The sequence below is a fragment of the Oceanibium sediminis genome (assembly GCF_003265325.1).
Classification (GTDB): domain Bacteria; phylum Pseudomonadota; class Alphaproteobacteria; order Rhodobacterales; family Rhodobacteraceae; genus Halovulum; species Halovulum sediminis.
In genome coordinates this window covers 111,980-168,483 of sequence record NZ_QGNX01000006.1, presented here as the reverse complement: position 1 = coordinate 168,483, position 56,504 = coordinate 111,980, and the positions used below count along the sequence as shown (strand labels likewise).

52 protein-coding genes (1 of these 52 cut by a window edge) are annotated in these 56,504 nt (G+C 67.2%); 37 read left to right on the top strand and 15 right to left on the bottom strand.

Going from position 1 to position 56,504, the window contains the following annotated elements; genetic code table 11:
* Positions 1–101: 101 nt before the first annotated feature.
* The 3 genes from dctP to DJ029_RS16145 are packed head-to-tail and all read left to right on the top strand — an operon-like array spanning position 102 to position 2,970.
* Positions 102–1,112, top strand: a complete 1,011-nt coding sequence (gene dctP / locus DJ029_RS16155; RefSeq protein WP_112323531.1) for a TRAP transporter substrate-binding protein DctP — start codon at positions 102–104, stop codon at positions 1,110–1,112.
* A gap of 44 nt (positions 1,113–1,156) precedes the next feature.
* A complete protein-coding gene (locus DJ029_RS16150) occupies positions 1,157–1,663 on the top strand; it encodes a TRAP transporter small permease (RefSeq protein WP_112323530.1) in 507 nt (168 codons plus the stop codon).
* Entirely contained in the window at positions 1,663–2,970 is a 1,308-nt protein-coding gene (locus DJ029_RS16145; RefSeq protein ID WP_112323529.1) for a TRAP transporter large permease, read from the top strand. The genes DJ029_RS16150 and DJ029_RS16145 overlap by 1 nt, the downstream gene beginning before the upstream one ends.
* 51 nt (positions 2,971–3,021) lie before the next feature.
* Here the strand turns inward: DJ029_RS16145 and DJ029_RS16140 are convergent, their stop codons facing one another.
* Positions 3,022–4,077 (bottom strand): ABC transporter ATP-binding protein, encoded by a 1,056-nt coding sequence (locus DJ029_RS16140; RefSeq protein WP_112323528.1) that lies wholly within the window; start codon positions 4,075–4,077, stop codon positions 3,022–3,024.
* Between the two features lie 3 nt (positions 4,078–4,080).
* A complete protein-coding gene (locus tag DJ029_RS16135; RefSeq protein WP_112323527.1) occupies positions 4,081–4,887 on the bottom strand; it encodes an IclR family transcriptional regulator in 807 nt (268 codons plus the stop codon).
* A gap of 152 nt (positions 4,888–5,039) precedes the next feature.
* Here DJ029_RS16135 and DJ029_RS16130 point away from each other — a divergent pair, with 152 nt between their 5' ends.
* From DJ029_RS16130 to DJ029_RS16080, 11 genes are all read left to right on the top strand, one after another.
* Entirely contained in the window at positions 5,040–6,305 is a 1,266-nt protein-coding gene (locus DJ029_RS16130) for an ABC transporter substrate-binding protein (RefSeq protein WP_112323526.1), read from the top strand.
* Positions 6,306–6,441: 136 nt separating this feature from the next.
* Positions 6,442–7,341, top strand: a complete 900-nt coding sequence (locus tag DJ029_RS16125; protein ID WP_370445251.1) for a carbohydrate ABC transporter permease — start codon at positions 6,442–6,444, stop codon at positions 7,339–7,341.
* A 1-nt stretch (position 7,342) separates the two neighbouring features.
* Positions 7,343–8,191, top strand: a complete 849-nt coding sequence (locus tag DJ029_RS16120; RefSeq protein ID WP_112323524.1) for a carbohydrate ABC transporter permease — start codon at positions 7,343–7,345, stop codon at positions 8,189–8,191.
* Positions 8,188–10,281, top strand: coding sequence for an alpha-galactosidase (locus DJ029_RS16115; protein ID WP_112323523.1), 2,094 nt, complete (start codon positions 8,188–8,190; stop codon positions 10,279–10,281). The genes DJ029_RS16120 and DJ029_RS16115 overlap by 4 nt, the downstream gene beginning before the upstream one ends.
* Positions 10,278–11,045 carry an SDR family NAD(P)-dependent oxidoreductase gene (locus DJ029_RS16110; protein WP_112323522.1) on the top strand — a complete coding sequence of 256 codons (768 nt, stop codon included), beginning with the start codon at positions 10,278–10,280 and terminating at the stop codon, positions 11,043–11,045. Before DJ029_RS16115 ends, DJ029_RS16110 begins: the two co-directional genes overlap by 4 nt.
* On the top strand, positions 11,042–11,974 hold the full coding sequence (locus tag DJ029_RS16105; protein WP_112323521.1) for a 2-dehydro-3-deoxygalactonokinase: 933 nt from the start codon (positions 11,042–11,044) through the stop codon (positions 11,972–11,974). Before DJ029_RS16110 ends, DJ029_RS16105 begins: the two co-directional genes overlap by 4 nt.
* The gene (locus tag DJ029_RS16100; RefSeq protein ID WP_112323520.1) at positions 11,971–12,576 is read left to right on the top strand and encodes a 2-dehydro-3-deoxy-6-phosphogalactonate aldolase; all 606 of its coding nucleotides are present in this window, start codon (positions 11,971–11,973) and stop codon (positions 12,574–12,576) included. Before DJ029_RS16105 ends, DJ029_RS16100 begins: the two co-directional genes overlap by 4 nt.
* The gene (locus tag DJ029_RS16095; protein ID WP_112323519.1) at positions 12,569–14,497 is read left to right on the top strand and encodes a beta-galactosidase; all 1,929 of its coding nucleotides are present in this window, start codon (positions 12,569–12,571) and stop codon (positions 14,495–14,497) included. The genes DJ029_RS16100 and DJ029_RS16095 overlap by 8 nt, the downstream gene beginning before the upstream one ends.
* Before the next feature lie 143 nt (positions 14,498–14,640).
* Positions 14,641–15,543 carry a fatty acid desaturase gene (locus DJ029_RS16090; protein ID WP_112323518.1) on the top strand — a complete coding sequence of 301 codons (903 nt, stop codon included), beginning with the start codon at positions 14,641–14,643 and terminating at the stop codon, positions 15,541–15,543.
* A gap of 2 nt (positions 15,544–15,545) precedes the next feature.
* Positions 15,546–16,247: a phosphate/phosphite/phosphonate ABC transporter substrate-binding protein gene (locus tag DJ029_RS16085; protein WP_112323517.1), complete on the top strand. Its 702-nt coding sequence runs from the start codon at positions 15,546–15,548 to the stop codon at positions 16,245–16,247.
* A gap of 85 nt (positions 16,248–16,332) precedes the next feature.
* The gene (locus tag DJ029_RS16080; RefSeq protein ID WP_112323516.1) at positions 16,333–17,226 is read left to right on the top strand and encodes a DMT family transporter; all 894 of its coding nucleotides are present in this window, start codon (positions 16,333–16,335) and stop codon (positions 17,224–17,226) included.
* Between the two features lie 92 nt (positions 17,227–17,318).
* Here the strand turns inward: DJ029_RS16080 and DJ029_RS16075 are convergent, their stop codons facing one another.
* From DJ029_RS16075 to DJ029_RS16060, 4 genes are all read right to left on the bottom strand, one after another.
* Complete coding sequence (locus tag DJ029_RS16075; RefSeq protein WP_112323515.1) at positions 17,319–18,197, bottom strand: dimethyl sulfoxide reductase anchor subunit family protein; 879 nt, start codon at positions 18,195–18,197, stop codon at positions 17,319–17,321.
* Between the two features lies 1 nt (position 18,198).
* Positions 18,199–18,948, bottom strand: coding sequence for a 4Fe-4S dicluster domain-containing protein (locus DJ029_RS16070; protein WP_112323514.1), 750 nt, complete (start codon positions 18,946–18,948; stop codon positions 18,199–18,201).
* Positions 18,949–19,123: 175 nt separating this feature from the next.
* A complete protein-coding gene (locus DJ029_RS16065; protein ID WP_112323513.1) occupies positions 19,124–21,940 on the bottom strand; it encodes a molybdopterin oxidoreductase family protein in 2,817 nt (938 codons plus the stop codon).
* Positions 21,941–22,242: 302 nt separating this feature from the next.
* Complete coding sequence (locus DJ029_RS16060) at positions 22,243–22,872, bottom strand: LysE family translocator (RefSeq protein WP_112323512.1); 630 nt, start codon at positions 22,870–22,872, stop codon at positions 22,243–22,245.
* Between the two features lie 491 nt (positions 22,873–23,363).
* On the opposite strand from DJ029_RS16060, the gene DJ029_RS16055 reads away from it, so the two are divergent.
* Complete coding sequence (locus tag DJ029_RS16055; protein WP_198671171.1) at positions 23,364–24,239, top strand: LysR family transcriptional regulator; 876 nt, start codon at positions 23,364–23,366, stop codon at positions 24,237–24,239.
* Between the two features lie 77 nt (positions 24,240–24,316).
* The gene (locus tag DJ029_RS16050; protein WP_112323510.1) at positions 24,317–25,006 is read left to right on the top strand and encodes an HAD family hydrolase; all 690 of its coding nucleotides are present in this window, start codon (positions 24,317–24,319) and stop codon (positions 25,004–25,006) included.
* Positions 25,007–25,013: 7 nt separating this feature from the next.
* Here the strand turns inward: DJ029_RS16050 and DJ029_RS16045 are convergent, their stop codons facing one another.
* Entirely contained in the window at positions 25,014–26,291 is a 1,278-nt protein-coding gene (locus tag DJ029_RS16045; protein WP_112323509.1) for a glycerate kinase type-2 family protein, read from the bottom strand.
* Positions 26,288–27,148, bottom strand: coding sequence for an SMP-30/gluconolactonase/LRE family protein (locus tag DJ029_RS16040; RefSeq protein WP_157966402.1), 861 nt, complete (start codon positions 27,146–27,148; stop codon positions 26,288–26,290). Before DJ029_RS16040 ends, DJ029_RS16045 begins: the two co-directional genes overlap by 4 nt.
* A gap of 177 nt (positions 27,149–27,325) precedes the next feature.
* Here DJ029_RS16040 and DJ029_RS16035 point away from each other — a divergent pair, with 177 nt between their 5' ends.
* From DJ029_RS16035 to DJ029_RS15985, 11 genes are all read left to right on the top strand, one after another.
* The gene (locus tag DJ029_RS16035) at positions 27,326–28,090 is read left to right on the top strand and encodes a class I SAM-dependent methyltransferase (protein WP_112323507.1); all 765 of its coding nucleotides are present in this window, start codon (positions 27,326–27,328) and stop codon (positions 28,088–28,090) included.
* Positions 28,091–28,235: 145 nt separating this feature from the next.
* A complete protein-coding gene (locus tag DJ029_RS16030) occupies positions 28,236–29,579 on the top strand; it encodes a glutamine synthetase family protein (RefSeq protein WP_112323506.1) in 1,344 nt (447 codons plus the stop codon).
* Positions 29,579–30,859 carry an NAD(P)/FAD-dependent oxidoreductase gene (locus tag DJ029_RS16025; RefSeq protein WP_112323505.1) on the top strand — a complete coding sequence of 427 codons (1,281 nt, stop codon included), beginning with the start codon at positions 29,579–29,581 and terminating at the stop codon, positions 30,857–30,859. The genes DJ029_RS16030 and DJ029_RS16025 overlap by 1 nt, the downstream gene beginning before the upstream one ends.
* 24 nt (positions 30,860–30,883) lie before the next feature.
* Positions 30,884–31,969: a polyamine ABC transporter substrate-binding protein gene (locus DJ029_RS16020; protein ID WP_112323504.1), complete on the top strand. Its 1,086-nt coding sequence runs from the start codon at positions 30,884–30,886 to the stop codon at positions 31,967–31,969.
* A 59-nt stretch (positions 31,970–32,028) separates the two neighbouring features.
* The gene (locus DJ029_RS16015; protein ID WP_112323503.1) at positions 32,029–33,165 is read left to right on the top strand and encodes an ABC transporter ATP-binding protein; all 1,137 of its coding nucleotides are present in this window, start codon (positions 32,029–32,031) and stop codon (positions 33,163–33,165) included.
* A gap of 97 nt (positions 33,166–33,262) precedes the next feature.
* Entirely contained in the window at positions 33,263–34,114 is an 852-nt protein-coding gene (locus tag DJ029_RS16010) for an ABC transporter permease subunit (RefSeq protein WP_112323502.1), read from the top strand.
* Positions 34,111–34,902: an ABC transporter permease subunit gene (locus tag DJ029_RS16005; protein WP_198671170.1), complete on the top strand. Its 792-nt coding sequence runs from the start codon at positions 34,111–34,113 to the stop codon at positions 34,900–34,902. Before DJ029_RS16010 ends, DJ029_RS16005 begins: the two co-directional genes overlap by 4 nt.
* 189 nt (positions 34,903–35,091) lie before the next feature.
* The gene (gene speB / locus DJ029_RS16000; protein ID WP_112323500.1) at positions 35,092–36,057 is read left to right on the top strand and encodes an agmatinase; all 966 of its coding nucleotides are present in this window, start codon (positions 35,092–35,094) and stop codon (positions 36,055–36,057) included.
* Between the two features lie 16 nt (positions 36,058–36,073).
* Positions 36,074–37,438: a glutamine synthetase family protein gene (locus DJ029_RS15995; RefSeq protein ID WP_112323499.1), complete on the top strand. Its 1,365-nt coding sequence runs from the start codon at positions 36,074–36,076 to the stop codon at positions 37,436–37,438.
* Positions 37,435–38,745 carry an NAD(P)/FAD-dependent oxidoreductase gene (locus tag DJ029_RS15990; RefSeq protein WP_112323498.1) on the top strand — a complete coding sequence of 437 codons (1,311 nt, stop codon included), beginning with the start codon at positions 37,435–37,437 and terminating at the stop codon, positions 38,743–38,745. Before DJ029_RS15995 ends, DJ029_RS15990 begins: the two co-directional genes overlap by 4 nt.
* Positions 38,746–38,761: 16 nt before the next feature.
* On the top strand, positions 38,762–39,583 hold the full coding sequence (locus DJ029_RS15985; RefSeq protein ID WP_112323497.1) for an alpha/beta hydrolase: 822 nt from the start codon (positions 38,762–38,764) through the stop codon (positions 39,581–39,583).
* Positions 39,584–39,637: 54 nt separating this feature from the next.
* Here DJ029_RS15985 and alaE read toward each other — a convergent pair whose 3' ends face one another.
* Positions 39,638–40,045 (bottom strand): L-alanine exporter AlaE, encoded by a 408-nt coding sequence (gene alaE / locus DJ029_RS15980; RefSeq protein WP_112323496.1) that lies wholly within the window; start codon positions 40,043–40,045, stop codon positions 39,638–39,640.
* Entirely contained in the window at positions 40,042–40,857 is an 816-nt protein-coding gene (locus tag DJ029_RS15975) for a hypothetical protein (protein WP_112323495.1), read from the bottom strand. Before DJ029_RS15975 ends, alaE begins: the two co-directional genes overlap by 4 nt.
* A 274-nt stretch (positions 40,858–41,131) precedes the next feature.
* Here DJ029_RS15975 and DJ029_RS15970 point away from each other — a divergent pair, with 274 nt between their 5' ends.
* From DJ029_RS15970 to ltnD, 6 genes are all read left to right on the top strand, one after another.
* A complete protein-coding gene (locus DJ029_RS15970; RefSeq protein ID WP_112323494.1) occupies positions 41,132–43,681 on the top strand; it encodes a GcvT family protein in 2,550 nt (849 codons plus the stop codon).
* A 250-nt stretch (positions 43,682–43,931) separates the two neighbouring features.
* Entirely contained in the window at positions 43,932–44,234 is a 303-nt protein-coding gene (locus tag DJ029_RS15965) for a DUF6280 family protein (protein WP_112323493.1), read from the top strand.
* A 100-nt stretch (positions 44,235–44,334) separates the two neighbouring features.
* Positions 44,335–44,589 (top strand): hypothetical protein, encoded by a 255-nt coding sequence (locus DJ029_RS15960; RefSeq protein ID WP_112323492.1) that lies wholly within the window; start codon positions 44,335–44,337, stop codon positions 44,587–44,589.
* An 81-nt stretch (positions 44,590–44,670) separates the two neighbouring features.
* The gene (locus tag DJ029_RS15955) at positions 44,671–45,096 is read left to right on the top strand and encodes a VOC family protein (RefSeq protein WP_112323491.1); all 426 of its coding nucleotides are present in this window, start codon (positions 44,671–44,673) and stop codon (positions 45,094–45,096) included.
* Positions 45,097–45,169: 73 nt separating this feature from the next.
* Positions 45,170–46,666: a glycerol kinase GlpK gene (glpK, locus tag DJ029_RS15950; RefSeq protein WP_112323490.1), complete on the top strand. Its 1,497-nt coding sequence runs from the start codon at positions 45,170–45,172 to the stop codon at positions 46,664–46,666.
* A gap of 15 nt (positions 46,667–46,681) precedes the next feature.
* On the top strand, positions 46,682–47,572 hold the full coding sequence (gene ltnD / locus DJ029_RS15945; protein ID WP_112323489.1) for an L-threonate dehydrogenase: 891 nt from the start codon (positions 46,682–46,684) through the stop codon (positions 47,570–47,572).
* Positions 47,573–47,584: 12 nt separating this feature from the next.
* Here ltnD and DJ029_RS15940 read toward each other — a convergent pair whose 3' ends face one another.
* The 3 genes from DJ029_RS15940 to DJ029_RS15930 form a co-directional block, all read right to left on the bottom strand.
* Entirely contained in the window at positions 47,585–48,262 is a 678-nt protein-coding gene (locus DJ029_RS15940; RefSeq protein ID WP_112323488.1) for a Crp/Fnr family transcriptional regulator, read from the bottom strand.
* A gap of 27 nt (positions 48,263–48,289) precedes the next feature.
* The gene (locus DJ029_RS15935; protein ID WP_112323487.1) at positions 48,290–48,991 is read right to left on the bottom strand and encodes an orotate phosphoribosyltransferase; all 702 of its coding nucleotides are present in this window, start codon (positions 48,989–48,991) and stop codon (positions 48,290–48,292) included.
* A gap of 88 nt (positions 48,992–49,079) precedes the next feature.
* Complete coding sequence (locus DJ029_RS15930; protein ID WP_112323486.1) at positions 49,080–49,853, bottom strand: hydroxypyruvate isomerase family protein; 774 nt, start codon at positions 49,851–49,853, stop codon at positions 49,080–49,082.
* A 202-nt stretch (positions 49,854–50,055) separates the two neighbouring features.
* Here DJ029_RS15930 and DJ029_RS15925 point away from each other — a divergent pair, with 202 nt between their 5' ends.
* Entirely contained in the window at positions 50,056–50,517 is a 462-nt protein-coding gene (locus tag DJ029_RS15925) for a GNAT family N-acetyltransferase (protein WP_157966400.1), read from the top strand.
* A 17-nt stretch (positions 50,518–50,534) separates the two neighbouring features.
* On the opposite strand, the gene rbsK is transcribed toward DJ029_RS15925, so the two are convergent.
* Positions 50,535–51,452, bottom strand: a complete 918-nt coding sequence (gene rbsK, locus DJ029_RS15920; protein WP_112323484.1) for a ribokinase — start codon at positions 51,450–51,452, stop codon at positions 50,535–50,537.
* Positions 51,453–51,635: 183 nt separating this feature from the next.
* On the opposite strand from rbsK, the gene DJ029_RS15915 reads away from it, so the two are divergent.
* On the top strand, positions 51,636–52,646 hold the full coding sequence (locus tag DJ029_RS15915) for a serine hydrolase domain-containing protein (RefSeq protein ID WP_112323483.1): 1,011 nt from the start codon (positions 51,636–51,638) through the stop codon (positions 52,644–52,646).
* Between the two features lie 165 nt (positions 52,647–52,811).
* Here DJ029_RS15915 and DJ029_RS15910 read toward each other — a convergent pair whose 3' ends face one another.
* Positions 52,812–53,735: a hydrogen peroxide-inducible genes activator gene (locus DJ029_RS15910; protein WP_112323482.1), complete on the bottom strand. Its 924-nt coding sequence runs from the start codon at positions 53,733–53,735 to the stop codon at positions 52,812–52,814.
* Between the two features lie 174 nt (positions 53,736–53,909).
* Here DJ029_RS15910 and DJ029_RS15905 point away from each other — a divergent pair, with 174 nt between their 5' ends.
* Positions 53,910–56,174, top strand: a complete 2,265-nt coding sequence (locus tag DJ029_RS15905) for a putative monovalent cation/H+ antiporter subunit A (RefSeq protein ID WP_112323481.1) — start codon at positions 53,910–53,912, stop codon at positions 56,172–56,174.
* Positions 56,171–56,504: the 5' portion of a Na+/H+ antiporter subunit B gene (locus tag DJ029_RS15900; protein WP_112323480.1), read on the top strand. It continues 86 nt past the right edge of the window; 334 of the gene's 420 nt are visible here — the first part of the coding sequence; the start codon lies at positions 56,171–56,173; the stop codon falls past the right edge of the window. Before DJ029_RS15905 ends, DJ029_RS15900 begins: the two co-directional genes overlap by 4 nt.

Here is a 56,504-nt window from a genome sequence, read left to right as displayed (position 1 = left end):
TTGACCCGCCCCCGCAGGGGCCGGTCCGGGCGGCCCAGCCGCCCACAACAGGGACAGGGCGGAGTAACCGCCTTGCAAACACATAATAAAGGAGAAAACCCATGAAACATCGCGTCTTCGCCGGGCTGATCGCCGGCTCCACCCTGATCGGCACGGTCGCCGCGGCACAGGAAACCCTGACCGCCGTGCATGCCTTTCCCGAAACCCTGATCTACACGCAAAGCTTCCTCGAGTTCGTCGACAAGGTGAACGCGGCGGGCGAGGGCGTCGTGCAGATCGAGGTGCGCGGCGGGCCGGAGGCGATCGGTATGTTCCAGCAGCCCGACGCCGTGCGCGACGGGATCGTGGACATGGTCTACACGCCGGGCTCTTTCTATGGCGGCTCGCTGCCGGAAAAGGACGCGATGGTCGCCTCCAACCTGACGGCGATCGAAACGCGGGAAAACGGCGGGATCGCTCTGATCGACCAGATCCACCAGGAAAAGATGGGGCTGAAATACCTCGGTTGGTTCGACAGCGGCGTGACCTACAACCTGTGGATGGTGAACGAGCCTGAACTGGACGCCGAGGGCAACCTCGACGTGTCGGGGATCAAGCTGCGCGGCAACGCGGTCTACAACGCCTTCTTCACCGAGTACCTCGGCGCGCAGGTGATCGATCTGCCAACCACGGACGTCTATTCCGCGCTGGAGCGTGGCGTGGTGGACGCCACCGGCTGGACGCAGATCGGGCTTATCGACCTGAAGTGGAACGAGTTCCTGAACTATCGGATCGAGCCGAGCTTCTTTTCCACCGACCTTGGCGTGATCGTGAACCTGGAGCGCTGGAACTCCCTCAGCCCCGAGGCGCAGCAGATCCTGCAGGACGTGGCGATCCAGCACGAAAAGGACAGCGTCGAGGCCTTGCGCGCCAAGCGCGACGAGGATTTCGCCGCGCTGGAGGAAGGCGGTATGCAGGTGATCGAGCTTCAGGGCGAAGCCCGCGCCAACTACCTGGCCGCCGCCCGTGAAAAGACCTGGGAGCGGATGAAGGGCCTGATGGCCGAGCATGAGATGGGGACGGCGAACTACGACACGCTGATTTCCCTGTTCTACGACACCTCCGCGAACTGATCGGACAGGGGCCGTTGCCCATGGCGACGGCCCCGCCATTACCGATGCAGCAGATCGCCCGAGCCTACGCCTTTCTTGTCAACGCCATGGCGTTGATCGCCGCCCTGACGCTGGTGTGGCTGATGGTGGCTGTCGTCACCTCGGTCCTGATGCGGAATTTCGGGGTGCAGCCCTTCGCGTGGCTGTTCACCTCGACCGAATACGGGCTGCTTTACATGACAATGCTCGGCGCGCCCTGGCTGGTGCGTGAGCGGGGGCATGTTCACATCGAGCTGGTCACTGCCGCGCTGCCGGGCGCGATGCGCCGCCTGCTCAGCCGGGCGGTGGCGCTGCTCTGCGTGGCGGTCTGCCTGGTGCTGGCCTGGAAGGGGGCGGAACTGGTGCTGACCAATCTTGAGCGCAACGACTATGACGTGCGCGCCTATTTCTTCCCGCGCTGGATGCTGACCATCGCCTTTCCGCTGAGCTTCGGGGCCATGGCCATTGAATTCGCGCGCTTCGCCTTCGGGGCGGAACTGATGCACTCAGGTGAAGCGGGGATCCACGAATAATGGAATGGTATGGGGCCCTCGGCCTGCTTCTGGGCACGATCATGGTGCTGATGGCCATCGGGATGCCGGTCGCGCTGGCCTTTCTGGCCGCAAATATCGTCGGCGCCTGGGTGTTCATGGGCGGAGAGCGCGGGATCATGCAGCTTCTGAACAACGGCCTCGGCAGCCTGACGACCTTTGCGCTGGTGCCGATCCCGCTGTTCCTGCTGATGGGAGAGATCTTTTTCCACACCGGCCTTGGCGCGCGGATGTTCAACGCGATCGATCGGCTTCTGGGCCGCCTGCCGGGGCGGTTGTCCTACGTGACGGTGCTGGGGGGAACGGGATTTTCCACGCTCTCGGGCTCGTCCATGGGCTCCACGGCGCTGCTCGGCGCGCTCATGGTGCCCGAGATGACGGCGCGGGGCTATAAGAAATACATGTCCATCGGGCCGATCCTGGGCACCGGGGGGCTGGCGATCATCATCCCGCCCTCTGCCCTTGCGGTGCTGCTGGCGACGCTGGCGCAGATCGACGTGGGCGCGCTGCTGATCGCGGGCGTGGTGCCGGGGCTGATTCTGGCGGCATTCTATATCGTCACGATCTGGTTGCAGACCCGGTTGGACCCGGACGCCGCCCCGCCTTACGACGTGGAGCCTGAACCCATGTCGCGCAAGCTGCTGCTTTTGCTGCGGGACGTGGTGCCGATGGTGGGCGTGATGGTGGTGATCGTCGCGATGATGGTCTGGGGCGTCGTCACCCCGTCCGAGGCGGCGGCCTTCGGCGCGCTAGGCGTGCTGATCCTGGCGGCGCTGTTCCGCTGCCTGACCTGGGCGGCGATGAAGAACGCGGTGCGCGGCGCGCTGAAGGTCACGCTGATGGCCTATCTGATCGTCTTCGGATCGGCCACCTTCAGCCAGTTGCTGGCGTTTTCCGGCGCGTCGCGCGGGCTGATCGGCTGGGCAACGGGGTTCGACCTGGCCCCGACGGTGATGCTGCTGGTGATGTTCGGCGTGCTGCTGATCCTCGGCATGTTCATGGAGCAGATTTCCATGATGCTGCTGACGGTGCCAATCTTCTTTCCGCTGGCGGTGCAGCTTGGCTTCGATCCGGTCTGGTTCGGCCTGATCATGCTGCTCGCGCTTGAAATCAGCTTCACCACGCCCCCTTTCGGGCTTTTGTTGTTCGTAATGAAGGGCGTGGCGCCCCCCGATACCACGATGCGCGAGATCTATACGGCGGCGATGCCGTTCATCCTGTGCTCGCTGGCGCTGGTGGGGCTGTTGATCCTGATGCCGGGCATCGCGCTGTGGCTGCCGGGGCGCTAGCGGCGGGGCAGGTGGGTTGGAAACAACCCACCCTACGGGCGCAGCCCCACCTTAACGCAAGCGGTCCTGACTTGAAGCATCGAAGAAAAACGCGGGGTTGTCGCCAAGGGTCACGCTGGCGCTGCCGCCTTCCTTTATCGTGCGGCCGTCCTTCGCCTCGGCCACCATGCGCTTGCCGCCCGGTGTCTTGAGGTAGACGAAGCTGACCCCGCCCAAATGCTCGATCAGTTCGATGGTCAGCGGCCCGCCCGGCGTCACCTTCAGGTGCTCGGGGCGCATACCCACGGTCACGGGCTGACCTGCGGCGGGCAGGGCGACCTGCGCGGGCACGATCAGGTCGCCCAGTTCGGGCACGCGCACCTGACCATCTTCCACAACTCCCTCAAGGAAGTTCATCGCCGGTGAGCCGATGAACCCCGCCACGAACTGGTTGTCGGGATCGTCATACAGGTCCAGCGGCGCGCCCACCTGTTCGATCCGGCCCGCGCGCAGCACCACGATCTTGTCGGCCAGGGTCATCGCCTCCACCTGGTCGTGGGTGACGTAGATCATCGTCGCCCCGATCTCGTTATGCAGGCGGGAGATTTCGACCCGCATTTCCACCCGCAGTTCCGCGTCGAGGTTGGACAGCGGCTCATCGAACAGGAACACCTTCGGCCCGCGCACGATGGCGCGCCCGATGGCCACGCGCTGGCGCTGGCCGCCTGACAGGGCCTTGGGCTTGCGGTCGAGATAGTCGTCCAGCTTCAGGATCCGGCTCGCCTCGGCCACCTTGGCGGCGATCTCGGCCTTGGGGTGGCCGTTCATCTTCAGCCCGAAGCCCATGTTCTCACGCACGGTCATGTGCGGGTAAAGCGCGTAGGTCTGGAACACCATCGCGACTCCCCGCTCGGCCGGGTCGCGGCGGGTGACGTCCTCATCCGCGATGCCGATCATGCCCGAGGTGGTTTCCTCCAGCCCCGCGATCATCCGCAGAAGCGTGGATTTCCCGCAGCCCGAGGGGCCGACGAAGACGGCGAACTCGCCCTCGGAAATGTCCAGGTCCACACCGTGGATCACCTGCGTTTCGCCGTATTTCTTCACCACGTCTCTCAGGGTCACGCCCATGGCTCATGCACTCCTTGATGTTTGATTATGGTGCGGAAACGCCCATGGCTGCAGGTTGGCGGCGATATCCGACGCCGTTTCCTGCAGGTCGGGGGCCAGCCGCGACAGGTCCGCCAGGGAGTGGCGAAGGGTGGAGCTGGTCACCGAGAGCGCGCCGAGCGGCTCGGTCGCGGTGGACAGGATCGGCACGGCGACGCAGATGATCTGAGGCTCATGCTCTTCCCGATCGTACGATACGCCGGACTCGCGAATGCCCGCCAGTTCCGCGCGCAACGCTTCCGGAGTGGTCAGCGTGGCCGGGGTGTAGCGCTGGAAGGCTTGCGCGCGCAGGGCCTGCTCCAGCTCGGCCTCGGGCAGGAAGGCCAGCATCGCCTTGCCCACGCCCGTGCAATAGGCCGGGCCGACCTTGCCCGCGTCGGAAAACATCGCGATGGGCTTCGTCGCGTTGCGCTTGTCCACGTAAAGCACCTGCCCCGAATCGAGCTGCGCCAGGTGCACGGTCTGCCCCAGTTTCGCGCTGAGCCGGTCGAGGAAGGGCCGCGCCACCGGCGCGATGGAGGTATGCGCCCATGCCTGGTGCGCCAGGCGGATCAGGCGCAGGCCGATGAAGTAGGTGTTCTTCTCGGGATCGTGCTGCAACATGCCTTGGTTCGACAGGGTTTGCAGCAGGCGATAGGCCGTGGCCTTTGGAAGCTGGGCCTGGGCAAGGATCTCGGTAAAGCGGGCAGGGCGGCCGAAGGCGGCCACCGCTTCGAGCAGGTCCATCGCCTTGCCGACGGTTCCATCGGCATGTCCCGGCGCTTTCGCCATCGTCCTCTCCCTTATGCGGCGGGTGCTGTGCCTGCCGGCGGTTTTCGTTGGTGTTGACAATGATAGCCGTCACGGGCATCATTTTCAATAATCAAAACTAAGTTCCATTATGTGAGACTAACTTGCAGGGAACAGCACATGGGAGGTGACTGATGAAGTCCATATTGAAGGCGTCCGTCGCGACGTTCGTTTCCGTTGCCGCGCTGGGCGGCACAGCGTTGGCCGATGCCCACGCGCAACAGCTGTCGGGGGATCTGACGATCTTCTCCGACATGTCCAACCCCGCCCCCCGCGCGGTGATGGAAGGCATGGTCGCGCGTTTCGGCGAAATGCACCCCGATCTGAACATCGAACTGACGGTGATCGACCGCGAGGCCTACAAGACGCAGATCCGCAACTTCCTGTCCGCCAACCCGCCTGACGTGGCGAACTGGTACGCCGCCAACCGCATGAAACCCTATGTCGAGGCGGGGCTGTTTGCCGATGTCTCGGACCTCTGGGCCGAGGACGGGATGGAGGCGCTGGCCTCCACCAAGGGCGCGATGACCATCGACGGCAAGCAGTGGGGCGTGCCCTACACCTATTACCAGTGGGGCGTTTACTACCGGAAGGACATATTTGACGAATACGGTCTGAGCGAACCCACCACCTGGGAGGAGGAAAAGGCGAACTGCCAGACGCTGCTCGACAATGGTGTGAAGTGCTACACCATCGGCACCAAGTTCCTGTGGACCGCCGGCGGCTGGTTCGACTACCTGAACATGCGCACCAACGGCTATGACTTCCACGCCGCGCTGACGGGGGGAGAGATCCCCTGGACGGACGACCGCGTGAAAGCCACCTTCGCCAACTGGCGTGAGCTGATCGACATGGGCGCCTTCATCGACAACCACCAGACCTATTCCTGGCAGGAAGCGCTGCCCTTCATGGCCAACGGCGATGCCGCCGCCTACCTGATGGGTAACTTCGCCGTCGCGCCCCTGCGCCAGGCGGGGCTGGATGACAGCAAGCTGGACTTCTACCAGTTCCCGGTCATCAACCCCGACGTGGAGCTGGCCGAGGACGCCCCGACCGACACGTTCCACATTCCTGCGGGCGCGGAAAACGTCGAAGCGGCAAAGGAATTCCTGCGCTTCGTCGTCTCGGCCGATAACCAGACGCTGATCAACAACGGCGAGAACCTCGGCCAGTTGCCGGTCAACGCCAATTCCTCGGTGGATGACGACAAGTTCCTGAAGCAGGGCTTCGAGATGCTGTCCTCCAACAGCCCCGGCGGCGTGGCGCAGTTCTTCGACCGCGACGCCCCGGCGGAAATGGCGTCCGAGGCGATGCAGGGCTTCCAGGAATTCATGGTGATCCCCGACAACCTGGACGACATCCTGGCCCGCCTGGAAAAGGCGCGCCAGCGGATCTACTGATCCGCGGGTGACAGGACAGGGGCGGGCGCCCATTCCCGGCGCCCGCCCTTCACGTCAAGCGCAACAGGTCTTCGGCAGCGCGCGCTGAACCGGGGCCAGATGGGAAGGGAGGGGCGTCATGACAACCGCTGTCGTAATGCCGAAACCACGCCGGTCCTGGTACAAGCGAAACGAGATCGCGGTCACGCCGTGGCTGTTCCTTGCCCCCGCGATCCTGTTCTTCATGGTCTACGTGATCATCCCGATCTTCCAGAGCTTCAACCTGTCGCTCTATCGCTGGGACGGATTGGGCGCGGCCGAGTACATCGGCATGGCGAACTACGAGGAACTGCTCGCCGACCGGGCCTTCGAAACCTCGCTCTGGAACAACCTGAAGTGGCTGCTGCTGTACCTTCTGGCGATTCCGGGCGGCTTGTTCATCGCGCTGCTGCTGAACCAGACCGTCGCGGGGATCCGGCTTTACAAGTCCTTGTTCTTCTTTCCCTTCGTCATCAGCCAGATCGTCGTCGGCCTTGTCTTCACCTGGTTCTACGACCCGACCTTCGGGCTGCTGAACGTGATGCTCGGCTGGTTCGGCCTTGGCCCGCTGAACGTGCTGGGCGACCCGGACCTCGTGACCTACGGCATCATCGCCGCCGGGCTGTGGCCGCAGACCGCCTATTGCATGATCCTCTACCTGACCGGCCTGAACGCCGTGGACCCCGAGCAGATCGAGGCCGCGCGCCTTGATGGTGCGAAGGGCTGGCGGATGCTGTGGTACGTGATCATCCCGCAACTCAAGCCCGCCACCTTCATCGCTTTCGTGGTCACGATCATCGGCGCGCTGCGCTCGTTCGACCTGATCTCCATCATGACCAACGGCGGGCCGTTCGGCTCGTCCCGGGTGCTGTCCTTCTACATGTTCGAAAAGGCGCTGTCGGAATACGGCTTCCGCATGGGCTACGGCGCGGCCATCGCCGTGGTGCTGTTCCTGATCATGCTGGTGTTCATCGCCTACTTCCTTTTCTCGATGTACCAAGAAGAGAAGGAGCGCTGAGATGTTTCCGACGCCAATCGAAAAGACATCCCGCACCTGGCAGATCTCCTACCAGGCGCTGTTGCCGCTGACGCTGCTGATGTGGCTGGCGCCGCTGCTGGCCGTGGCGCTGTTTTCCGTCAAGCCCGAGGTGGACTTCGTTTCGGGCGGCTACTGGTCGATGCCGAGCTATTTCGCGGGGGCGGAAAACTACGGCCGCGTGTTCTTTGACAGCGACATGCCGCGCTACCTGATGAACTCGGTCTTCATCACCATTCCGACGGTTATCGGCTGCATCATCCTGTCGTCCATGGCCGGGTTCGCGCTGGGCATCTACAAGTTCCGCTCGAACATCTGGGTGTTCTTCATGTTCGTCGCCGGGAACTTCGTCCCTTTCCAGATCCTGATGGTGCCGGTGCGCGACCTGACGCTGGACCTTGGCCTTTACAACACCAAGACCGGGCTGGTGCTGTTCCACATCGCCTTCCAGACCGGGTTCTGCACCCTGTTCATGCGCAACTTCATCCGAGCGCTGCCCTATCCCCTGATCGAGGCCGCACGGGTGGAGGGCGTGGCCGAGTGGCGCATCTTCTGGTTCGTGGTGATCCCGCTGATGAAACCGGCCATCGCCGCGTTGTCAGTGCTGATCTTCACCTTCATCTGGAACGACTACTTCTGGGCCGTGGTGCTGACGCAAGGCGTGGAAAGCCAGCCCGTCACCGCCGGGATCACCAGCTTCAACGCGCAATACCGCGCCGCCTATCACCTGATGAGCGCGGGCAGCATCGTCGCCGCGCTGCCCCCGGTGCTGATGTTCTTCCTAATGCAGAAGCACTTCATCGCGGGGCTGACGCTGGGAGCGGTCAAATGACCCAATGTTGGCGTCTGGATACCCCCGCCCAGACCCTGGTCCTGGCCAGCCGGGAGGATCGGCTGGCCGAAATCGTCTATTGGTCCGGCCCCCTGGACGAGGGCGAGGAGCTTTCCGCCTTGGTCGATCTGATGTCGCCATCGCCCGCGGGCGGAGTGCTGGACCGTGTCGCTCCGCTCAGCATTTGTCCCAACGCCCGGGATGGCTTCACCGGGATGCCGGGGCTGGAGCTGCGAGGCGCCGACGGTGCTGCCGTTCACCCCGCCTTCCGGCTGGTGGAGGCGTCGCCCCGCCCCAATGCCCTGACGCTGATCTTCGCCGACCCCGACCTTGGGGTACGCTACACCTTTACCGCCAGGGCCTATCCCGGCTCGGACATGCTGGTGCTTGAGGCGGCGCTGCACCAGGGCGGGGCTGGGGATCTGCGCATCGGCTGGCTGTCGGCCCCCGTGGTGCCCGCCTCGCCCCAAGTGGGCGAGGTTGTCGAATTCTCGGGCCGCTGGTGCGGCGAGTTCCAGATGAACAAAAGCCCGCTGACCCCCGGCGCGCGGCTGCGCGAAAACCGGCTTGGCCGCTCGTCCCACGAGCATTTCCCCGGCATCCTGCTGCCCACCGCGGGCGCCACGGAAACGGGGGGCGAGGTCTTTGCCCTCAGCCTCGGCCATTCCGCGGGGCACCGCCACCTGCTGGAAACCCTGCCCGACGGGCGCACGCAGGTGCAATTCGGACTGACGCCGGGCCAGCACCTGCCGCATGAGGCGAAAAGCGGGCCGCTCTACCTCACCCGCTCGGGCGCGGGGTTCAACGGCATCAGCCACGCCTTCCACCGCCACATCCGTAAGCAGCTGGTCACCTTCGCCGACCCCGAGCGCCCGCGCCCCGTGCATTACAACTGCTGGGAAGCGATCTATTTCGACCACGATCCCGCCCGGCTGATGCAGCTTGCCGACCAGGCCGTGGACCTCGGCGTCGAGCGTTTCGTGCTGGACGACGGCTGGTTCGGCAAGCGCGATGACGACAGCAGCTCGCTTGGGGACTGGGTGGTGGACCGGCGCAAATGGCCCGACGGGTTGACCCCGCTGATTGACCACGTGAAGGCGCGCGGCATGACCTTCGGCCTGTGGTTCGAGCCCGAGATGGTCAACCTCGACAGTGACCTGGCGCGCGCGCACCCCGATTGGATCCTCGGCCCGGGCGACCAGGTGACCGGGCGGGGCCAGCACGTGCTGGACATCGCGAAGCCGGAGGTGGCCGACTACCTGTTCGACGCCATCGACGCGATCCTGTCTGAATACGATATCGACTACATCAAGTGGGACCATAACCGCGTGCTGCCCTATCCCGATCCGGGCCAGGCCGAGGCCCTGTATCGCCTTCTGGCGCGCCTGCGCACGGCCCATCCGGGGGTGGAGATCGAGAGCTGCGCCTCGGGCGGGGGGCGGATCGACCTGGGCATCCTGGCCCATACCCAGCGCGTCTGGCTCAGCGACAGCAACGACGCGCTCGAACGGCTGAAGATGCAGCGCGGCGCGTCCTACTTCCTGCCGCCGGAAATCGTCGGCAGCCACGTCGGCCCGCGGGTCTGCCACACCTCGGGGAGGATCTTCGCCATGGGCTTTCGCGCCGCCGTCGCCGGAACGCGCGCCTTCGGGCTGGAAATGGACCTGGCCGAGTTGCAGGACGCGGAACGCGAAACGCTGAAGGCCGCCATCGCCGCCTTCAAGGCGCGCCGCCACATCCTGCACAAGGGCCGGTGCCACCGGCTGGAAACCCGCGACCCGCAGGTCCTGGCCGAGATTTTCGTCAATCATCAGAAGCGCAACTTCGTCCTTTTCGCAGGCCAGCTCGGACCATCGGACCAGACCCTGTCCATGCCTTTGCGCCTGACCGGGCTTGACCCTGACGCGCGCTATCGCCTGAAGCTGGAAAACCCCGGCGATGTCGCCTACGGACAGAACCGCCTGCCACGCCGGCCGTTCCAGGCCGGCAGGCATGTCGAGATGTCCGGTGCGCTTCTGATGCAGGCGGGGGTGCAGCTGCCGAACGCGCTTCCAAACACACTCTGGACCGTAACAGGAAAGAAGATATGAATATTGCCAGTTTCCACGACCTCAAGGACCGCTCCGTCTATATCACCGGGGGTGGCTCGGGGATCGGCGCGGACCTGACCGAAGGCTTCCTTGCCCAGGGCGCGAAAGTGACCTTCGTGCAGCGCTCGGACGCGACAGCCTTCTGTGACGAGATGGAACAGAAGCACGCCAACCGCCCCACCTTCATCCGCTGCGACCTGACCGACGTGGCCGCCCTGCGCGAGTCCATCGCCCGGACCGAAGCGGAGCAGGGCCCGATCACCGTGCTGGTCAACAACGCCGCCAACGACATGCGCCACCCCCTGAGCCCGTTCGAGCCGGAGGACTGGGACCGGATGCAGGACATCAACCTGCGCCCGCATTTCTTCACCACGCAGGCGGTCGCGCCGGGGATGAAGGCGGCGGGCGGCGGCTCTATCATCAATTTCAGCTCGGTGTCCTACATGATGGGCAACGGCGGCTATTCCGCCTATGTCGCGGCCAAGGCGGGGATTACCGGCCTGACGCGCGGGCTGGCGCGCGAACTGGGCCCCGACAAGATCCGCGTCAACGCCATCATGCCCGGCTGGGTGCTGACCGAACGCCAGATGGACAAATGGGCCACGCCCGAGGCGCTGGCCGCGCACCTGGAGCGCCAGTGCCTGAAAGAGCACCTCGCGGCCTCCGATATCGTGGGCGGCGTGCTGTTCCTCGCCTCGGACACGAGCCGGATGATGACGGCGCAGGCGCTGGTCATCGACGGCGGGGTCGTGGTTACGGGATGAGTGATACGCCAATCAAAGCCGACTGGGTGGCGCTGGACTGGGGCACCTCCAACCTGCGGGCCTGGGCGATGGGCGCTGACGGGTCCATCCGCGCAGAGGCGCGCAGCGACGCGGGCATGTCCGGCATCGCGCCGGGCCCCGAGGGGTTCGAGCCGGTGCTGCTTGGCCTTGCCGGCGACTGGCTGGCCGAGGGGCGCAAGACCGACGTGATCGCCTGCGGCATGGTCGGCGCGCGCCAGGGCTGGGCCGAGGCGGGCTATCGCGCCGTGCCCGCGCAACCGCTGGACCCGGGCGCTATCACCCGCGCCGTCGCCCATGACGCGCGGCTGAACGTGCATATCCTTGGCGGGCTTTCACAGACCAACCCCCATGACGTGATGAGGGGCGAGGAAACCCAGATCGCCGGTTTCCTCAGCCGCTCGCCCGGGTTCGAGGGCGTCGTCTGCCTGCCCGGCACCCACACGAAGTGGGCGCAGATCGTCGGTGGCGAGGTGTTCCACTTCGCCAGCTTCATGACTGGAGAGTTGTTCGCGCTGCTGGCCGGGAAGTCGATCCTGCGCCACTCGCTCGACCTGGCCCATTTCGAGCGGGACGCCTTCGTCGAAGCCGCCGAGGAAAGCCTCGCGCGGCCCGAACGCATTGCGGCCAAACTGTTCACGCTGCGCGCCGAGCACCTGTTGCAGGGGGCCGATCCGGCCGCCGCCTCGCGCCTCAGCGGGTACCTGCTGGGCATGGAGGTGGCGGGGGCGAAACCCTACTGGCTCGGCCAGCCGATTGCGCTGGTCGCCGCTGGCCGCCACGCGGAACGCTACGGCGCGATCTTCGATCACCTGAGCGTGGACTACACCACCCACGACCCCGACACCTGCGTGCTGCAAGGACTGAGCGACGCGCGCACGCATCTTCTGACGCCGGAGGGCACAGCATGAGCCGCAAGATGATCGCCATTCTGCGCGGGATCACCCCCGAAGAGGCCGTCGAGACCACCGCCGCGATCCTCGACGCGGGGATCACCTGGATCGAGGTGCCGCTGAACTCGCCCGAGCCGCTGGACAGCATCGCGCGGATCGCCTCCGCCCTGAAGGGCAGGGGGCATTTCGGCGCGGGCACCGTGCTGAGCGTGAAGGACGTGCAGGCAGTGGCCGCCGCAGGCGGGGATTTCATCGTCTCGCCCAACTGCAACCCCGAGGTCATCCGCGCGAGCAAGGCGGCGGGCCTCGGCTCCTATCCCGGCGTCTATACCCCGACCGAGTGTTTCGCGGCCCTCGACGCGGGGGCGGATGCGCTGAAGATCTTCCCCGCCGAACTGATGGAGCCAAAGGGGCTGAAGGCGCTGAAGGCAGTGCTGCCCAAGGACCGCGATGTGCTTGCCGTGGGCGGGGCGGACCCGTCGAATTTCGCGGATTGGGCGGCGGCGGGGGCGGATGGCTTCGGCCTTGGCTCGTTCCTCTACAAGCCCGGCCGACCTGCCGCCGAAGTGGGCCAGCGCGCCGCGGACTGTGTGGCCGCCTATGATGCCGCCTATGGCTGAGCCTGCCGATCGCCGGACGCTCGGCGTCTGCTATTACCCCGAACACTGGCCAGAGGAACGCTGGCCCGTGGACGCGGCGCAAATGGCCGAAACCGGGCTGACCTGGGTCAGGATCGGCGAATTCGCCTGGTCCCGGCTGGAGCCGACGCCGGGCGATCTGCGCTTTGACTGGCTCGACCGCGCGATAGAGGTGCTGGGCGCGGCGGGGCTGAAGGTGATCCTTGGCACGCCGACCGCCACGCCGCCGCGCTGGATGCTCGACAAGCACCCCGACATGCTGGCCGTGGACAAGGAGGGGCGTGCGCGCAAGTTCGGCTCACGCCGGCACTATTGTTTCTCTCACCACGGCTACCGCGAGGAATGCGCGCGCATCGTCACCCTGCTGGCGGAACGCTACGGGGCCAACCCCCACGTGGCCGCCTGGCAGACGGACAATGAATACGGCTGCCATGACACCACCGTCAGCTATTCCGACGCGGCGCGCGCGGCCTTCCGCACCTGGCTGGCCAGGCGCTACGGGCAGATCGACACGCTGAACGCGGCCTGGGGCAACATCTTCTGGTCGATGGAATATCGCACCTACGCGGATATCGACCTGCCGAACCTGACCGTGACCGAGCCGAATCCTTCGCATGTGCTCGACTTTCTGCGCTTCAGCTCTGACCAGGTGGTCAGCTTCAACAAGGTGCAGACCGACATCCTGCGCGCGCATACCGATGCGCCGTTGATCCACAACTACATGGGGCGGGTGCTCGACTTCGATCATTTCGCCGTTGGCGCGGACCTCGATATCGCCAGTTGGGACAGTTACCCGCTGGGTTTCCTCGAGGATCGCATCGACGTGGACGACGCCTGGCGGCGGCGGTTCATGCGCCAGGGCGATCCGGATTTCCAGGCGTTCCACCATGACCTCTACCGTGCCGTCGGGCGCGGGCGTTGGTGGGTGATGGAACAACAGCCCGGCCCGGTGAACTGGGCCCCCTACAACCCCGCGCCCCAGCCGGGCATGGCCCGCTTCTGGGCGTGGGAAGCCTTCGCCCACGGTGCCGAGGCGGTCTGCTACTTCCGCTGGCGCCAGGCCCCCTTCGCGCAGGAACAGATGCACGCGGGCCTGCTGCGCCCCGACGGCGAACCCGCCCCCGGTCTGGACGAGGCGGCGGCGGTCGCGCGCGAGCTGGCCGACGCGCCAGCGGTGGGCGATGCACCGAAACAGGCGGCGATCGTCTTTGACTATGCCAGCGTCTGGGCCTGGACCGCGCAGCCGCAGGGCGCTGATTTCACCTATTTCCGCCTGGTGTTCGCGCATTACCGCGCGCTGCGCCGCGCCGGGCTGAACGTCGATATCCTGCCCCCCGACACGCGGGACTTCACGGGCTACGGGCTGGTCGCCATCCCCGGCCTCCTGGCCTGGAACGAGTCCTTGCGCGCCGCCGTGGCGGGGGCGGAGGGCGTTGTGCTGATCGGTCCGCGCAGCGGCTCGAAGACGGCGCAGTTGTCGATCCCCGACGCGCTGCCGCCGGACATGCAACGGCTTGGCGTCACCGTCGAGCGTGTGGAAACCCTGCGCCCTGACGCGCCCATCGCCCTGCAGGGCGGCGGCGCGGTGACAAGCTGGTTCGAGCACCTCGACACCGATGAGCAGGTGCAGGAGGCGACGGTGGACGGTTTGCCGGTCGTCATCGCCAGGGGCAACCTGCGCTATGTCGGCGGCTGGCTGGATGACGTGGCCATGTCGCGGCTGATCGAAACTTCCGCAAGCGCAGCCGGGCTCGACGTGCTGCACCTGCCCGATGAGTTGCGCACCCGCCTTCAGGGTGGTGCGCGCTACATCTTCAACCACGGGACCGAGACGGTGCGCGCAGGCACCTGGCCGGGGGTTCAGGATATCCCCGCCGCGGGCTTCGTGCGTCTACCCGCCTGATCCGCCGCGCCGATCCACCTGGGGGCGCGGGCGGGGGCCGATGACGCCCCGCCCGCGTTGATTGCGCCGACAACCGGATTATGGTAGCGCAGGTCGTGAAGGGCGCGTTTTCGGCGACCCTATTCCGACATCGAAGGACCCGCATGGACCCGCGCAAACGCGTGTATGGGATCGAGTGGGCCACATTGGCCCTGATTTGCCTGACCTACGGGGCCTGGGTCGTGCTCACCCTCCAAGTCGATGTGCTGCCGGTCTGGGCCCTCGTTACCGCGCTGACGCTGGTGCTGGTGCTGCATTCCTCGCTCCAGCATGAGGCGATCCACGGGCACCCGTTCCCGCACCGCCCCCTGTCCGAGGCGGTGATGACGCCGGGCCTTGGCCTTGCGATCCCCTTCGGGCGGTTTCGCGACCTGCACCTGCTGCATCACAAGGACGCCAACCTGACCGACCCCTATGACGACCCGGAAAGCAACTACTACGACCCGCCGCACTACGCGGGGATGTCGCCGTTGTGGCGCCGGGTGCTGGTGTTCAACAACACGCTTCTGGGGCGGTTCCTGATCGGCCCGGCGATCGGCATGCACGGCTTTCTGCGCACCGAGCTCCAGCTGATCCGCGCCGGCTCTACCCGGGTGACGCGGCAATGGCTGATCCACGGGGCAAGCGTGCTCGGGGTGTTGGCGTGGCTGGTCGGCGTGGCCGGGGTGCCGCTCTGGGCGTATCTGCTGTCGGCCTACCTCGCGCTGTCGGTGCTGAAGATCCGCACTTTCGTCGAGCACCAGGCGCATGCGCTTGCCTCGGGCCGCTCGGTCATCATCGAGGATCGCGGGCCGCTGGCGTTCCTGTTCCTCAACAACAACCTGCACTCGGTGCATCATGCGCATCCCGGCGTGGCGTGGTACGATCTGCCACGGCTGTTCCGCTATCGCCGCGAGGCGTATCTGAAGCGCAACCGGGGGTACTACTTCCCCTCTTACGGCGCGGTAGCGCGGGCCTACCTGCTGCGCCCGAAGGACCCGGTGCCGCACCCGCTGGAGGGCGGGTGAAAGTGAGCGCTCCCGCCAGCCTGCCGATGTACGCCCTGCCCGGAACAGGGCCGTACTGGGCCGCGCTCTGGGCGCATTTCGCGGCGCATCTGCGCGCGGCGGGGCTGCCCGCGCCGGGGGTGCTGCACCAACCGGCGGACCTGCACCGGCACTGGCGCGATCCGCGCCTGCTGCTCAGCCAGACCTGCGCGCGCCCGATGAAGCTGGGCCTGCACGCCTTCGTGCGCCCCGTGGCGGCGTTTCACTACGACTTGCCGGGCTGCGGGGCGGGGCAGTACTACTCCACCCTGATTGCGCGGGTCGATGGGCCCGCGTCGGGGCGTGTCGCCTACAACGGGCCCGACAGCCAGTCGGGCTTCGGGGTGCTCGGCCCCCTGGGGATCGACCCCACGGGCGGCGTTTGCACGGGGGCGCACGTGGCCTCGGTCCGCGCGGTGCAACGCGGCGTGGCGGATATCGCGGCGATCGACAGCTACACTTGGCGGCTGCTGGGGCGGCAGCCCGGCGCGCGCGCGGGGCTGCGGGTGATCGCCGTTACCCCGCCCACGCCCGGCACGCCGCTGATCACCGGCCCCCGCTTCGACCCCGAAGACCTGCGCGCCGCCCTTGCGCGCGCCATGGCCGAAGCGCCGCGCGCCCTTTTGCGCCGCCTTGCCCTGAGGCGCGCGCTGGTGGCGGTGGACCCGGACGACTACCGCCCCTGAGGGCGCGTCCGGCGAAAATGCTTTTCGCAGGCGCGCCGCGCGCGTAACAGGGGTTGGACTTGCCCACGCGAAAGGCCCGTGCCCCTTGGAACTCTGGATCCCGTTCACCATCGCGGCGGCCTTCGCGCAGAACATCCGCTTCATGTTGCAAAAGGCGTTGAAGGGGCGGCTGAGCACCATCGGCGTCACCTTCTCGCGCTTCGTCTTCGCCGCGCCGCTGGCCTGGCTGGTGGTGGCTGGCCTGCTGATGCGGGACGGGACGGGCTGGCCGGGACTGACGCCAGCTTTCGCCCTTTATGCCGGGATCGGCGCGGTGGCGCAGATCGTGGCGACGGCGCTGCTGGTGGCGCTGTTCTCGCTGCGCAATTTCGCGGTCGGGGTGACCTTTTCAAAGACCGAGACGGTGATGACCGCGCTTCTGTCGGCCGCGATCCTGGCCGAGCCGGTCAGCGGCGGTGCCTGGGTCGCGATCCTCGTAACCGCGGCGGGGGTGATCGTGATGTCCGGCGTGCCGGACCCTGGCCGGCTGGCGAGCGGAATACTCAGCCGCGCGGCGGGCGTCGGGATCGCCTCGGGCGTGATTTTTTCCATGGCGTCGATCGGGTATCGCGGGGCGTCGCTGTCGCTGGCCTCGGGGGATTTCCTGATCCGGGCGGCGGTGACGCTGGCGGTGGTGACCACCTTCCAGACCGTGATCATGGCGTTCTGGATGGCCTGGCGCGAACCGGGCGAGATCCTGCGGGTGTTCGGCGCCTGGCGCGTGGCGGTTTGGGTGGGGCTGAGCGGGATGCTCGGCTCGCTCGGGTGGTTCACGGCGTTCACCTTGCAGAACGCGGCCTACGTGAAGGCGCTGGGGCAGGTGGAACTGCTCTTCACCCTGGCGGCGAGCGTGTTCTTCTTCCGCGAGCGTATCTCGCGGGAGGAACTGGCCGGGATCGTGATGATCGGCGGCGGGATCATCCTGCTGGTGTTGATCTGAGCGCCGAGAGCCGACCCGGCGGAGCCCCGTTCCGGGCCATTCCCATGCCCCCCACACCCGCTTGCGCGGGTGCGGGGCCCGGGACGCTGGTTCTAGCCGCGGGCCCCGTAGTAGAGGCCGACGACATGCTCCGCCTCGGCGAAGAAAAGCCAGCGCGCGACGAAGAGCCCCGCGACATGGCTGAGCACGATCACGGCGGCGGCCAGATGCTTGACCTCGACCGTCAGGCCCAGCAGCAGGGGCAGGCCGACCATCAGGACAAGGGCTATGATGCGCAGCTTCTGGCTGTGCTTGCGCCCGATCTTGTGGATCATCTCGCGCATCAGGTAGTTGGACCCGGTATGGGGCGGCTCCAGCAGGCGCACCTTGCCCAGGGGGCCGAGGCCCGTTGCGCTTTCCATGGTAGAGCCGGAGGCGGCGAGCGCCTTGTCGCCCTGCACCCATGCGGCCACCTGCGCAATGCCAAGGGCTGCCAGCAGCCAAAGCGACAGCGTGACATGGCCCGACAGAAGCGCACCGCCGGTGAGCGCGAACAGCAGGAACAGCACCGGCGTCAGCGGCTGACGCCAGCGCGGCACGGTTTTCAGCTGGGTGTAGATCATCGCCGTGCAGTAGACGGTGATCAGCGCCAGCACCGCCGAGAGCCAGCCGAGCAGCGGCACGGTGACGCCGAACAGCACGATCAGCGTCGCGTAGAGGCCGAAGGTCACAAGGGTGGCGACCGCGACCACGCCTTCCCGGCTGAGCCAGGAGGAGCGCCACTGGCTGAACGCCTTCACCGCCCGTTCCGGGTGGCCGAGGTGCAGGGTGGAGGCGAGCAGGCCCACCGTGGACAGCCCCAGCGCAAGGGCGGCGAAGACCGCCATGACCCAGCCGCCCTTGGCGGGCGGGTCGATCCCGAGGAACACCATCAGCCCGAAGCCGAGCCCCGATAGTGCGGTGAAAAGGATAATGGAAACAGCGGGATGCATGTCAGATCCTGTCCAGGGCCCGGTCGAGCCAGCCAAAGAAACCGCCCGCGCCTTCGGTGCTTTCGGCCAGCAGCGGGCCGAGCACGTCGAGGTCGGGGGCGGTGTCGGTTTTCGGGCGCGGGGGCAGGTACTTGTTGACCGGCTTCGTGCCCTGTTCGGGCATCAGGTCCATGCCGCCGCGTTCCTCAACCAGTTTGAAGACGCCGCTTTCAGGGTCTGAGAGGTCCCCGAAATGCCGCGCGCCGGCCGGGCAGGTGCGCACGCAGGAAGGGACGCGGTCCTCCTCGGGGATGTTGTCGTTGTAGATCCGGTCCACGCAGAGGGTGCATTTCTTCATCACCTTTTCGGCCTGGTCCATTTCGCGCGCGCCATAGGGGCAGGCCCAGGCGCAGAGGCCGCAGCCGATGCAGTCGCTTTCGTTGACCAGCACGATGCCGTCTTCGACCCGCTTGTAGCTGGCGCCGGTGGGGCAGACGGTGACGCAGGGGGCGTCGGTGCAATGCAGGCAGGACTTGGGGAAATGCACGACCTGTGCGGGTTTCTCGGGTTGCTTTACCTCGAAGGTGTGAACCCGGTTGAGGAAGGTACCGGAGGGGTCGGCGCCGTAGGGGTCCTGGTCCGAGAGCGGCGCGCCGTAGGCGCCGGTGTTCCATTCCTTGCAGGACACGACGCAGGCGTGGCAGCCGACGCAGGTATCAAGATCAATGACCAGGCCGAGGCTTTTTTCGGTGCTTTGGGGTAGGCTTGTCATGCGTCTGCTTTCCGGATGACTTGCGTAAGGCTTGTGCGGGGCGAGACCCGGGTTGGCCGGGGCGCCCGGGGCAGCGTCGGAGCGAGGGGCCGGCCCCTCGCGCTCCCCGGAGTATTTGGGGAGCAAAGTGGGGCAGTGTGCCGTTGGAGGTGAATGGGCATGGCGCTTGGTTGGGTCATGTCCATTCCTTCCCGTATTCCAGTTCGTCCGGGCCGGTGGCGACCGGGTTCTTCTGGGCGCCGGTGTCCGGCGCGGTCTGGGGGCGCGGCGCGGCGCGGGCGATGCGCACGCGCAGGTCGTACCAGGCGGCCTGGCCGGTGACCGGATCGGAGTTGGACCAGCGCAGGCCGTCGCCTTTGGCGGGAAGTAGTTCGTGGATCAGGTGGTTCAGCAGGAACCCCTTGGTCGCTTCCTGTGCGTCCGGCTCCAGCGCCCAGGCGCCCTTGCGTTTGCCGATGGCGTTCCAGGTCCAGACGGTTTTCGGGTTCAGCGCGTCCATTCGCACCACCGGCACGGTGATTTCGCCGTGGTGGGAGGTGAGCGTCGCCCAGTCGCCATCCTTGAAGCCGTGTTCCTGCCAGATGTCGCCCGAGACATAGAGCGGGTTGCGCCCGTGGATCTGCCTGAGCCAGGCGTTCTGGCTGCCCCAGGAGTGGTACATCGCCATCGGGCGCTGGGTCAGCGCGTGCAGCGGGAAGTCCGCCACGTCGATGCGGGTTTCCTCGTATGGGGCGTACCAGAGGGGCAGCGGGTCCATGGCGATCTTCAGCCGCTCGCGCAGGTGCTCGGGGGGCTGGTGGTCGCCCTTGCCCTCGGCCGCCATCTGGAACTTGCGCATGGGTTCCACGTAGAGCTGGAACAGGTAGGGCTCCGGTTTGTCGGAGGGGTAGAACCCCATGTCCGCCGCCCATTGCTGGTAGTCCATGTTCACGTTCTTGCAGAACTGCGCCGCCTCGGGGAGGTGTTCGACCCAGAAACCGCCGTTCTGCTTGTACGCCTCGATCTGGTTCGGGTTGGGCGCGCCGCGGCCCGATTCCGTTCCGTCGCCGCGGAACCCGGCGAGGGGGCCGATTCCGGGGCGGCGCTGGTGGTTCACGATATAGTCGGCGTAGTCCTTGTAGATCGCGTTGCCGTCGGCATCGACCATGCCGGGCAGGCCGAGTTTCACGCCGAGCTGGATCAGCGCGGTCTGGAAGCCGCGCACCCCTTCGTGGCCGGGGCGCTCAGGCTCGACCACGGGCCAGCGGATCGAGTCGGCCACCGCCTCCGGCTCGCAGATGGGGCGGTCCAGCAGGCTGATGCAGTCGTGCCGCTCAAGATACGTCGTGTCGGGCAGGATCAGGTCTGCGTAGGCCACCATTTCCGAGGAATAGGCGTCGGAGTAGATGATCTTCGGGATGCGGTAGCTGCCGTCCTCGTTCGTGTCGGTCAGCATCTCCATCACGCCCTTGGTGTTCATGGAGGAGTTCCAAGCCATGTTCGCCATGTAGAGGAACAGCACGTCCACCGGGTAGGGATCCCCGGCATGGGCGTTGGAGATGACCATGTGCATCATCCCGTGGGCCGACATCGGCGCGTCCCAGGTGAAGGCCTTGTCGATGCGCCTGGCGGTGCCGTCGTCGTGGATCAGCAGATCCTCCGGCCCGCGCGGGTAGCCGAGGTGCGGCCCGTCCAGCGGCTTGCCCGGCGTCACCCCGGCGTGGGGCTTGGGGTGCGCGTGCACGGGCTTCGGGTAGGGCGGCTTGAAGCGGAAGCCGCCGGGCACCTCGACCGAGCCGAGCAGCAGTTGCAGCATGTGCAGCGCGCGGCAGGTCTGGAAGCCGTTGGAATGGGCCGAGATGCCGCGCATGGCGTGGAAGCTGACGGGGCGGCCGACCATCTTATCGTGCCGGTTGCCACGGAAGTCGGTCCAGGGCTGGTCGATGACCACCTCTTCCTCGAAGGCGGCCTGCGCGAGTTCCGCGGCCAGGCGCTTGATGGTGTCCGACGGGATGCCGCATTGCTCGGCCACCGCCTCGGGCGCGTAATCGTCCGAGAGGTATCGTTCGGCCAGTTTTCCGAAGACGGGGGTCAGGCCGTCGAAGTCGCCATGGAGCGCGGGTTTCACCCCCTGCTTGTCAAAGGGTTGCGCCGAGTTGGTCACGCGGTCCCAGACCAGTTCCTTGCCGTCCGCGTCGCGCGCGAACATCCCGTCCGCATCCAGCAGCACCGGAGCGTTGGTGGTGCGGCAGAGGTAGTCCACGTCGATCTTGCCGGCCTTCAGCAGCTCATGCACGAGGGCGAGGATGAACAGCCCGTCGGTGCCCGGCGTGATGCCGACCCATTCGTCGGCGATCGCGTTGTAGCCCGAGCGGACCGGGTTCACGCCGATGACCTTAGCGCCGCGTTCCTTCAGCCGGCCAAGGCCCATCTTGATGGGGTTGGAATCGTGATCCTCGGCCACGCCGAAGATCATGAACAGCTTGGTGCGTTCCCAGTCGGGCGCGCCGAATTCCCAGAACGCGCCGCCCAGGGTGTAGATCCCCGCCGCCGCCATGTTGACCGAGCAGAAGCCGCCGTGGGCCGCGTAGTTGGGGGTGCCGAACTGTTGCGCCCACCATCCGGTGAAGCTTTGCGACTGGTCGCGCCCGGTGAAGAAGGCCAGCTTCTGGGGCGCGCTTTCGCGGATCGGGCCAAGCCAGTCCGCGGCGAGGGTCAGCGCCTCTTCCCAGGTGATTTCCTCGAACTCGCCCGAGCCGCGGGGGCCGGTGCGCTTCATCGGCGCGCGCAGTCGCGAGGGCGCGGTGTGCTGCATGATCCCGGCGGAGCCCTTGGCGCAAAGCACGCCCCGGTTCACCGGATGCGCCTTGTTGCCTTCGATGTACTTCACCTTGCCGTCCTTGAGGTGGACGTTGATGCCGCAGCGGCAGGCGCACATGTAGCACGTGGTTTGCCGGATCTCGTCAGAGACCGGCGGCGAAAGGTCGAGCGGAGGAGAGATGTGTTCGGTCATGTGCGCATCATGAGAGTTGAACCCTGAAGTGTCGAGGCCAGTTGGCCTGTTTCATAGTGCCAGACGGCCCGTTCTGCACGGGCCTTTGGGCAAACGGCGCCGGGGCCTGACGGCCGGCTTCTGTCATCTCCTTGGGGTGCATGGGGTGGTCCACCTGTCACCGGGAAACATGTCTGCTCCACCCGGTCGTGACGGGTGCTTCGCGGAAAGCCTAACCGAAGCAATGGGATGTATCCAATGCGAAATTTGCCTTGGGTTGATCGGAAATGCGCATGGCGCGCGCGGGGCCGGGGTGCGGCGGGTTATTGCGCGCGCCGCGCGGTGGCCGTGGCAATCCCCATGGCGATCAGCGCGCCGCCCCCCATCCGCGAGATCGCCGCCAGCACGGACGGCCGGGCGATCCTCGTGCGCAACCGGTCCGCCAGCAGCGCATAGGCCAGCGCGTTCAGCGCGGCCAGGCCGACGAAGGTGCCCGTCAGGATGAAGAACTGCGGCAGAAGCGGGTCGCTGACGGCGATGAACTGCGGCACGAAGGCGATGAAGAAGGCGATCGACTTGGGGTTGAGCGCGGTGACCGCCGCGGCATGGCCGAAGACATTCGCCGCACTGGCGCGGCCCGCCCCCTCGACAGTGCCGAGCGTTGCCGTCGCGGCGCTGCGAAACAGCTTTACGCCCAGGTAAACAAGGTAGGCGGCGCCGATCCATTTCAGCGCCGTGAACAGCGTGGCCGAGGCGAGCACAAGCGCGCCAAGCCCCGCGAGCGAGGCCGACATCGCGATAAGGTCTCCCAGCGCCACCCCCGCCACGGTGGCCAGCGCGACGCGTCTGCCCTGGCTGACCGCATAGCTGAGCACCAGCAGAACCGTCGGCCCCGGAATCAGCAGCAGTGCGGTGGACGCGGCGACGAAGGCCAGCCAGATTTGCAGGTCCATGAAATACCCTTTCCCGATGCAACCGGACGATGAAACCGGATCGAGACATATTCGCTGCGTTTCGTAAAGCCGGAAAGCGCGTGCGCCGCGTGGGGGAGCCCGGACGTAACGCGCGCCCGGCGGCTACGGGCATCAAGGCCCGAAGCGCCGGGACACGCGGGCCGCCGGGGGGAGCCGCGGGGAGGAGAGAGCGCCGTGGCACGCATGATGACCGCGACAAATGCCCGAACCCGCTTCGTTGGAGCAACAAAACGCACGCAACTTGCAGACCGTTCACGCAAAAGGAAACCCAGCAAGGACAATACACGCCCTTGCGCCCGGGGATCGGCACTCGAACTCACCATGCCGCAGGCCCCGGAACGGGGTTTCCTGACAGGCGGAAGGAACCAGAAAGGCGTATCCCTCGCAATGGGATGGGAATTATGGGGCTATTCCCGAAAGTTATGGTAGGGCTGGCCCGCCACAGACCGACTTGCGGAGATTCCCCCAGAATGGAAATGCATCAGATCCGCTATGCGCTGGAAGCCGCGCGGACGCTCAACTTCACCCGCGCGGCGGAGCATTGCGACATATCTCAACCCGCACTGACCAAGGCCGTCAAGGCGCTGGAGGGGGAGCTGGGCGCCCAGCTGTTCCTGCGCGAGGGCAACCGGGTGCTCCTGTCGGATTTCGGCAAGCGCATGATGCCGCGCCTGCAACATGTGCTGGACACGGCGGAGTCGGTGCGCGACCTGGCCATCAACTACCGCACGCGCGCGGAAACGCCGGTGAACCTTGGCGTGATGACCAGCATCGGGCACGCGCGGCTGTCGCGGTTCCTGTCGCGCTTCCGCCATGAGCACGCGGAGGTCCAGGTCTCGATGAGCGAGGCGGGGGTGGACGAGCTACGCGCCGGGCTGGACGCAGGCCAGTACGATGCGGTGATGGTGAACCCGGTCGGCGGGTTCGACGCCTATGCCCAGATGACGCTTTACGATGAGCCCTACATCGTGATCCTGCCCCCCGATCACCCCTACCGGGAAAAGGACGGGATCACGCTCAACGAGCTGGACGGCGAACCTTACGTCGACCGGCTGGGCTGTGAAATGCGCCCGATGCTGCTGTCGGCCTGCCAGGCGCAGGACATCACGCTGCCCGCGCGCTTCAAGTCCCTGCGGGAGGACTGGGTGCAGGCGATGGTCAGCGCAGGGATGGGCGTGGCGCTGATGCCGGAGCTGGCGGTCAGCAACAACGACCTGATCCAGCGCCCGCTGGTGGACCCGCGCCTGACGCGGCAGGTCTGCCTGGTCACGATGCCCGGTCGTCCCCATTCCCCGGAGCTGAAGGAATTCATCCGCGCCGCGCGCCAGTTCGACTGGCCGGGCTGATCCCGCCGGAAGCGCCGGGGGGCGGGCCCTTTCCGCCGCCCCTCGACTTGCCGGGATGGAGGTGGCATTTCAGGACGATGAGCCACATCACAACCCTCGCCTTCGACGCCGACGATACGCTCTGGCAGAACGAGCGTTTCTTCCAGATCACCCAGGCGCGTTTCCAGGCGCTGCTGGCCGATTACGCCGACCCCGATCACCTGGCCGAGCGGTTGCTGGCGGCCGAGCGGCGCAACCTGGACTACTACGGCTACGGGGTGAAGGGCTTCACGCTGTCGATGGTGGAAACCGCGCTGGAGGTGACGGAGGACAGCGTCCCCGGCACCGTGCTGCGCGACATCGTGGAGGCGGGGCGCGCGCTGCACGCCCACCCGGTGGAGCTGCTGCCCGGCGCGGCGGAGGTGGTGCGCGCGCTGACGGAAGACTACCGCATCCTGCTGATCACCAAGGGCGATTTGTTCGACCAGGAACGCAAGCTGGCGCAGTCCGGCCTTGGCGATCATTTCGACGCGGTGGAGATCGTGAGCGAGAAGACGCCGGAGACCTACGCCCGCATCTTCGGTGCAGAGGCGGAGACGGCTATGATGGTGGGCAACTCGCTGAAGTCCGACGTGCTGCCCGCGCTGGCGGCGGGGGCCTGGGGCTGCCATGTGCCCCACGGGCTGACCTGGGCGCTGGACCATGCGGACCCGCCCGAGGATGCGCCGCGTTTCCTGACGATCGAAACGCTGAAAGATCTGCCCGCGCTGCTGGCGCGCCTCGGCTGAAGCCCAATTACACCAGCGGTTCGATCAGGATCGCGCGGAAGTCGTTCACGTTGGTCAGGGTCGGGCCGGTGATCACCTGCGCGTCGATGGCGGCAAAGAAGCCGTGGCCATCGTAAGCCTCCATCGCGGCGGCGATGCTGGTGCCCGCTTTCGCGGCCAAAGCCGGGGTCTGCGGCGTGACGATGCCGCCCGCCACTTCCGCTGCGCCGTCCACGCCGTCGGTATCCCCGGCAATCGCGTGGATGCCCGGCGCGCCGTCCAGCCGCGCGGCCAGCCCGAGCAGGAAGTCCACGCAGCGCCCGCCCTTGCCGAGCGTGCGGCCATCGCGGGGCAGGGTGACCGTGGTTTCCCCGCCGGAGATCATGACGACCGGCGCATCGCCCGGTTTCAGGCGGGCCTGTTCGGCCATTGCCGCATCGGCGAAGGCAGCGCCGATGTCGCGGGCCTCGCCCTCGATCGCGTCGCCCTGGTCGATCACCGTGAGCCCCGCGTCGCGCGCCACCGCCGCCGCCGCGTCGAGCGAGGCGGCAGGCGTGGCGATGACGCGGGTTTCGCTGTTGGCAAGGCGAGGATCGCCGGGCTTGATGCTTTCGTTGGCCGGATTTTCCAGCGCCGCATGGATCGCGGCGGGCAGGTCCAGCTCGTAGCGCCGCACGATGGCCCGCGCGTCCGCCAGCGTGGTGGGATCCGCGACCGTGGGCCCGGAGGCGATGTTGATCGGATCGTCGCCGGGCACGTCCGAGATCAGCAGCGCGGTCAGCCGTGCGGGGTGCGCGGCCGCCGCCAGCCGCCCGCCGGCGATGCGGCTTAGGTGGCGGCGCAGGCAGTTCATCTCATCAATAGGCGCGCCGGAATGCAGCAGCGCGCGGTTCAGCGCGGCGCCGTCCTCGGCGCTCAGCCCCTCGGGCAACAGGGTCAGCAGCGAGGAGCCCCCGCCCGAGATGAGGGCGAGCACCTGGTCGCCTTCGCCCAAGGTCTGGACAAGGTCCAGCATCCGCTGTGCGGCCTCGGCCCCGGCGGCGTCGGGCACGGGGTGGGCGGCCTCTACAATCTCGATCCTCTTGCAAGGGACGGCGTGGCCGTAGCGGGTGACGACCAGCCCCGACAGCGGCCAGTCATGGGTGGCCTCGACTGCGGCGGCCATCGCGGCGGAGGCCTTGCCCGCGCCGATCACCGTCAGCGGGCTGCCGGTGTTGGCGGGCACATGGGGCGGCACGATACGGGCGGGCAGGGCGGCGGCGACGGCGGCGTCGAACAGCGCGCGCAGAAGGGCCCTGTTGTTCACGGAAGGATCACCTTCGGCTCCTCCACCCCGCGGGCGGGCAGGTCCACGACGAAGATCGAGCCGGACAGCGGCTCGGCGGCCAGTTGCTCGGCGCTCATCCCCTCGCGGGCGGTGGTGATGTACATCCGCCCCTCGACCGACAGGGCGGGGCAGGAGGGCTGGCTGACCGGCACGCTGACATGCTCGCGCGCGACCCCCTGGGCGGAGATGTTCAGGATCTGCCCGTCGCCCCAGATCGCGACCCAGAGCGCGCCGCTTTCATCGACCACCGCCCCGTCGGGGGCGGAATCGCCGCCGCCGATCACGTGGAACACTTCCGGCGCGCCGATGGGCCAGCCATCGGGGCCGAGGGTCCAGCGATAGATTGTCTGAAGCGCGGAGTCCGAGAAATAGGCCAGCCGCCCGTCGGGCGAGAAGCAGATCGAGTTCGGGATCGTCACGCCCTTTCTCAGGACGCGCAACTCGCCCTTGTAATAGCGATAGATCGCGCCCGCCTCCGGTTCCGCGTTCTTGCCCATGGTGCCGATCCAGAAGCCGCCCTGCCGGTCCGCGCGCCCGTCGTTGGTGCGGGTGGCGGGGTTGTCCGCCTCAAGCGGGCAAAGCGATTCCGATGTCTGTGTGTCCATGTCGAAGACCATCAGCTCGGTCTCGGTGGCGATCAGCATCCTGTCGCGCACCTCGGTCCGCGCGGCGGCCGAGGCCATGCGCTCCCCCTCCCAGCTTTCCAGGGTGTGGCTGTCCGCGCTCAGGCGGAACATCTTGCAGCCCAGGATGTCGAAAAACCAGAGGTGGGCATCATCCCAGAGCGGGCCTTCGCCCAGCTCGCAGTCAAGCTCTTTGAACAGGGTTGCGCGCATGTCTTCGTCCTTTGGAAAAGTTCGGGGGGAGACTGCCCCGGATCGGCGGAATTCGCAATCCGTCAGGCGGTTATACGGGCAAGGCCGGGCCATTCCCGGGGGCATTATGGGAAATGTCACAGAACCGACATGTCCTGCTTTGCGCCCTCGCGAGGGCCATGACTATCTGAAGGCGCGATGGATACCGGCTGGGACAGATCCGCAGATGCCTGGATCGCCGACATGGGCGAGCGTGGCGATTTTGCGCGCGAGCACATCCTCGACACGCCGATGCTGGAGCGGGTGCGCGCCAGCGGTGCGCGGGTCGCGCTGGACCTCGGCTGCGGGGAGGGGCGCTTTTCGCGGCTGATGGCGGGCGAGGGGCTGGACGTGACCGGGGTCGATCCGACACGGGCCCTCGTGCGCGAGGCAAGCCGGCGCGCGCAACAGGCGGGCCCGGGCGGCGCGCGGTTCCTCACCGGCCGGGCCGAGGCGATCCCGTTGCAGGAGGACAGCGTCGACCTGGTGGTCGCCTACCTCTGCCTGATGGATATCGAGGATCTTCATGCCGCCTACGGCGAAATCATCCGCGTGCTGCGCCCCGGCGGGCGGCTGTTGGTCGCCAACCTGTCGAGCTTCGCCACCGCGATGCCCCGGGACGATTTCGCCAACGGCTGGCTGCGCCAGCACCGCGCCGCGCCGCCGGGCGCGTTCGTGTGCGAGGATTACCACGCGACACGCTCCTACTGGGTGGGCTGGCGGGGCATTCGCGTGCGCAACTGGCATCGCCCGATGCAGGACTACCTGGCGCCCCTGATGCGGCGCGGCATGACCCTGACGCATTTCGCCGAACCGGTGCCGGGCGACGGCCCGCACGAACTGGTTTCCTACTACCGCCGCGCGCCGATGTTCGTGCTGATGGAGTGGCAGAAACCTCTCGGCGGGGACATCCCGGGGCCCTGAGCCCGGCTTTCATTTCGCACCGGGCGGGGCCTTTGTGCCTGCCTGTCCGCGCGGTCGATCCGCGCCGCAGACTTTCCGGCAAACGCCTTCAGGGCAGGCCGGAATCATCTTGCGGGTGTTGGCGAAACTGATAGCGTCGCCCGTCATGGACAACTCCATCAGCAATCTCGAAAACTGGTTGCGGGCGCACCCCGAAGTGGGCAGCCTGCGTGTTGCGATCTGCGATCTGAACGGCACGTTCCGCGGCAAGCGAGTGCCCGTCAGCGACGCGGCGCGGGTCGCCAAGGGCGACGTTCGCATGCCGCTGACCCTGGCCGCGCAGGATATCTGGGGCCGGGACGTGGAAGAGGACAACATTATCCTCGAAGCGGGGGACGCGGACGGGATCTGCCAGCACACCGGGCGCGATCCGATGCCCCAGCACTGGCTGGCGCGACCCAGCGTCATGGTGCCGATGTGGTTCTACAACGCCGATGGCACGCCCAGCTCGCTTGACCCGCGCCACGCGCTGGCCCGGGTGGCGGCGCGGGCGACCGCCATGGGGCTGACGCCGGTCATCGGGACCGAGCTGGAATTCTACCTGATGGATGGCGAGGCGAAGCAGCCGACGCCGCCGCTGTCGCCCGTCACCGGCCACCCGCTGCGCGCCGAGGCGGTGCACGCCATCGACGAGCTGGACGGCTTCGAGGCGTTCTTTGACGATCTCTACCGCGCCTGCGAAACGATGGGCATCGGCTCGGATGCCGCGGTGGCGGAGGGCTCTCCCGGGCAGTTCGAGATCACGATGCGCCATACCACGGACCCGTTGCGAGCGGCCGATGACGCGATCTTCCTGAAGCGGCTGGTGCGCGGCACCGCCCGCTCTCATGGGCTGGCGGCAAGCTTCATGGCCAAGCCGTACATGGAACAGGCGGGCAACGGGTTCCATCTGCACATGAGCATGCTCGATGCCTCCGGGCGCAACATCTTCGACGACGGCACGCCGCAGGGCGCGCCCGCGCTGCGCCACGCGATTGCCGGGTGCCTCGCGCGGATGCACGAAAGCACGCTGCTCTTCGCGCCGCATCTGAACAGTTTCCGCCGCCTCGTTCCGGGTGGGCACGCGCCCACCGCCATCGGCTGGGCGTATGAGAACCGTTACGCCGCGATCCGCGTGCCCGGCGGCAACCCCAGGGCGCGGCGTTTCGAACACCGGGTCGCGGGGGCGGACACCAACCCCTACCTGGTGATCGCCGCGATCCTGAACGCCGCGCTTGAGGGGATCGAGGCGGGGAAGGAGCCGATTCCCCCCCATACCGGCGCGCCGGAGGGGCTGCAGACGCTGCCCGACGACTGGTTCGACGCCATCGCTGCCTTCCGTACTGACGAAAGCGGTCCGTTTCCCGTCGCCATGGCACGCCTTTACGCTGCCGCGAAACGCCAGGAACTGGCCCGTTTCGCCGAGCGGATGAGCGACTTCGAGGTTCAGACCTATCTGGAGGTGGTGTGATGCCCGCCGCCTATCCCGGCTCCTATTACGCCGCATCGGCCAATCCCGCGCCCGCGCGCCCGCCCCTGCGCGGACGAGTGGAGGCGGATGTTTGCGTCGTCGGCGCGGGCTACACCGGCCTGTCCTGCGCGCTGGAACTGGCCGAAAAGGGCCACAAGGTGACCCTGGTCGAGGCCGCGAAAGTGGGTTGGGGCGCGTCGGGGCGCAACGGCGGGCAACTGGTGAACGGGCTGAACGCCTCGCTTGAGAAGATCGGCGCGCTCTACGGGCGCGAGGTGCAGGCCTTCGTCGGCGGGCTGGTGACCGAGGGCGGCGACATCATCCGGGACCGGGTGAAGCGCTATGATATCGCCTGCGACCTGAAGCCCGGCAACCTGTTCGCCGCCTTCACCGACAAGCAGATGGCCGAGCTGGAAGCAAAGCGCACGCTCTGGTCCTCCTTCGGGATGGACAGCCACGAGATGCTGGACCGCGACGCGATCCGCGCCCATGTGGGCACCGACGCCTATGTCGGGGGCATGATCGATCATTCCGGGGGGCACCTGCACCCGCTGAACCTGTGCCTTGGCGAGGCGGCGGCGTTTGAAAGCCTTGGCGGCGTGATCCATGAGGACAGCCCCGTGATCTCGGTCGACACATCCGCGGCGCGGCCCCTGATCCGCACCGATGCGGGCGAGGTTTCGGCCCGTGTTCTGGTGCTTTGCGGCAACGCCTACCTCGGCAAGACGGTGCCGGCGCTGGCGACGCGGGTGCTGGCCGCCTCCACCCAGATGGTGGCGACCGAACCGCTCGGCGCGCGCGCGGCCGAGATCCTGCCAAGCGATCTGTGCGTCGAGGACCTGCGCTACATCCTGGACTATTACCGCCTGTCCGCGGACGGGCGCCTGCTGTTCGGGGGCGGCACGGTCTATGGCGGCTCCACCCCGTCGGATATCGAATCAAAGCTGCGGCCCAACCTGGAAAAGCTGTTTCCCGCCCTGCGCGGCGTGCGCCTGACCCACGCCTGGTCGGGCAATTTCGCGCTTACTTTCAGCCGTGTACCGCAACTGGGCCGGCTGGGCCCGGCGACCTATTTCGCCCATGGCTACTCGGGGCACGGGGTCACCGGCAGCCACTTGTTCGGGCGCATCGTCGCCGAGGCGATCAACGGTGACTTGTCGCGCTTCGACACATTTGCAAAGCTGCCATGGACGCCGTTCCCCGGCGGACAGACTTTTCGCGTGCCGTATTCCATCGCCGGAAGCTGGTGGTACGGGCTGCGAGACCGACTTGGACTTTGACTGAAAAATCGGGAGAATTGAGTCATGAAACTGCGTCTAGCGCTGACCCTGTCCACCGCTCTTGTCGCCAGCCCCCTTGCCGCGCAGGAGGTGCTGAACATCTACAACTGGTCCGACTACATCGCCGAGGACACGATCGAGAAGTTCGAGGCGGAGACCGGCATCGAGGTCAACTACGACGTCTATGACAGCAACGAGGTGCTGGAGGCCAAGATGCTGGCCGGCAACTCGGGCTACGACCTGGTGGTGCCGACCTCGGACTTCTTTCAGCGCCAGAACGCCGCCGGCGTCTATCAGCCGCTGGACAAGTCCAAGCTGCCCAACCTCGTCAACATGGACGCCGACCTGATGAAGGCGGCGGCCGCCTATGACCCGGACAACGCGCATTCGGTCATCTACATGTGGGGCACCACGGCCATCGGCTACAACGTCGCCAAGGTCACTGAAGCCCTGGGCGAGGATGCGCCTGTGGACAGCTGGGCCCTGATCTTCGAGCCGGAGAACATGCAAAAGCTCGCCGATTGCGGCGTGTCCTTCCTCGACGCCCCGACCGAGATGCTGCCGCCCGCGATCAAGTACCTCGGGGGCGATCCCGAAACCACCGATCCCGCGGAGTTCGAAAAGGCCGCCGACCTGCTGCTCAGCGTGCGGCCCTACGTGCGCTATTTCCATTCCAGCCAGTACATCAACGACCTGGCGAACGGCGATATCTGCGTGGCCGTCGGCTTCTCGGGGGATGTGTTCATCGCGCAGGCCCGCGCCGAGGAAGCCGACAACGGGGTCGAGATCGCCTACACCATCCCCGAGGAAGGCGCGCTCAGCTGGTACGACCTGCTGGCGATCCCCGCCGATGCGCCGAACCCGGACGCGGCGCACAAGTTCATCAACTTCGTGATGGATCCCCAGATCACCGCCGACATCACCAACTACGTCTGGTACGCCAACGCCAACGAAGCCTCGATGCCGCTTGTGGACGAGGAGATCAAGTCCGATCCCGGCATCTTCCCGACGCCCAGTGCGAAGGAAAACCTGTGGTCCGCCGTGCCCTATGACAGCCGCCTGGACCGCACCATCACCCGGCTCTGGACCACGGTGAAGACCGGGCAATAGGCTGAAGGGGCCGGTCCCTCGCGGGGCCGGCCCGCGTTTGCGCGCGGGAAGGGAGCGACATGGTCGGAACCGCCACGAAACCTACAGCGGGCGAGTTGAAGCCCTGGCGGGAGGCGCGCACGCCGCCCTTCATCCGCATAGAAGGCATCAGCAAGCATTTCGGCGATTTCATCGCCGTCGACGATGTCAGCCTGGACATCTGGCAGGGAGAGATCTTCTGCCTGCTGGGCGGGTCGGGTTGTGGCAAGTCCACCCTGCTCAGGATGCTCGCGGGCTTCGAGGCGCCGAGTGCCGGAAAGGTCAGCATCGACGGCCAGGACATGGCCGGTGTCCCGCCGGAAGCGCGGCCGACCAACATGATGTTCCAGTCCTACGCGCTGTTCCCGCACATGAGCGTGGAAAAGAACGTCGCCTACGGCCTGCTGCGCGGCGGCATGGGCAAGGCGGAGGCGATGGAAAAGGTCGCCGCCATGCTGAAACTGGTGCAGCTGGAGGGGTTTGCCGCGCGCAAGCCGCACCAGCTGTCCGGCGGCCAACGCCAGCGCGTGGCGCTGGCCCGCAGCCTGGTCAAGCGCCCGAAGTTGTTGTTGCTGGATGAGCCGCTCGGCGCGCTGGACAAGAAGCTGCGCGAAGAGACGCAGTTCGAGCTGATGAACATCCAGGACCAGCTGGGCGTGACCTTCATCGTGGTGACCCACGACCAGGAAGAGGCGATGACGCTCGCGACCCGGATCGGCGTGATGGACGCAGGAAGGATCGTCCAGGTGGGCGAGCCGCGCGCGATCTACGAGCGGCCAGGCAGCCGCTTCGTGGCGGATTTCATCGGCACGGTGAACCTGTTCGAGGGCAAGGTCGACGTGGCCGCGCCTGACGCGATGCGGATCACAACCGCCGAAGGGCCGATCCTGACCGAGCCGGTGGTGGGCCTGCGCGCCGGGCAGCAGGTGGCCGTGGCGGTGCGCCCCGAGAAGATGCGCCTCAGCCGCGAACAGGGGGCTGCGGCCAATGTCCTCAGCGGAACGGTCAGCGATTACGCCTACATGGGCGACATGACGATCTACAAGCTGGCGCTGGACAACGGGCGCTCGGTCAAGGTGTCGGTGTCCAACATCGACGACGCTTCCGAGGCCTTCACCTGGGACGAGCGGTTGTTCATCAGCTTCCCGGCAAAGGCCGGCGTGGTGCTGAGCGCATGAACGGGCCGGCGGCGCATGGTGGGTTGGAAGCAACCCACCCTACGGGCGGCCCGCGTAGGGTGGGTTCTTGTGAACCCACCGCCCCGGGGACGGCCCCATGAGCCGCCGCTGGATTGTCATCGCGATCCCGATGCTGTGGCTCGGCATCTTCTTCCTGCTGCCCTTCATCGAGGTGGCGCGGATCAGCCTGGTCGATCCCGCGATCGCGCGCCCGCCCTATACGCCGCTGTTCGAGGACGGCGCCTTCATGGGCGACCTCGAAAACTACGCGTTCCTGTTGTCGGACAGCCTGTACATCAATTCCTATCTCAGCTCGATCCGCATCGCCGCAGTCTCGACCGTGCTGGCGCTGCTGGTCGGCTATCCCATGGCCTATGCCATCGCGCGCGCGCCGGAGCCGCGACGCACGATCCTGCTGTTCCTGGTGATCCTGCCGTTCTGGACCTCGTTCCTGCTCAGGGTCTACGCGTGGATCGGCCTGCTGAAGGGCAACGGCGTCATCAACAACGTGCTGCTCTGGATGGGCGTCATCGATGAGCCGCTGGTGATGCTGCAAACCGATTTCGCGGTCTATGTCGGCATCGTCTACACCTACCTGCCGTTCATGATCCTGCCGCTTTACGCGACGCTGGTGAAGCTGGACGAATCCCTGATGGAGGCGTCGGCGGACCTGGGCGCGAGCCGGGCCTCGACCTTCCTGCGCATCACGCTGCCCCTGTCGCTGCCGGGCGTCGTGGCGGGCTGCATGCTGGTGTTCATCCCGGCCATCGGGGAATACGTGATCCCCGCGCTGCTGGGCGGCCCGGACACGCTGATGATCGGGCGGGTGCTCTGGGACGAATATTTCCGCAACCGCGACTGGCCGGTCGCCAGCGCCGTGGCGATAGCGATGCTGCTGTTGATCGTGCTGCCCATCCTGTGGATGCAGAAAATGCAGGAGAGGGCGTGATGCGGCGCAGCTGGTTCCTGATCATCGCGGCGACGCTGGGGTTCCTGTTCCTCTACATCCCGATCGGCTCGCTGATCCTTTTCAGCTTCAACGAGAGCAAGCTTGTCACCGTCTGGGCGGGGTTCTCGACCAAGTGGTACGGCGAGTTGCTGCGCGACGAGCAGGTGCTGGGCGCGGTCTGGATCAGTGCGCGGATCGCCTTTGCCAGCGCCACTTTGGCGGTGGTGCTGGGCACGCTGGCGGCCTTCGTGCTGGTCAGGATGCGCGCCTTCTGGGGCAAGCCGATCCTGCGCGGCATGACCACCGCGCCGCTGGTGATGCCCGAGGTGATCACCGGCCTGTCGCTGCTGCTGCTGTTCGTGTCGATGGAACGGATGATCGGCTGGCCCGCGGGGCGGGGCATGGTGACGATCATCATCGCGCACACGACCTTCTGCCTGGCCTACGTGGCGGTGGTGGTGCAGTCGCGCCTGGTGGACATGGACGAAAGCCTGGAAGAGGCGGCACGCGACCTGGGCGCGGCCCCGGTGCGGGTGTTCTTCGACGTGACGCTGCCGGTGATCGCCCCCGCGCTGGTGGCGGGCTGGCTTCTGGCATTCACGCTGAGCCTGGACGACCTGGTGGTGGCGAGCTTCACGTCGGGGCCAGGTGCGTCGACCCTGCCGATGGTGATCTTTTCTAAGGTGCGGCTGGGCGTGAGCCCGGACATCAACGCGCTGGCGACGCTGATCATCCTGGTGGTGGCGCTCGGGATCGTGATCGCGGGGTTGGTGATGCGCCGCAAGTGAGGCCCGCGCGGACGGCGCGTGGGGTATCCGGACGGGGGGCGGCGCCCACCCGCCCGCCCCGCCGCCCCCCGCCCGGATTGGCAGGCGATGCGCGGTTTGTTGTTGCCGGGAAAGCGGTTACGGGGCAGGTTGCCGTCAAGACGCGCGCGCAAAGCGGCGCGAGGCGGCTCCGGAATGGAGGAATGGACCATGGATGCAGGGGATCAGGCCTTTCGCAAGGGCGACCCGGCCGGGCGCTGGGCAGAGATGACCTATGGCGGCGCGCTCAGCTTCCTGCGCCGCCCTTACACCCGGGACCTCGCCGGGGTCGACGTGGCGGTCTGGGGCATTCCCTGGGACAGCGCGGTGACCTATCGCCCCGGCTGCCGGCTGGGGCCGCGGGCGATCCGCGCCGCTTCGGTCCAGTTGGCGGAGCTGAAGGCGTTTCCCTTCGGCTTCGATCCGTTCGAGACGCTGAACGTCATCGACTGGGGCGACGTGATGCTCGACCCCCATCACCCCGCCACCGTGGCCGAAACGATCGAGGCGCAGGCGGGTGAGATCATCGCCTCGGGCGCACGCTCGCTCGCGCTGGGTGGGGATCACTTCGTGGCCTGGCCGCTTCTGCGCGCCCATGCCGCGAAACACGGGCCGCTGGCGCTTATCCAGTTCGACGCCCATGGCGATTTGTGGGAGGACGATCCGGGGCGGATCGACCATGGCACCATGATGGGCCGCGCGATTGCCGAAGGCGTGGTGGACGCCAGCGTCTCGGCGCAGGTGGGCATCCGCACCTTTCACGACAGCGACGCGGGGCTCGATATCCTGACCGCGCCCTGGGTCCACCGCGAGGGGGTGGAGGCGACGATTGCCCTCCTGCGCGCGCGGGTCGGCAAGCGGCCTGTCTACATCAGTTTCGATATCGACGTGCTGGACCCCGCCTTCGCGCCGGGCACGGGCACGCCGGTGGCGGGCGGGCTGGCAAGCTGGCAGGCGCTGGAGATCCTGCGCGGGCTGTCGGGGCTGAACCTGGTCGGGATGGACGTGGTGGAGGTCTCGCCGCCCTATGACACCTCGGAGATTACGGCTATAGCGGCGGCAACGGTGGCACACGACTGGCTGTGCCTGCTGGCGGAGGCGCGCGGGGCGCGCCGTCATCCCGTCGGACATTTATAAGCGAAAGAGCAGACCCATGAATGCTGAAGACTGGACATCCCGCCTGCCCGAAGCGGTGCAGCTGTGGCTTGCGGGGCGGCGCGTCGAGGAAGTGGAATGCGTGGTTGCGGATATCGCCGGGATCAGCCGCGGCAAGGCGATGCCCGATGCGAAGTTCAGCCGGGGGGAGCGGATGTTCCTGCCGACCTCGATCTTCTACCAGACCATCGACGGCGCTTACGTGGACATGGACATCGCCAACCAGTGGATCGAAAGCGACATGGTGCTGAAGCCGAACTACGCGGCCGCCACCTCAAGCCCCTGGGCGGAGGATGTGACCGTGCAGGTGATCCACGAGATCGAGGACCTGAGCGGCAACCCCGTGTCCATCGCGCCGCGCAACGTGCTGAAGCGCGTCCTGTCGCTGTATGAAAAAAGGGGCTGGCGCCCTGTCGTCGCGCCTGAGATGGAGTTCTACCTCACCAAGCCGAACACCGACCCGGACCTGCCCATCGAGCCGCCGATCGGTCGCACCGGGCGCATCGTCGCCTCGCGCCAGGCCTATTCGATGAGTGCGGTGGACGAATACGGGCCGGTGATCGACGACATCTATGATTTCGCCGAGGCCCAGGGCTTCGAGATCGACACCATCATCCAGGAAGGCGGCGCGGGCCAGATCGAGATCAACTTCCGCCACGGCGACCCGCTGGCGCTGGCCGACCAGGTGTTCTTCTTCAAGCGCACGATCCGAGAGGCGGCGCTGCGCCAGAATTGCTTCGCCACCTTCATGGCCAAGCCGATGCAGCATGAGCCGGGCTCGGCCATGCATATCCACCAGTCCGTGGTGGAGATCGCGACGGGCGAGAACGTCTTCTCTGATACCGACGGCGCGGAAACGGCGCTGTTCCACGGCTTCCTCGCCGGGCAGCAGACCTACCTGCCCAGCGTGATCCCGATGCTGGCGCCTTACGTGAACTCCTACCGGCGCTATGTCGCCAGCGGCTCGGCCCCGATCAACCTGGAATGGGGGCCGGACAACCGCACCACCGGCTTGCGCATTCCGATCAGCACCCCTTCCGGGCGGCGGGTGGAAAACCGCATCGTGGGGATGGACGCGAACCCGTACCTCGCCATCGCCGCCTCGCTGGCCTGTGGCTACCTCGGCATGGTCGAGGGGCTGACGCCCCGCCCTGCCGTCAGCCGGGAGGCTTACGACTATGACTACGCGCTGCCACGCAGCCTGCTGGAGGCGGTGGACGCCTTCGAGGAAAACGCCGAGATCCGCGAGTTGCTGGGCGAACCCTTCGTCGCGGTCTTCGCTGCGCTGAAACGGCACGAGGCGGAAAGCTTCCTCGCCGTCATCTCACCCTGGGAGCGGGAACACCTGTTGCTGAACGTATGACTGACCTACTTAAAGACAACGACACGCCCGGCGCCCACGCGCCTAGCTGGTACGCTACAACGGCGATTGACGACATTCCGTACCCCGCGCTCGGGGGTGACCGACGCGCCCATGTTTGCATCATCGGCGCAGGATACACCGGGCTTTCCGCGGCGCTGGAACTGGCGGGCAAGGGACTGGACGTGGTGGTGCTGGAAGCGAACCGTATCGGCTGGGGGGCTTCGGGGCGCAATGGGGGGCAAGTGGGCAGCGGGCTGCGCATGGGCCAAATAGAGTTGCGCTCCCGTCTTGGCGAGGACAACGCCAGACGGCTCTGGCAATTGTCCGAGGAGGGCAAGGAACTGGTGCGCGCGCGGGTCGCGGAGTTCGACATTCCCTGCGACTACAAGCCGGGTGTGCTGGATGCGGAGTTGTCCCCCTCGGGGATGGATCAGGCCAAAAGGGAAGCGGCCTTCCTGGCGGACGTGCGCGGCTATGACCGGATCGAGCTGCTTGGGCGGCGCAGGCTGCGTAAGGAACTGGGCACCAAGGCCTATGCCGGCGGTGTGCTCGACTGGGGCGCGGGGCATCTGCACCCGCTGAACTACGCGCTCGGCATGGCCCGGGCGGCGGAAGGAAGGGGCGTCGCGCTGCATGAAGGCACGCGGGTACGCTCGGTCTCGGAGGAACATCCCCACAAGGTGGTGACCGACAAGGGCACGGTCACGGCGGACCGGGTGCTTTACGCGGGCAACGGTTATCTTGGCGATCTGCACGCGCGCGCGGCGAAACGCGTGATGCCGATCAACAGCTTCATCGTCACCACCGAGCCGCTGGGGGAAGAGCGGGCGGAATCGCTGATCCGCCGGGACATCGCGGTCGCAGACTCGAAGTTCGTCGTGAATTACTACCGGCGTACCGCCGATCACCGTCTGCTGTTCGGCGGCGCGGAAAGCTATGGCTACCGCTTTCCTGCGCGCCACGGGGACAGGGTGCGCGCCAACATGCTGAGGATCTACCCCCAGTTGCGCGATGTGAAGATCGACCACGCCTGGGGCGGTACGCTGGCGATCACGCGCTCGCGCCTGCCGTATTTCCACGCGACGGGAAAGACGCAGCTGGTGGCGGGGGGATACTCGGGCCACGGGGTCGCGCTTGCAACGCTGGCCGGGGCGCTGATGGCGCGCTTCGTGCTGGGCCACGAGGAAGATTTCCGCACCTTCCGCGCCCTGCCGGCGGCGAAATTTCCAGGCGGTACGGCACTGCGCCAGCCGCTTCTGACGCTGGCGATGAGCTGGTTCGCGATGCGCGACCGGCTGGGGATCTGAACGGGAAGGACCTGCAATGACGATCACCGATTGGGACGATGCCTATGCCAACCGCGATCATGTGCCCGACGCCCCGGCGATCCTGGAGGCGCTGCCCCGCGATGCGCAGGCCTTTCGCGACCGGATGAGCGCGCAGGGCCGCGCCCGGCTCGGCGTTGCCTACGGCGCGGGCGCGCGCCAGCTCTACGACCTGTTCCTGCCCGAGGCGGAAAGTCCGAAGGGGTTGGTGGTCTTTGTCCACGGCGGTTACTGGCGCCTGTTCGACCGTACCTACTGGTCGCACTACGCCACCGGGGCGCTGGCCCATGGCTGGGCGGTGGCGATGGTGCAATACACCCTGTGCCCCGAAGCCTCCATCGCCGGGATCGGGACCGAGGTAGCGGCGGGGATCGCCGCCGCCGCGGGCGAGGTGCCGGGGCCGATCCGCCTGGCAGGGCATTCCGCCGGCGGGCATCTTGTGACCCGTGCGATGTGTTCCGACAGCGCACTGCCCGAAAGCGTTGCGGCGCGGGTGGCCCATACGCTCAGCATCAGCGGCGTGCATGATCTGCGCCCCCTGATCCGCACGGCGATGAACGAGGACCTGAAGTTGACGTTGGAAAGCGCGGCGGCGGAAAGCCCCGCGCTGCTGCTGCCCCGGAACGGCGCGCGCGTGACCGCCTGGGTCGGCGATATCGAACGCCCCGAGTTCGTCCGCCAGTCCACCTTGCTGGCCAACATCTGGACCGGGCTCGGCGCGGACATGGCGCAGGTCAAGGCCCCGGGGCGGCACCATTTCGACGTGATCGACGGGCTGCTCGACCCCGACAGCCAGATGATGCGAACGCTGCTCGGCTAAGGCGCGGGCTTGGCCGACGGGTGCGCGTCAACGGGCCGACCGACGCGCGCCGCCTCAGGTGGCGGCGGGGGCGGCCCATTTTCGCGCCAGTTCAAGAAAAAGGCCAAACGGTCTGCTCAGCAGGATCATGAAGACGATGGCCGCGCTGATCGCGATCTGGATTTCCGCGAAGCTGGCCCCGGCGATCAGCAAGGTCGTCGCATAGACCGGGACCTGGAACGTCAGGAAGGCGCAGATATCGGTCAGGGCGGTCATCGGCCTGCTGCGCGGCGAAAAGCGCGTGAATATCACGTCACGCCACAACCCATAGGGCCTTCCGGTCAGGATCATGACGGGGATAGTGATGAGCCGCGCGGTCAGAACCTCGTCGGGGGCCATGCCGGCGATGAAAAACTCAGTTAAGCCGGCCACGACGGTGAAGAAGACCACGGATGCGACCGTGTCAATGAAAAATGCCTTCATTCCTGTGCGCTACACTTGCGGGCCCGGGTTGTCGAATCGGACAGGGGCGCGCTCTCGTCCTTCGGGTCCGTCGCGTCGGCGCTGCGCACCCTGCGGGGCGCGGGCCACGCAAGGCTCGCGAGGACCGTCTCTGTCACCCCGGCCCGGCGCAGCAGCGCGCTGCCGAGGGTCGGGCCGGCATCCTCGTCGAAGTCGATCACGCTGAGGCGCGCGCCGGGGGCCGCCGCGCCAAGGTCTGCCCGCAGGCGGCGCAGCAGGCCGGCCCAGTGGTGGGGGATGCGGTGGGCGGTGCGAAACCCCTCGGGCGTGAGGCCATCCGCGCCGAGATGCGCGATCAGGCTGCGGGTCCAGGCGTTCATCTCGCGGCGGTAGAAGACGACCTCGACCTCTGCGCCGTGCCGGGCAAGCCCGCTGACAAGGCTGGCGAGGTTGGCGCCGCCAGCAAGGTAAAGCCCGGTGACGCCGAACTGCGTGGGCATCGGGCCGAGCAGCCCCTCGTTCGAGATCAGGACCACGGGCAGATGCCGGCAGTCCCGCGCCAGGCGCGCGGCGGCGGCGCAGTAGGCGTCCGCGTGTTTCGCTGCGCCATGGGGCCGGATGGCGGCGCGGGCGATGCGATGGATCCGGTCGAGGCGAGGGTCGCCGGGGCAGATCACCTCCAGCGGGGCAAGGCGGTGCCGGTTCTGCCGGAGCAGGGCCTGGATGGTCGTGCTGCCGGTCTTGTGCGGGCCGATGTGAACGATAATCCGCCGCCCCGGCGCGGCGGGGCGCAGGCGCGAAGCGATGGTGCGGCAGAGGGCGTGGAGGCGCATCAGGGCAAGACCTTGCGCGGCATCGGACAGCTCCGTCTCGGGGCGATAGTCAGGGTGTAGCGCATCGCGGCGGGCGAGGGGAAGGGCTGCGGTGCGCGTGCATCCGCCTTTCGTCTTGCGCCGCACCCTGTGGCGGGTGGGCAAAAGGTGCCCACCCTACGGGCCCCCCGGCGGGGATGTCGCAAACGGGCCGGGGATGGGCGCTGGGTGCTTGCCTCGGGGGGGGCGGTTCGTGGCGAGATGCCAGGAACACGCGGAGCCGGGGAGCGGGGACATGCGCAACACAGCAAGGGTCGTGGTCATCGGGGGCGGCGTCGTCGGGGCCTCGGTGCTCTATCACCTCGCGCGGGCAGGCTGGAGCGATTGCCTGTTGATCGAGCGTTCCGAGCTGACCTCGGGCTCGTCCTGGCATGCGGCGGGCGGGTTCCACACGTTGAACGGCGATCCGAACGTCGCGAAGCTGCAGGCCTATACCATCGGGCTTTACAGGGAGCTGGAGGAGATATCGGGGCTGTCCTGCGGGCTGCACCTGACCGGCGGGTTCCAGATGGCCGACACGCCCGAGCGCATGGACTTCCTGCGCGCGGCCCACGCCAAGGGCCGTGCGCTGGGGATGGAGATGGAGCTGGTCACGCCGGACGACGCCAAGGCGATGTTCCCGCTGCTGGACACGAAGCACTTCGTGGGCGGGCTGTGGGACCCGGTGGAGGGCAACCTCGACCCCTCCGGCACCACCCACGCCTACGCGAAGGCCGCGCAGATGCTGGGGGCGGAAATCGCCCTGCGCACGCCGGTGAAAGAACTGACGCAGGACCCGGACGGCACCTGGAACGTTGTGACGGAGGCGGGCACCGTGCGCGCCGAGCACGTGGTCAATGCCGCCGGGCTCTGGGCGCGGGAAGTGGGGCGCATGGTCGGCCTTGAGTTGCCGTTGCTGGCGATGGAGCACATGTACCTGCTCACTGACGATATCCCCGAGGTCATCGCCTTCAACGAGGCGACGGGCCGCGAGGTCTGCCACATCATCGACTTCAAGGGCGAGATCTATACCCGGCAGGAGCGTAACGGCCTGCTCGTCGGCACCTATGAGCGGGCCTGCAAGCCCTGGTCGCCGCGCAGCACGCCCTGGGACTTCGGCCACGAACTGCTGCCGCCCGACCTGGACCGCATCGCGCCGAACCTGGAAATCGGCTTCCGCCATTTCCCCGCGCTGGAGCGCACGGGCATCAAGCAGATCATCAACGGCCCCTTCACCTTCGCCCCCGACGGCAACCCACTGGTCGGCCCGGTGCAGGGGCTGACCAACTTCTGGTCCGCCTGCGCGGTCATGGCCGGGTTCAGCCAGGGCGGCGGCGTGGGGCTTGTGCTGGCCAACTGGATCACGACGGGCGATCCGGGTTTCGACGTCTGGGGCATGGACGTGGCCCGCTATGGCGAATGGACCAGCCTGCGCTACACCAACGCCAAGGTGCGCGAGAATTACGCGCACCGCTTCTCCATCCGTTTCCCGAACGAGGAACTTCCCGCCGCACGCCCGCAGCAGACGACCCCGCTTTACGACATCATGACTCGCGACAACCACGCGGTGATGGGCGACACTTGGGGGCTTGAGGTGCCGCTGTGGTTCGCCCCCAGTGTGGAGGAGGCGCATGACAAGCCGAGCTTCCACCGCTCGAACGATTTCGCCCATGTGGCGGCGGAGGTGCGCGCGGTGCGCGAGCGTGTCGGCATCTCGGAAATCGCCAATTTCGCGAAATACGAGGTCTCCGGCAGCGGCGCGGAGGCGTTTCTGGACCGGCTGATGACCAACGCCCTGCCGCGCCCCGGCCGGATCGTGCTCAGCCCCATGCTGAACGAGGCGGGCAAGCTCATCGGGGATTTCACCATCGCCCGGATCGGCGGCGGCCGCTTCATGATGTGGGGGGCGAGCGCGGCGCAGATCTATCACATGCGCTGGTTCGAGCGGCACCTGCCGCGCGACGGGTCGGTGCGGATCGACCGGCTCGGCCAGCGCATGGTCGGGCTGACGATCGCCGGGCCACGGGCGCGCGACGTGCTGGCGCAGGTGGTCGAGCGTGATGTCTCCAACGCCGCGTTCCGTTTCATGGATGTCGCCGAGATGGACGTGGCCGGCTGCCCGGCGACGGTGAACCGGCTGAGTTATACCGGCGACCTCGGGTATGAGATCTGGCTGGAGCCGGCCTATGAACGCAGTGCATACCTCGCGCTGAAGGACGCCGGCGCGGCGCATGGACTCCGCGATTTCGGGATGCGCGCGCTTCTGTCGATGCGCCTGGAAAAGAACTTCCCGACCTGGGGGCACGAGCTTCGCCCCATCTACGGCCCGTATGAGGGGGGGATGGAGCGTTTCGTGAACCTGTCGAAAGGGGACTTCATCGGTCGCGGCGCCGCCCTGCAAGAGGCCCGGCAAGGGCCCGCCCTGCGCCGCGTGTCCTTCATCGTGCAGGCGGATACGGCTGACGCCATGGCGGATGAGCCGATCTGGGCCCGCGTCCCGCCGCGCGAGCTGCCCCATATCAGCAAGCCCCACGCCAGCGGCATCCTGCGCCATGGACCCGACGGAAGCGCCGTGCCTGCACCTGACATGCAGGCCGATGGCGACTGGCGGGTGGTCGGCTGGGTGACCTCGGGGGGGTATGCGTATGGGGTAGGGGCCTCCATGGCGCAGGGATATTTGCCCGCGGACCTGGCCGGGCGGGAGGAGGAAGGGCTGTTCCAGATCGAGATTCTGGGCCAGCGCAGGGCGGCGAGAATCGTTGTTATTCCGCCATTTGACCCCGGCGGGGCCCGGATGCGGGGGTGAATCGTGCGCCTGCGACCGAACGTCCCGTATTTATGCAGCGCTTGCTAACCGGAATTAACGACTTATGTACTCCTAGAGATTTGCCGCAACCCATTGGGGTCAGGTCTCTAATCCGGGTGCAACCATGGGACCAGAAGAAAGGGTTGTGTTTTTTGCATGACAGCCATGCCGTCCACGGCGTAGCACACTGTATAAAAAACGTCATATTGCACCGCACGCTGATGAAATAATAAGAATCTTGAGGGCGCGTATGTTTGATTACGTCGATTCGACGGCATTTGCGAATGACCAGGGTAAACGGTCCCAGAAACTGTTTGCCGCCGTTGTGCTGGCAGCTCTGGACGACGCTATTGCCGACGACAAAAAATACGGGAACGGTCAGGAAGTGATCGCTCGCTGGGCGCGCTCGCGCGACGGCCGCGAAGTGCTGAGCTGTGCTGGCATCGACCCGAATGAACGTGCTGTGCAGGGCCTGATGGCCTTCGTATCGCGCGGTGTCCGCACATCCGTGGCGCTGAGCCGCGAGGAAAGCGAACGTCGCGCCGCAGCCTGAGCCTGACTTTCTGTGCTTGAACGAAGACGGGTCCCTCGGGACCCGTTTTTCTGTTCCGGTGCCTTGAAACGGCATCGCCCGGGGCGCCGACGCGTTCACCGTGTCGGTCAGCGGCCGCTTCGGCTTAGGCTTCGGGGAACGGCTCATCGGTGCGCCGGGTTTCGTGCTGGCGCTGTTCTTCTACATGACGCTTGTCGCCTACGGGCTTTGTATCGCGGTGGCGCACCTCGCGCCGCTGTTGCGCGTATTGCAGCTGATCGGGGTCATGTCCCCGCGCTACCTCGCCGTCCGTATGTGGACGGCCAGCGGCAACCTGCACCCTGACCGCCGGGTGGCAGCCGCCAACCTCGGCTGAGCCTTCCCAAAGCGCGTGCCAGCGGTCACGCTGTACGGGTGCCCGAACACGCGGCACACGCAACAACAGGGGGAGGCCGCCATGAGCTGGTCCATTCATCACGTCAATCTGCAAACAACAGACGTTCGCAAGACGGCGGCGTTCTACAGCACCGTTCTGGGCATGGAGGAGGGGGCCTGGAGCTTTCCGCGGACCCGGGGCTACATCCCGGCCAACCCCGACCAGCTTGCGCTGTTTCCCGACCCGTCAAAGGGCGGCGGGCACCGGGGGCTGCACCTGATCGCGCCGGACCCGCGTTTCGCGCAGGAAAACGGGCTGATGCACAACCCTTCCATCGGCGGGCACCTGGCGATCGAGGTGCCGGACCTTGGTGCGGTGATGGCGCGGCTCAGCGCGGCGGGCATCCCGTTTTCGGACGCGGGCGTCTTCGCGATCCCGGGATTGCACAACATCTATGCCTATGATCCGGCAATGAACCTGGTGGAAATAAACCAGACCGTGGGATGAGCGGGGCTTCGCGCTTGCAGCCTGCGGGCTGCCATTGCACTCTGCGCGCAAACACGCATCAAGGGAGCAGAGGATGAGCCACGTTCTCGCCATCGATCAGGGCACCACGTCCAGCCGCGCGATCATTTTCGACGCGAACATGCGCATTGTCGCCTCCGCACAGGAGGAGTTCACCCAGCATTTCCCCGACAGCGGCTGGGTGGAGCATGACCCCGCGGACCTGTGGTCCACCACCGCCGGCACCTGCCGCGGCGCGATCGAGCGTGCCGGGCTGTCCCCGGACCAGATCAGCGCGATCGGCATCACCAACCAGCGCGAAACCGTCGTCGTCTGGGATCGCGAAAGCGGCAAACCCGTCTACAACGCCATCGTCTGGCAGGACCGCCGCACCGCGGACACCTGCGCCAAGCTGCGCGAGGCGGGCCACGAGCAGATGATCACCGAGCGCACGGGCCTGCTGCTGGACCCCTATTTCAGCGCCACCAAGCTGGCCTGGATCCTGGACAAGGTGGACGGCGCGCGCGCCGCAGCCGAGGCGGGCAAGCTGGCCTTCGGCACCGTCGACAGCTACCTGATCTGGCGCCTTACCGGGGGCAAGCGGCACGTGACCGACGCGACCAACGCCGCGCGCACCATGCTTTACAACATCCACGAGGGCGCGTGGGACATGGACATCTGTTCGCTGCTGAACATCCCCATGTCCATGCTGCCCGAGGTGCTGGACTGCGCGGCCGAGTTCGGCATGGCGCGCGCCGACATCTTCGGGCGCGAAGTGCCGATCCTGGGCGTGGCGGGCGATCAGCAGGCCGCCACGGTGGGGCAGGCGTGCTTCCAGCCGGGGATGCTGAAATCCACCTACGGCACGGGCTGTTTCGCGCTGCTCAACACCGGGGACAAGCCGGTGGCCAGCCGCAACCGGCTGCTGACGACCATTGCCTACCAGCTGGACGGCAAGCCCACTTACGCCCTTGAGGGCTCGATCTTCATCGCGGGGGCGGTCGTGCAATGGCTGCGCGACGGGCTGAAGATCATTCGCGAGGCGAAGGAAACCCAGCCGCTGGCCGAAGCGGCGGACCCGAACCAGGAACTCTACCTCGTGCCCGCCTTCACCGGCCTTGGCGCGCCCTATTGGGACGCGGAATGCCGTGGCGCGATCTATGGGCTGACGCGCAGCTCCGGCCCGGCGGAATTCGCCAAGGCGGCACTTGAATCGGTCGCCTTCCAGACCCGCGACCTGTGGGAAGCGATGCAGGACGACTGGGGCGGCGCATCCGACGGGGCGGCGAAGGCGGTTCTGCGTGTTGACGGTGGCATGAGCGCGTCGGACTGGACGATGCAGTTCCTGTCGGACATGCTGGGGGCGCCGGTGGACCGCCCCGAAGTTCTGGAAACGACGGCCCTTGGTGCCGCGTGGCTGGCGGGGATGAAGGCCGGGATCTACCCCGGCCCGGAAGATTTCGCCAAGGGCTGGATGCTGGAGCGCCGGTTCGAGCCGGATATGGACGATGCCACACGTGCCCGGCGTCATGCAGGGTGGAAAGACGCGGTCAGCAGAACGCTGAGCCGCTAAATCGGAGGGGCCGATATGAAAGCTGCTGTCATTGGACTGGGATCGATGGGCTGGGGCGCTGCGGTGTCCCTGCTGCGCGCGGGGATCGACACCACGGGCTGCGATATCTCCGAAGAGGTCGCGGCGCGTTTCCGCGATGCGGGCGGCGGGTTCGCCGCCACCCCCGCAGAGGCGGCGAAGGACAAGGACGTCATCCTCGTGTTCGTGGTGAACGCCCAGCAGGCGCGCAGCGTGTTGTTCGGCAAGACCGGCGCGGTAGCCGAGGCGGAGCTTGGCTGCGTCTTCGTGCTGTGCCCCACCATGTCGCCCGCCGAGTCTGAGAAGATTTCCGGCGACCTGGTCGCCGCGGGGATGCGCGTAATCGACTGCCCCGTCTCGGGCGGCGCGGCTAAGGCGGAAAGCGGGGAATTGACGCTGATCGCCTCGGGCGCGAACGAAGCGTTCGAGGCGGCCGCCCCCGCGCTTGAGGCGATTTCAAGCAAGGTCTTCCGCCTTGGCGAGACACCGGGCACCGGCGCGAAGCTGAAGATGATCAACCAGCACCTCGCCGGCATCCACATCGCCGCCATGGCCGAGGCGCTGGTGCTGGCCAGCAAGGAAGAGCTGGACCTCGAGGTTGTGTACGACGTGATCACGCAAAGCGCGGGCAACAGCTGGATGTTCGAGAACCGCGCGCCGCAGGTGCTGAAGGGAGATTACGCGCCCCTCTCGGCGGTGGATATCTTCGTGAAGGACCTCGGCATCGTGACAGAGGCGGCGACCAACAACGAAAAGCCCGTGGACGTGCCCCTGGCGCGCGTGGCGCTGGAGCTGTTCACCCAGACCTCGCAAGCCGGGATGGGGCGTGAGGCGGACGCCGCCGTCGCCAAGATCCTGGCGGGCCGCTCGGACGTGAAACTGCCCTGAGAGCAGGCCCCCTCAGTCGTCGGCCTGGCTCTGGGCCGCGTCCTCCAGGCCCGCGCGGTCGCGCAGGAGGATCGTGCGCCCGTCCTTGCCGATCAGGCCCTCGTCCTCAAACGCCTTCAGGATCTGGTTGATCCGGGGCCGTGCGCCGCTGCACATATACGCCAGTTCCTGCTGGGTGTTCGTGACCTTCGGGGGTGTGCCCGGCGTCGCCTCGGACAGTAGGACATGGGCGAGGCGGGCGCGCAGGGGCTTGTGGGCCAGCAGCTCCACCTTATCCGTGGCAAGGCGCAGCATCACGCAAAGCCGGTCGATCACCGCGCGCGCGACGGACGGATCGTCGAGCAGGTCCAGGAACACCGACCGGTTCAGGGTCAGCACCTCGCCCGGGTCGCGGATGGTGCAGGTGGCGGTGCGGCTGCGCCCGTCAAGCAGGGCCACCTCGCCAAAGCCGGTGCCCGGTTGCAGGATGTGGACGATCAGCTCGTGCCCGTCCTCGGACAGGATCGACAGCGTCGCCGTGCCGCGGGCCATGACGTAAAGCCGGTCCGAGGCGTCGCCCTGCTGGAACAGCACCTCGCCCCGTTTGGTCGCGCGAAAATGGCTGAGCGCGGCCAACCGCGTCAGCGCCTCGGGGGAGAGGTTGGCGAAGAGCGGCGTTTCCTTCAGCAGAGCTTCGGCACGGGCACTCATCGCCTTGATTGTCCTTTCAAGCTTGGGTCAACCTCCGGAGACCACCTTGGTCACGCCGCCATTGGCGCCGGACCATTCCAGCGGCGCATGCAGGAACGCCTCGACCGCGGCGGTGGTCTGCTCGTCGAAGCGGCCACTCTTGCGCGCGGCGTCCAGCACGTCCCACCACGTGGCCAGATAGTGCAGTTGCAGCCCGTTTTCGGCAAGCATTTCCACGCCGCCTTCAAAGATGTCGTAGTAGAACAGCACCGAGGTGTGGTTGCAGTGCGCGCCCGCCTTGCGCAGGGCCTCGGCGAATTTCAGCTTCGAGCCGCCGTCCGTGGCCAGATCCTCGACCAGCAGCACGCGCTGCCCTTCGGTGAGCGAGCCTTCAATCTGCGCATCGCGCCCGAAGCCCTTCGGCTTCTTGCGCACGTACTGCATGGGCAGGCCCATCCGCTCGGAAATCCAGGCGGCGAAGGGGATGCCGGCGGTTTCCCCGCCCGCGACCGCGTCGAACTGCTCGAAGCCCACGTCGCGGAACAGTGTCGCGACCATGAAGTCCATCAGCGCCGCGCGCACCCTGGGAAAGGAGATCAGCTTGCGGCAATCGATATAGACCGGGGAGGCCAGGCCGGAGGTGAAGATGAACGGCTCTTCGGGGCGGAAGTGCACCGCCTCCAACTCCCACAGCATCTGGGCTGTCAGTTGCGCGATTTCGGTACGGTCGGGAAAGCTGTTTGCGAACATCGGGTCCCCATCTGGTGCAAGCTGGCACCCTATTCCATGCTTCGCGGCAGGCGTGCAAGGGATTTTGCCCCCGCGGCCCGCGGCTTTTTCAGCCGAGCGCCTTGTAGGTGGCCAGCCAGCCGAGGCCCGTGTCGGTACCCTCGGCGGGACGGTATTCCGCGCCGAAGGCCCCTTTGTAGCCCGCCGCCGCCAGTTCGGGCAGCAACCAGTCGTAGCGGACCTCGCCCCGGTTCGGCTCGCCCCGGTCGGGGACCGAAGCGAACTGGATGTGGCCGACCTGGTGCGCGTGCGCGCTGTAGCGGCGCAGCAGGTCGCCGCCCATGATCTGCAGGTGGTAGCAGTCGAACATGATCTTCAGCCCCTCGACACCCATCTGCTCGATCAGCAGGCTGGCGCTTTCGAGGGTGGAGAGGAAGTAGCCCGGCACATCGCGGGTGTTGATCGGCTCGATCAGGATGGTCTTGTCCCGCGTGAGAGCGCCCTCGACCGCATAGGTCAGGTTTTCGCGAAAGGTGCTGGCGGCCTCGGCCTGCCCGGCGGACTTGCCCGCCATGACGTGGATGTTGGGGCAGTCGATGGCGCTGGCATACTCCAGCGCCTGGTCGATGGCCGCGCGCGCCTCCGAGGTGCGGCCGGGCAGGGCGCAGAGGCCGAAGTCCCCCGCCGACGTGTCGCCGGGCACGGTGTTCAGGCCGAGCATGGAAAGCCCGGTTTCCTCCAGCGCGCGTTTCACCGCGCCGGGATCGGTGTCGTAAGGAAAATGGCATTCGACGGCATCGAAACCGGCAGCGGCAGCGGCGGCGATACGGTCGGTCAGGGGTCTGTCGGTCCACAGGAACCCGAGGTTGGCGGAAAAGCGCATCAGTCGTCCTATTCAGTTTCGAGGGGTTTCATCGCCCAACAGCCAGCGATGAGGCGCCGCCCGTCCGACAGCCGCGCCGTGGGCAGGGCCGCGCTGGAAAAGCGAGCGGTCGGCGCGCAGGATGGACTCGCGCGGTGTGGCGTCTTCTGACATGCTTGGCGTGCCTGAAAGATGGGTCTTAAACGCACAATGGAGCGTGGAAATGGACAGGGCAAGGGTAGACAACGGATTGCGCCGCGCCGGGGCCGGTGACCTGCCGGCGGTGCGCGCAATCGCGCAGGCGGCCTATGCGCCTTACGTGGCGCGGATCGGGCGCAGGCCCGCGCCGATGGTGGCGGATTTTGGCGCGCACCTGGCGCGAGAAGAGCTTTGGGTCATCGGCGCGCCAGTGGCGGGCTACCTCGTGGCCTATCGCGACGGCGACGCCTGGCAGATCGACAACCTCGCCATTGCGCCCCACCGCCAGGGGCAGGGCGTTGGCGCGGCGCTTCTGCTGGCGGGCGAGGCGCTGGCGCGGGACGCGGGGGCGGGGCGGGTGACCCTTTACACCAACGCCCGGATGGAGGGGAACATCGCCTGGTACCAGCGCTGCGGCTACCAGCTGACGGACCGGCGGAAAGAGGACGGGTTCGAGCGGGTGTTCTTCGAAAAGCCCTTGAACTGAGGTGCTGCGGGGCCGTTTCAGCCCGCCAGCACCGCGTCGATTTCCGCCCGCGTCGGCATGGAGGCGGCCGCGCCTGGTCGTGTGACCGAAATACTGGCCGCCGCGCAGCCGAAGCGGGCCGCTGTCAGCACGTCCGCCCCTTCCGCGAGTGCGGTGGCGAAGGTCCCGTTGAATGCGTCGCCGGCGCCGGTCGTCTCGACCACCTGTGTGACCTTGAACGCGGGGATATACTCGCTGATCGTCCCGTCGTCATAGAGCACCCCGCGCGCGCCCAGCGTAATCAGCGCCGCGCCCGCGCCCCGCGCGCGCAGGGCGGCGGCGGCGGCACGGGCCTCGTCCAGGGTTTCGACGCGCACGCCGGTCAGGGCCTCGGCCTCGGTCTCGTTCGGTGTGACGATATCGCAGAGCGCCAGCATCTCGCCCGGCAACTCGGCGGCGGGGGCGGGGTTTAGGATGGTGCGCACCCCGGCGGCGCGGGCGATTCCGAGGCCGTGCTTGGCGGCGGCCAGGGGCTGTTCCAGCTGGGTGAGGAAGATCGCGGCGTTTTCGATCAGCGGGCGTTGCGCGTCAAGATCGGCGGGGGACAGGTTTTCCGCCGAGCCGGGGCAGACGATGATGGCGTTTTCCCCCGTGGCCGGGTCCACGAAGATGCCGGCCGCGCCGGTGTAGCTGTCGGGATCCTCGATGATGTGGGGGGTCACGCCCGCCTCGGCCCAGACCTTTCGCGCCATGTCGGCGAAGGTGTCCCGGCCCAGCCGCGTGAGGAAGCGCGCGTCGCCCCCCGCGCGGGCCGCCGCCACCGCCTGGTTGGAACCCTTGCCACCGGGCCCCAGCGCGAAGCCCTGGCCAAGGATCGTTTCGCCCATGGCGGGCTGGCGCGGGGCGCGGAAGGTGGCGTCGGCGACGAAAATGCCAAGGATCGCGATGGCGGGCATATGGGCTCCTTTCCGTGCGGGGGCGCGGGTTTTCCCACGCGCGTCCGCGTTTTGCCCAAACTATCGGCCCTGCCGGGGAAACTGTAGCCAAATCTTGCACATCTGCGCCCGCGCCGCCCGTTAACGGAGTTGTGAGCGCCGCGCCCCCTTCAAACCCGGGCGGGATGCTGCAAGACTTTGCCGATGATCACACCCGCTCTCCACCCGCCCCGCCTGAGCCGCCGTGCGATGCTCGCCGCATCCGCCGCCGTCTTGCTCGCTGCGCCCGTCCGCGCGGCCAGCGACGGCATGGTCGCCGACGCGGCGCGGGGGCTGGACCAGTTGCACGGCATCGTGCTGACCCGCGACGACCAGACCCTCCTGGCCGAGGCGTTCCGCGGCCCGCCCCTGCACCGGCCCGCCAACGTGAAGTCTGTCAGCAAGACCCTGCTCGCCACCCTCACCGGCATCGCCATCGACAAGGGGCTGATCGCTGGACCCGATGCGCCGGTGCTGCCGCTGCTCGGCCGCGCGGACAGGGGCGAGAAGGCCGGGCTGAGCATCGGTCACCTGCTGTCCATGCGCTCCGGGCTAGCCAGCACCTCGGGGCGGAACTACGGCGCCTGGGTGTCGAGCCGCAACTGGGTCGATTTCGCACTGGACCAGCCGCTGGAGGCGCGCCCCGGCACGCGCTTCATCTACTCAACTGGCAACTACCACATCCTCGGCGCGGCGCTGGCCCGTGCCAGCGGGCGCTCGCTCGCCGCACTGGCGCGTGACTGGCTGGGTGGCCCGCTCGAGGCGGACTTCCCTGCCTGGGTGCGCGATCCCCAGGGCAACTACCTCGGCGGCAACGAAATGGCGATGAGCCCGCTGGCGCTGTCACGCTTCGCACGCATGTGCCTGAAACGCGGCCGCTGGCAGGGGACGCAGGTGATCAGCCCCGACTGGCTGGACACGTCCTGGCAGGCGCGCGCCACCTCGCCCTTTTCGGGGGATGGCTACGGCTATGGCTGGTTCACGACCCGCCTCGCGGGGGAGCGGGTCGTCTACGGGCGCGGCTATGGCGGCCAGCTGGTCCTCGTCGCGCCAGACCAGAAAATGACGCTGGCCATCACCTCGGACCCGACGCGCCCGGCGCGCAGCGGGGGCTACTTCGGGGACCTCAAGGCGCTTGCTGCACTGGCCGTGCGCGCGGTCAGGGACGGCCTCTAAACCAGCACTCCGCCAGGGAAATGAACGATCGTTCACCTGGACTGCCACGCGCCCGCGAAGCACCGGCCCCCACCTCCAAAGTCTCGAAATATCCCGGGGGGTGCCGCCATCGGCGGCGGGGGGCTGGCCCCCCAGACCACGCCCGCCGCAGGGACTCCGCCAGCCTTAGGCGCCCAGAACGCTGACCTCTGGCGCGGCGGATCGCAGGATGCCCCGGATCGCGCTGGCCAGGGCGCGGAACTCCTCGTCGCGCACAGTGCCCTTGCGCCAGACCATGCCGATGGTGCGCGTCGGCGCGTGCCCGTCGAAACGCCGCGCCACCACCTGCGTCTGCTTGGTCACTTCCGAGCGGACGTAGAGCGCGGGCAGCAGGCTCAGCCCCATGCCCATGGCCACCATCTGGCGCAGCGTGTCGAGGCTGGTGCCCTCGTAATCGTGGCTCAGGATCGCGCCGGTTTCCTCGCAAAGGGCGCGCACCTGGTCATACAGCTTGTGCCCCGGTTCCAGCGTCATCACCGTTTCCCCGGCCAGGTCGCGGGGATCGACCCGCGCGGCGCGCGCCACGCGGTGGTCGGGCGGGGCGGCGATCAGCAGCGGTTCGCGGAACAGGGGCGTCGTCTCGATATCCGGGCCGCGCACGGGCAGGGGATAGAACAGCAGGTCCACCCGGCCCTCGGCCAGGGCGTCGGTCAGCCGCGCGGGCAGTCCTTCGCGGACGTAGAACTTCAGCGCGGGGTGGGTTTCGCGCAAGGCGGGCACGATCAGCGGCAACAGGTAGCTGCCAAGGGTGTGCACCACGCCGACGTTGATGGTGGCGGCCAGCGGCGCGGTGGCCTGGCGGGCGAGCGCCTCGATCTCGGCCACCTCGCGCAGCACGATGCGGGCCTTTCGCGTGATCTCCACCCCGGTGGGGCTGAGCACGACGCCGCCGCGGTTGCGCTCGATCAGGGGCGCGTTCAGCCGGGCCTCCAGCGCGCGGACCTGCGCGGACAGCGTGGGCTGGGTGACGTGGCAGGCCTCTGCCGCGCGGCGGAAGTGGCGGTGATCGGCCAGCGCGACGAGGTATCGCAATTGTTGGAGCGATGGCATTTGTTATCCTTTGATAGATAGAATCTATCATACTCACGGAGTGTTTCAATTTGAAGCTTCCACCCCGCATGCCATATGCCCACGTAACTCTGTGACACGGGGCCTTGCCCGCTGTACGCTTTCAGGAATGACGCCCGCGGCCCGGTGGCCTGCGCGGAAGGGAGAACGCGCCAAATGACGACGGCAGGCGAGAAACGCGGCAACGGGATCATCGGTGTCCTGCCGATCGCCCTGGCGGCGGCGCTGTTCGTCTTCTTTTTCAGCCAGATCAGTGCCGTGTCGCGGTTTGGCCCGCAGATGGTCAGCGTCCCTTGGGTCCCGGCGCTGGATGTGCAGCTGGCCTTTACGCTCGACGGGCTGAGCCTGGTCTTCGCGCTGCTGATTTCGGGCATCGGCACGCTGGTGATGCTCTATTCCAACAGCTACCTGGCGGGGCATCCGCAATACGCGCGGTTCGCGCTGTACCTGACGCTGTTCATGCTGGCCATGCTGGGGCTGGTGGTGTCCGACAACCTGCTGGCGCTGTTCGTGTTCTGGGAGCTGACGACGCTGACGTCCTACCTGCTGATCGGCTTCGGGCATGAATCCGCCTCCTCGCGCCGCTCGGCGCTTCAGGCGATGCTGGTGACGGGCGCGGGCGCGCTGGCGCTGCTGGCGGGGCTGATCCTGCTGGGGTCCGTGGCGGGCACCTACTCGATTTCCGGGATCATCGCGCAGGGTGACGTGGTGCGCGAGCACGCGCTTTACGTGCCGATCCTGGTGCTGATCCTGGCCGGGGCGTTCACGAAATCCGCGCAGGTGCCGTTCCATTTCTGGCTGCCCAACGCCATGGCCGCCCCGACGCCGGTCAGCGCGTTCCTGCATTCGGCGACCATGGTGAAGGCGGGCGTCTACCTGATGGCGCGCCTGCACCCGGCGCTGTCGGGAACCGAGGTCTGGCTATGGACACTGACCATCCTTGGCGCCGTCACGGCGGTGTTCGCCAGCGTTCTGGCGCTGCGTCAGACGGACCTGAAGCTGGCGCTGGCCTATACCACGCTGATGGCGCTGGGCACGCTGACGCTGTTCCTCGGCTCGGACACGGAATACGCGATCACGGCCTTCTGCACCTTCCTGATCGTGCATTCGCTTTACAAGGCGGCGCTGTTCCTTGTGGTGGGCTGTGTCGATCACGGCACCGGCACGCGCGATGCGGCGCTGCTGGGCGGCTTGGCGCGCGCGATGCCGGTCACGGCGATCGCGGCCGGGGTGGCGGCGCTGTCCATGGCCGGGTTTCCGCCGTTCCTGGGTTTCATCGGCAAGGAGCTGAAGTACGCAGGCGCGCTGGCCGTCGCCTCGGAGCCCGTGCTGGTGGCGGGCGCGGTGCTGGTGGCCAATGCACTGATGCTGGCGGTGGCGGGCGTCGTGTCGTTCAAGCCGTTCTGGCGGCCCGCGGGCGGTGCGCTGCCCGACACCCCGCACGAGGCGCCTTGGCCGATGCTGGCGGGGCCGGTGATCCTGGCCGCGCTGGGCGCGGTCTTCGGCATCCAGCCGGACCTGATCCAGGCCACCCTGATCAATCCGGGTGTCGATTCCATCCTGCGCGCGCGGGGTGAGGCGAAGGAGCTGCACCTCTGGGCCGGGGTGAACCTGCCCCTGATCCTGAGCGTGGCGACCTTCATCCTGGGCCTGACGCTTTACGCGCTGCACGGGCGGCTGCGCGCCGTGCTGACCCGCTGGGACGAGGCCGCGCCGCATTTCGATACGGGCTGGGACCGGCTGCTGGACGGGCTGAAGGCCGTTGCTTCATGGCAGACGCGGCTGCTGCAATCGGGCGTGCTGCGCCGCTACCTGCTGACGATCTTCGGCGCCCTGTTCGTCACGCTCGCCTGGACCCTCTACGCCCGCAGCCCCGGCATTCCGGCGCTGAGCTTTCCGGACCTGGAGCTGAAGCACTGGGCGATCATCGCGCTGATCATCGCGGGCACGATCGAAGTGGCGCTGACCGGCAGCCGGGTGGCCGCCATCGCCGCACTCGGCGTCGTGGGGATCGGGGTGGCGCTGATCTTCGTGATCTACGGTGCGCCGGACGTGGCGATCACGCAGCTTCTGGTGGAGACGCTGGTCGTGGTGCTGATCGCGGTTGTCATGCTGCGCCTGCCGCACCTGGATGAGAACCGCCGCCGGGACTGGCGCCCGCGTGACGCGGTGCTGGGCGCGGGTGTCGGCGTGGTGGTCACGATGATCGTACTGCAGGTACTGGCCCAGCCGCTGGACACGCGCCTGACCGATTACTTCGAAGTCACCGCCTGGCCCGAGGCTTTCGGACGCAACATCGTCAACGTGATCCTTGTCGACTTCCGCGCGCTCGACACCTTCGGGGAAATCGCCGTGGTCCTGATCGCCGCCCTTGCCGCCTATGCGCTGCTGCGCACCACGAAGGAGGAGGTGGAGAAATGAACTCGCTGATCCTTCAGGTCGCCACGCGCTACCTGTCCGCGCTGTTGCTGATCTTTTCCGTCTACATGCTGCTGCGCGGCCATAACGAGCCGGGCGGGGGCTTCATCGGCGGGCTGATCGGGGCCACGGGCTTCGTGATCTACGCCATCGCCTGCGGCACGGCCGAGGCGCGCGCCGCGCTGCGCGTCATGCCCCAGAACATCGCCGCCACGGGGCTTGGCATCGCCCTGCTGGCGGGGCTGTTCGCGGGCGTGATGGGCGATGCGTTCTTCACCGGCCAATGGCTGTTCATCGGTGCGAGCGGCGAGGACAAGGGCCTGCCGTTGTCCT

Bases quoted from the DNA above. Each gene is read 5' to 3' on its own strand.
- dctP (WP_112323531.1), top strand. From the start codon at position 102: ATGAAACATCGCGTCTTCGCCGGGCTGATCGCCGGCTCCACCCTGATC.
- DJ029_RS16150 (WP_112323530.1), top strand. From the start codon at position 1,157: ATGCAGCAGATCGCCCGAGCCTACGCCTTTCTTGTCAACGCCATGGCG.
- DJ029_RS16145 (WP_112323529.1), top strand. From the start codon at position 1,663: ATGGAATGGTATGGGGCCCTCGGCCTGCTTCTGGGCACGATCATGGTG.
- DJ029_RS16140 (WP_112323528.1), bottom strand. From the start codon at position 4,077: ATGGGCGTGACCCTGAGAGACGTGGTGAAGAAATACGGCGAAACGCAG.
- DJ029_RS16135 (WP_112323527.1), bottom strand. From the start codon at position 4,887: ATGGCGAAAGCGCCGGGACATGCCGATGGAACCGTCGGCAAGGCGATG.
- DJ029_RS16130 (WP_112323526.1), top strand. From the start codon at position 5,040: ATGAAGTCCATATTGAAGGCGTCCGTCGCGACGTTCGTTTCCGTTGCC.
- DJ029_RS16125 (WP_370445251.1), top strand. From the start codon at position 6,442: ATGCCGAAACCACGCCGGTCCTGGTACAAGCGAAACGAGATCGCGGTC.
- DJ029_RS16120 (WP_112323524.1), top strand. From the start codon at position 7,343: ATGTTTCCGACGCCAATCGAAAAGACATCCCGCACCTGGCAGATCTCC.
- DJ029_RS16115 (WP_112323523.1), top strand. From the start codon at position 8,188: ATGACCCAATGTTGGCGTCTGGATACCCCCGCCCAGACCCTGGTCCTG.
- DJ029_RS16110 (WP_112323522.1), top strand. From the start codon at position 10,278: ATGAATATTGCCAGTTTCCACGACCTCAAGGACCGCTCCGTCTATATC.
- DJ029_RS16105 (WP_112323521.1), top strand. From the start codon at position 11,042: ATGAGTGATACGCCAATCAAAGCCGACTGGGTGGCGCTGGACTGGGGC.
- DJ029_RS16100 (WP_112323520.1), top strand. From the start codon at position 11,971: ATGAGCCGCAAGATGATCGCCATTCTGCGCGGGATCACCCCCGAAGAG.
- DJ029_RS16095 (WP_112323519.1), top strand. From the start codon at position 12,569: ATGGCTGAGCCTGCCGATCGCCGGACGCTCGGCGTCTGCTATTACCCC.
- DJ029_RS16090 (WP_112323518.1), top strand. From the start codon at position 14,641: ATGGACCCGCGCAAACGCGTGTATGGGATCGAGTGGGCCACATTGGCC.
- DJ029_RS16075 (WP_112323515.1), bottom strand. From the start codon at position 18,197: ATGCATCCCGCTGTTTCCATTATCCTTTTCACCGCACTATCGGGGCTC.
- DJ029_RS16070 (WP_112323514.1), bottom strand. From the start codon at position 18,948: ATGACAAGCCTACCCCAAAGCACCGAAAAAAGCCTCGGCCTGGTCATT.
- DJ029_RS16065 (WP_112323513.1), bottom strand. From the start codon at position 21,940: ATGACCGAACACATCTCTCCTCCGCTCGACCTTTCGCCGCCGGTCTCT.
- DJ029_RS16060 (WP_112323512.1), bottom strand. From the start codon at position 22,872: ATGGACCTGCAAATCTGGCTGGCCTTCGTCGCCGCGTCCACCGCACTG.
- DJ029_RS16055 (WP_198671171.1), top strand. From the start codon at position 23,364: ATGGAAATGCATCAGATCCGCTATGCGCTGGAAGCCGCGCGGACGCTC.
- DJ029_RS16050 (WP_112323510.1), top strand. From the start codon at position 24,317: ATGAGCCACATCACAACCCTCGCCTTCGACGCCGACGATACGCTCTGG.
- DJ029_RS16040 (WP_157966402.1), bottom strand. From the start codon at position 27,148: ATGCGCGCAACCCTGTTCAAAGAGCTTGACTGCGAGCTGGGCGAAGGC.
- DJ029_RS16035 (WP_112323507.1), top strand. From the start codon at position 27,326: ATGGATACCGGCTGGGACAGATCCGCAGATGCCTGGATCGCCGACATG.
- DJ029_RS16030 (WP_112323506.1), top strand. From the start codon at position 28,236: ATGGACAACTCCATCAGCAATCTCGAAAACTGGTTGCGGGCGCACCCC.
- DJ029_RS16025 (WP_112323505.1), top strand. From the start codon at position 29,579: ATGCCCGCCGCCTATCCCGGCTCCTATTACGCCGCATCGGCCAATCCC.
- DJ029_RS16020 (WP_112323504.1), top strand. From the start codon at position 30,884: ATGAAACTGCGTCTAGCGCTGACCCTGTCCACCGCTCTTGTCGCCAGC.
- DJ029_RS16015 (WP_112323503.1), top strand. From the start codon at position 32,029: ATGGTCGGAACCGCCACGAAACCTACAGCGGGCGAGTTGAAGCCCTGG.
- DJ029_RS16010 (WP_112323502.1), top strand. From the start codon at position 33,263: ATGAGCCGCCGCTGGATTGTCATCGCGATCCCGATGCTGTGGCTCGGC.
- speB (WP_112323500.1), top strand. From the start codon at position 35,092: ATGGATGCAGGGGATCAGGCCTTTCGCAAGGGCGACCCGGCCGGGCGC.
- DJ029_RS15995 (WP_112323499.1), top strand. From the start codon at position 36,074: ATGAATGCTGAAGACTGGACATCCCGCCTGCCCGAAGCGGTGCAGCTG.
- DJ029_RS15990 (WP_112323498.1), top strand. From the start codon at position 37,435: ATGACTGACCTACTTAAAGACAACGACACGCCCGGCGCCCACGCGCCT.
- DJ029_RS15985 (WP_112323497.1), top strand. From the start codon at position 38,762: ATGACGATCACCGATTGGGACGATGCCTATGCCAACCGCGATCATGTG.
- alaE (WP_112323496.1), bottom strand. From the start codon at position 40,045: ATGAAGGCATTTTTCATTGACACGGTCGCATCCGTGGTCTTCTTCACC.
- DJ029_RS15975 (WP_112323495.1), bottom strand. From the start codon at position 40,857: ATGCGCCTCCACGCCCTCTGCCGCACCATCGCTTCGCGCCTGCGCCCC.
- DJ029_RS15970 (WP_112323494.1), top strand. From the start codon at position 41,132: ATGCGCAACACAGCAAGGGTCGTGGTCATCGGGGGCGGCGTCGTCGGG.
- DJ029_RS15965 (WP_112323493.1), top strand. From the start codon at position 43,932: ATGTTTGATTACGTCGATTCGACGGCATTTGCGAATGACCAGGGTAAA.
- DJ029_RS15955 (WP_112323491.1), top strand. From the start codon at position 44,671: ATGAGCTGGTCCATTCATCACGTCAATCTGCAAACAACAGACGTTCGC.
- glpK (WP_112323490.1), top strand. From the start codon at position 45,170: ATGAGCCACGTTCTCGCCATCGATCAGGGCACCACGTCCAGCCGCGCG.
- ltnD (WP_112323489.1), top strand. From the start codon at position 46,682: ATGAAAGCTGCTGTCATTGGACTGGGATCGATGGGCTGGGGCGCTGCG.
- DJ029_RS15940 (WP_112323488.1), bottom strand. From the start codon at position 48,262: ATGAGTGCCCGTGCCGAAGCTCTGCTGAAGGAAACGCCGCTCTTCGCC.
- DJ029_RS15935 (WP_112323487.1), bottom strand. From the start codon at position 48,991: ATGTTCGCAAACAGCTTTCCCGACCGTACCGAAATCGCGCAACTGACA.
- DJ029_RS15930 (WP_112323486.1), bottom strand. From the start codon at position 49,853: ATGCGCTTTTCCGCCAACCTCGGGTTCCTGTGGACCGACAGACCCCTG.
- DJ029_RS15925 (WP_157966400.1), top strand. From the start codon at position 50,056: ATGGACAGGGCAAGGGTAGACAACGGATTGCGCCGCGCCGGGGCCGGT.
- rbsK (WP_112323484.1), bottom strand. From the start codon at position 51,452: ATGCCCGCCATCGCGATCCTTGGCATTTTCGTCGCCGACGCCACCTTC.
- DJ029_RS15915 (WP_112323483.1), top strand. From the start codon at position 51,636: ATGATCACACCCGCTCTCCACCCGCCCCGCCTGAGCCGCCGTGCGATG.
- DJ029_RS15910 (WP_112323482.1), bottom strand. From the start codon at position 53,735: ATGCCATCGCTCCAACAATTGCGATACCTCGTCGCGCTGGCCGATCAC.
- DJ029_RS15905 (WP_112323481.1), top strand. From the start codon at position 53,910: ATGACGACGGCAGGCGAGAAACGCGGCAACGGGATCATCGGTGTCCTG.